This window comes from uncultured Roseibium sp., from assembly GCF_947499295.1.
Taxonomy (GTDB): domain Bacteria; phylum Pseudomonadota; class Alphaproteobacteria; order Rhizobiales; family Stappiaceae; genus Roseibium.
In genome coordinates this window covers 1-53,573 of sequence record NZ_CANMNP010000024.1, presented here as the reverse complement: position 1 = coordinate 53,573, position 53,573 = coordinate 1, and the positions used below count along the sequence as shown (strand labels likewise).

Sequence of the window (53,573 nt, the reverse complement as noted above, 5' to 3'; positions counted from 1 at the left end):
GCTCCCGCAACCAACAAAAAAAAGCCGCCCCTACAGGGCGGCTTTTTTGTTTTGGTGCAATGAGAACCAAAATCAAAACAAAAAAAACTCAACAGAGCGGGACAAAAACAATAGAGCAACCTGACCAGGTTCCCGGTACCTTGTTGGAAACCGAACGGCAATTTGTGAACGGAAAGACCCCCACGCAAAAAAGGATCCACCCAACGCAAAGGGGCAAAAACAGTCAAATCCAAAACCAGCCTGCATGCTCAAAGCCTGCGGGCTTTTGTCGTTCTGACCTAAAACACACCACGAACCATGACCTCCGTTTCCCTAAGAACAATGGCTGACCTCTTCACAGGCGGAGGATAAACCATCCCGCTAAGAGCTAATCCCTGCGCCAGCTTTGCTGCTAGCAATCCTGTGGCAGCACCCTTGTACCGAAAAGCAACAACGGGGGCTCTATGTGCAACGGATTGTATGTCCGCCTGGATGTCCCGATTGGCCCAGGTCGGTTTTGATGTGCGCTCTTCAGGATGAACGAGAGTGCGATCATCCACCGATTGGCTTTTCAGAGAAGGCCCAATCCGTCCGGTCCGACTGAGTTCAGACGACCTTGACGGTCAGTACGCCAACGGATTCTATGCTTGCTTCCATGGTATCGCCTGCCTCCACGGCATTTACTCCCGAAGGAGTACCGGCCATGATCACATCTCCCGCCGAGAGTTCGAAATATTCCGAGAGATAGGAGATCATTTCCGGTACCTTCCAGATCATCTGGTTCAGATCACCTTCTTGTCGCAAGTCGCCGTTGACTGTCAGTGCAATTCGACCCTGATCGGGGTGACCAACATCGGACACCGGAAGCAATGGCCCCACTGGTCCGGATCGCTCGAAGGCTTTGCCGATTTCCCACGGGCGTCCCATCTTCTTCATTTCGCCCTGCAAGTCTCTCCGTGTCATGTCCAGCGACACGCCGTAACCCCAGACGTGTTTAAGCGCATCTGAAAGGGCGATGTTGGTTCCGCCACTCTTTAGGCCAACCAGGAGTTCGACCTCGTGGTGTACATCTGATGTGTGAGGTGGATAGGGAAATTCTCCCGAAGCATCGAGATTATTTGGGTTTTTCTGAAAAAAGAAAGGCGGTTCGCGATCGGGATCGTGTCCCATTTCGACTGCATGTGCCGCAAAATTCCGGCCAATGCAGTAGACACGACGGACGGGAAAGGACCCTCCGTCGCTGGTGGGAATGACGTGTAACTTTGGTGTCTCGATTACGTGCTCAGACATCGCTTTCCTCGCTTGCGGTCGGTGGTGGTTAGGCCCGCAGACTCGCGATACCGATTTAGGACCGCTCGCTTTATGACTTGGACCGAATGCACGAAAAATAAACTCGTTGGCAATGAGTTTTGGTCAACCATTTCTATAATTGGTTGGACTTCAATCTTCGCCCAAAACCGCTTCTGGCATCATCCGCGAATAAACCGAGCGCAGATGTTGCTGCATCATTTGCATTGCCAGCTCGCCGTTTCCGGCCGTGATCGCGCGCACGATTGCATCGTGTTCTATGAAGCTTGTATAGCCTGGCACGGGCTTGCGGGTATCGCGCGGCTGGCCCCAGACAATTGAGCGGCGCACCGAGTTCAGCGTTTCAAAAAAGTACAGGTAGAGCTGATTGCGTGTGCTACGTGCGATGACGTGGTGCAACTTGTTGTCCCAAGCTTCGTAAGCGCGCCAATCTTTTGCTTCGCGACACTTCTCAGCGCAAATCTTCATTTGTTTACAATCAGATTTACTCGCATTCATTGCCGCGAGCCGCGCCAGTTCGGGCTCAATGTTGTAGCGGACCGTTACAACCTGTTCCGGCTTAATCTGGTCGCGAAGGTAGGTAACATCCTGAAGGTTCAGCACGGGCCTTGAACCGACAAATGTGCCGCGTCCGACGTGCCGCCAGATCAATCCTTGCGCCTCCAGATCGGCAAGGGCTTTGCGCAATTGGTTGCGTGTCGTGTCCAGACGTTTGCACAATTCGCGCTCGGGCAAGATGCGGTCATTCAACCGATATCCGGCACTATCGATCAAGTCACGCAGTCTTTGTGATAGTTCGGCTGTGTCATTTGTATCGCCACCCAATTTGCTGATTGGTTGATTGAATTAGAACGAGAGTCAATCAACTCTTGTCTGCAAGGTTAGCAAGAGATCGCAGAACTTTGCGACGCGCTGCTGCAAAAAAAAAGACAGTGTCGGGAGGAAAAATCGTGCGACTAGCCACAGTGTCAGCGAGTGGAGAGGAAATGTGTGCGGCCGTTCTGAGTGACGACCGCCTTTTGAGCCTGTCCAAAGCCGCGCACCATCTGACGGGTCCCGCCGCTGAGGCACTGAAGGCAAATTCAATGCTCCTTCTGATTGGCGGACCGCCAGAGACGCTTGATGTCGCACGCGGTCTTGTGGGAGACGCTGAAGCCGGCTCTCTTGGCACGGCAATTTTGGCCAAAGGGGCAAAATTGCTGGCGCCAATCCCCGCCATTCGCAAAAATGTTCTTTGTGTAGGACGCAACTACGCTGAACACATCGCCGAGGGAGATCGTGCGCAAAAGCAAAAGGTCGGCGTAACCGAATACCCGGTTTTCTTCACCAAGCCACCGACGTCCATCGTAGGCCCGGGTGGCGATGTACTGACTTTTCCGAGCATTTCAAAGCAAACTGATTACGAAGTCGAATTGGCTGTGATTATCGGCACGCCGGGTCGCAATATCGCCAGGGCGGACGCTATGAAACACGTCTTTGGCTATACCATATTGAATGACATCTCAGCCCGTGACGTCCAGCGCCGCCATGGTGGGCAGAATTTCAAGGGAAAGGCCTTTGATGGCTCTTGCCCCATGGGCCCTTGGATTGTGACCGCAGACGCCATTGATGATCCACATGCATTGCCGATCTCACTGACGGTGAATGGCGAGACCCGACAGGACGGTAATACCAGGGACATGATTTTCGATATCGAGACACTCATCGCCTCGTTATCGGAGGGCATGACGTTAGAGCCTGGTGACATCATCGCGACCGGCACGCCTTCGGGCGTGGGATACGCCATGGACCCACCGTGTTTCTTAAAAGATGGCGATTCCGTCGTTTGTAATATTTCAGGGATCGGGACGCTCACAAACTCAGTGCGTGCCGTTTAAGCAATCTTCCGAAGACGCCGATAGGACGAGGGGGATTGGGAAGAATGCGAAGGGAGGACTAAGCATATGATGAACCGCAGAACATTAACCTCGTTACTGACGGCAGCGCTAGCAGCCGGATTGTTTGGAAAAGTTGCGTTTGCGCAAGACTTGAAAGAGATTACTTTCGTGCAGCCGAGCCCGTCTGCCATCAACTCGTTTCCGGTCTTTGTCGCCATAGGCGAAGGGTTTTTCGAAGACGAGGGCTTGAACGTTACGGTCGAAGCCATCAACGGCTCGGGCGCGGTTTTGCAGGCGTTGTCTGCAGGTCAAGCGCAATTCGGCCGTCCTGGCCCCGGCCCGTTGATCGCAGCGCGTTCACGCGGTGTGGATGCCACACATATCTACAACGTGGCTGCGCGGAGCAATTTTGGAATCGCAGTTCAAGAAGGCTCCGAGTTTCAGAAGATCGAGGACCTGCGCGGCAAGGTAATCGGGACCGGTACAGCGGACGGTGCCGAGGTGGGCTTTGCCCGCAACGTGCTGACGGGTGCTGGAATGGTCGAAGGCACTGACTTTGAGTTCCTCACGGTCGGTGACGGTGGCCCCGCAACTGCGGCGTTCTTAAACGGTGAAATTGACGCCTATTCTGCGTCTACGGCAGATACAGCAGTTCTCAACCAGCGTGGCATGAAGGTGCGTGACATCACGCCCGCCGAGTTCGGTCGGTTCTTCGGCAACGGCATTGCCACCATGGCCGATACGATCGCCAACGACCGTGAGCTTGTTGAAGCATGGAGCCGTGCCTTTGCCAAAGGCCATGCCTTTGCGTTGGACGACGCCAATCGCGATGCAGTTCTTGCCCACCTTGCCGCAGGCAACCCGCAGGAAGGTGAAGACAAGGAGTTCCAGGCGGCACTTTTCGATGCGGTTCGTTCCAAGACAATTGCTGCTGGCGACAGCCCGCATCTTGGCTGGTATCCGGCGGCAGTCTGGGAAGAATGGCAGGAAGCTCTCGTCGCTGGCGGTGAAATCCCAGGACCTCTCGACGATCTGAGCGCGATCTGGACCAATGAGTTCGCTGAACTCGGAAGTGCAGGCGTCGGCAAATGAACGCCTCATTGGCAAATGACTACTCCGGCGCTTCATCTGAAGCGCCGGTTTATGAGTTGACCAACGTCAGCAAGACCTACGCGCGTAATGCGGTGATCGCGTTAGAGAACGTGAACCTCACCTTGCGCCACGGAAGCTTCACGTCGGTTATCGGATCAAGCGGCTGCGGGAAATCGACCCTGTTGAAGATCATGGCAGGGCTCATTCCCCCCACGAAAGGCCGTGTGATCCTTCAGGACAAGCCTGTCACCGGCCCGCGCCGCGACATCGGAATGATGTTCCAGCAAGCCACGCTCTTTCCTTGGAAAACCGCGGTTGAAAACATCGTGCTGCCGATCGAGATCCGGGACGGCAAAGGGGCCGCCAAGAAGGCCAAGGAAAAAGCACATGACCTTCTCGAGATAGTCGGGCTGAAGGGTTTCGAGAACGTTTATCCCAACGAATTGTCTGGAGGCATGGCACAGCGTGCGTCGATCTGCCGGATGCTGATTACCGAACCAGCGGTTCTGCTTTTGGATGAGCCGTTCAGCGCACTCGATGAGCTGTCTCGCGACATGATGAACATGGAATTACAGAGAATTTGCCGTGAGCAGGACGCGACGGCTTTTCTGGTCACCCATTCCATTCAGGAAGCGGTGATCCTCTCGGACGAGATTGTCGTAATGAAGCCCCGCCCAGGCCGGATTGCGGAGATCGTTCAGGTTGATCTGCCCCGGCCGCGTACGCTTGATATGATGACGACACCGAGATTTGGCGAAATCGTGGATCACATTCGCAGCATGTTGGACAAGGGAGAAGACATGTGACTGATGCGCCCACCAATCAGCGGCTAGAGACCGAGGCGGCGGACGATACCGTCTGGGTTCAGAAAGTTGCATTCATCGATTCCGTGCCCCGTTGGATCGCGATGACATTTGTGTTCGTGGTTTTCATCGGCACGTGGGATCTGGTAACACGTCTGGAACTTGTTTCGCCGATCATTTTGCCCACGCCGTGGGAAACCTTCGACGACATGATCTTTGTCGGAAACAATCTTCTTAGCGGCGACTATATGCTTGTTTCTCTTTGGATCACGATCAAAGAGGTGATCTACGGGTTCGCGCTTGCCATCGCCCTCGGCTTCTCGCTTGGCGTACTCGTCGGCGAAACGGCGTTCGGCGAAAAAGCTGTTATGCCATACTTGGTAGCCATAGACACCATGCCGAAGGTTGCCTTTGCACCACTTTTTGTGGCCTGGCTTGGTTTTGGCATCGAATCCAAGGTGGCTTTGGCAGCGTTTATCGCCACCTTCCCGATCGTGGTTGGAACGGCTGCGGGCCTACATTCTGCCGATGAGAATGCCCGCATGCTCTTTAAGACCATGGGCGCAAGCCGCATACAGACATTGATCAAGATGAAGCTTCCCACCGGACTGCCACAAATCTTTACTGGACTTAAGATTGGTGCCGTTGGCGTCATGGCAGGCGCGATCACGGGCGAATTCCTGGGCGGCGGCAAAGGCTTTGGCGAGCTGATCAGGGTCGCAGCATCCCAGCTTAACACGCCTCGGGTGTTCTCATTGATCTTGTATCTGAGCCTCGTCGGGTTGGTGCTGTACCTGATCGTGCAATGGACGCAGCGCAGGGTCGTCTTCTGGCAGAAGGAATCCGTAGGTGCACAAGATCACTGAGGCATCCACCATACCAGTGCATACCCTGCGCGAATTCGTTTCGGCGGCGCTGCAGTCGAAGGGCGTCCCCCATGATGATGCCGTCAAGGTCGCCACGCTCATGGTAGAAGCGGACATCTTCGGGTATGGCACACACGGTGTTTTTCGCCTGCGGCAGTACCTGGCGCGATTGGACGGCGGCGGCTGCAACCCGACCCCGTCAGTGACCGTGGCGCATGAAACAATCGCCACGGGCGTGATCGACGGGGACGACGGGCTCGGTCATCTTGCAATGTCCGCGGCGCGTGATCTTGCTATCGAAAAGGCACGCACCGCCGGTATTGGCTGGGTTGGCGTTCGCCGCGGTAATCATGCCGGGCCCTTGGCGCTCTATGTGAGGCCACAAGCCGAGGCGGGTCTGCTTGGCATGGCGGCGGCAGTCGGAAGCGCAAACCACGTTCCTCCATACGGAGGAACCGACCTTCTGCTTGGGACCAACCCGATTGCGTTTTCAGCGCCTGCCAACGGCGCCGACCCTTTCGTATTCGACATGGCCACCACCGTTGCTGCGATGGGAAAGATAAAAACGCTTCTGCAACAGGGCAAGGAGATGCCGGAAGGCTGGATGGTTGGGCGGGACGGTAAGCCGCTCACGGATCCAGCCCGGAAATCAGAGGGATTCCTCCTGCCCATCGGCGGCCCAAAGGGGTTCGGTTTGTCGGTTGCTATCGGGCTTATGGCAGGTGTCCTCAATGGGGCTGCCTTTGGATCAGACGTCGTCGACTTCACGAACGACACGACCTCTTCCACCAATACCGGGCTGTTTGTCATGGCACTTGACCCCGCTGCCTTCGGAATTGGGGACGACTTTGCGAGCACCGCCAGTCGGGTCTTTGACGAGATGCGTGCCTCGGAACCACTTCCCGGTCATGATCCTGTACGTTTGCCGGGTGAGGGAAAGACCGCGTCGGCTGATGCGCGTCGATCCAACGGCCTTGGCCTGAACCCCGCTCTGCGGCGCGACCTGAATGTGCTTGCTGCTGATTGCGGACTGCAAGCTCCGTTTCCGGATGAAAATGCAAAAGGCTGAGAATGCGTTTGCCCGGAGCCCTTGCGCGTGAGAAGCGATGTCGGCGATGTCATTTTGACAGCGCCAAGTCAAAGGCACACTGAGACCAGTGTGCCTTAATCAGCTTCATCGTCGGGCGCGTTCAGCAACCAGCGCGTCACCGAGTTTTGCTTGTTTTTCATGTGAACAATCAAGATTGACGCCAGCTTCTTACCATCGCGCGCTTCCAGCGCTCGAATAATTCCATCGTGTTCGTCTACCGCTTCGCCCCAGCGCTCGTCGGACATATTGGCCGCATATCGCGCGCGCAGCATACGAGCTGACAATGCCATACTTGAGTTTGCCAGGGTCTCGTTTCTTGCCGCGGAAAGTATGCCGAAATGGATGTCTTGGTTAAGCTTGAAATACGTGGCCAGGTCCCTGTCACGATAGCTTTGTATCATCGCGTCGTGAAGCGAGCGGATCTTGGCAATTTCCTCATCAGAGATCTTTTCGCAAGCCAGCTCCCCCGACAGGCCCTCAAGTACGGCGAGCACGGGAAAGACCTCGTCGACCTCTTCTAGCGTGATCGCGGTGACCCATGCGCCGCGATTTGGTTCCAATCGTACCAACCCCTCTGCGGCCAAAACCTTCAATGCTTCGCGCAATGGGGTCCTTGATACGCTGAATTGTTCGCAAAGTGCCTTTTCGGGAACTTTTTTGTTCGGGGCCATTTGGCCTTCAATGATCAAAGGACGCAGACGCTCCACCAATTCAAGGTGAAGCGACCTTCGTTCGATTATCATGTTTGCTGATACATCAGTCATTTTCCAGCGTTTACACTCGTTTCAGTGCCAAGTCGAGAAGTTGGGCTATGTGCATCGGATTGCGCTCGGTGTTATCTGCGATTTGGTGGCGGCAGGACGTGCCATCGGCCACGATAATGGCATCACCAGATGCGGCTCGCGCCGCGGGAAGGACGTCCAGTTCTGCCATCTTTATCGACGTGTCATAGGTGTCCACACCGTAGCCGAATGCGCCTGCCATGCCACAGCAGCTGCTGTCGATCCTGGTAACATTCGTGTCCGGCAGGAGTGCCAGCGTTCGTTCGATTGCCGGCATGACCCCCATTGCCTTTTGGTGGCAGTGCCCGTGCAATGTTACCTCGGGCGCCGGGGATTGAAGGTGCGAAGTGAACTGCGGATTGTCCTTCTGATCAGCAATGAACTCCTCGAACATCAGAGCCAGTTTGGCGATCTTTGCGCTATCTTCTCCGGGTAAAAGCACCGGGATCTCGTCGCGAAGGGTCAATAGGCAGCTTGGTTCCAAGCCGATGATAGGAACGCCACGTTCTACATAAGGCATAAGAGCATCGACAAGCCGTTTGGCTTCTTGCCGCGCCTGATCAACCAATCCGACCGACAGAAACGTACGGCCACAACACAATGGACGGCTATTGCCGGCAGCGGGTCTTACGACATCAACCGAACTGCCCGTAGCGTTCAGAACTCTGACTGCCGCGCGCAGGTTTTCAGGCTCGAAATAGCGGTTGAAACTGTCAACAAACAAAACGACGTCCGGTTTGGAGGTCACGCTGACCTCGGTGTCCTTGAACGGTTTGGCGACCCATTTGGGCAAGGGGCGTTTTGCCGTGAAACCTGTCAATCGTTCAGTTGCTTTGGCTAAACCGGGCACCTTGTCCCGCAGGTTCATAAGAAAAGGCAATTTTGCTGCCCAGGGAGCATAACGCGGCAAATAGCCAACAAGCCGATCATGAGTGCTCAGGCCATGCTTCTTGGCGCGCGCAGAAAGCACTTCAATTTTCATCCGCGCCATATCCACGCCTGTCGGGCACTCGCGCTTGCAGCCCTTGCAGGACACACACAGCTTCATCGCATCGGCCATCTCATCGGACACCAGTGCGTCGGGCCCAAGCTGTCCGGAAATCGCAAGACGGAGGGTATTGGCGCGGCCGCGGGTCAGGTCCTTTTCTTTGCGTGTCACCCGAAATGAGGGACACATGACGCCACCCTTCAGTTTGCGGCAGGCTCCATTGTTGTTGCACATTTCAACCGCCCCCTGAAATCCGCCATCTTTCCCTGACCACTCGGACCAATCCAGTTCGGTTTTCAGGTGTGAGGGTTGATATTCCGGTCCATAGCGAAAAAGGCTGCGGTCATCCATCTTTGGCGCATTGACGATTTTGCCAGGATTAAACACGCCGGTCGGATCGAAACGTTCTTTCACCTCCTCAAAGGTCGCGACCATCCGGGAGCCAAACATCTTTTCATGAAACTCCGACCGGACGATGCCGTCCCCATGCTCGCCTGAATGCGAACCCTTGTAGCGGGCAACAAGATCAAAACATTCCTCGGCAATCGCGCGCATTGTGGCAACGTCATTGTCCAGCTTCAAGTTCAATACCGGGCGCACGTGCAAACACCCGACCGACGCATGTGCGTACCATGTCCCTGTGGTGCCATGGCGCTCAAAAACCTCCGTGAGCCCAGCCGTATAGGCGGCAAGGTCGGGTAGTTCGACCGCACAATCCTCTACAAACGACACGGGCTTTCCGGCGGTCTTCATGGACATCATTATGTTGAGGCCTGATTTGCGCAGTTCAGCGATTTGTCCCTGCAGGCCTGTATCCATCACCGCTGTGACACCGCCCCAGGCCTTGCCGGTCCCGGTCCAGGAAAACCCGAGGTCACCCATCATCTGGTCGAGGTCTTTTAACTTTTGCTCCCCGTTGGCGCGCGTGAATTCCACCAGCAGCAAAGCCTCAGGCGCGCCGGTCACAAAACTTTCGATAGTCCTGGCAAAAAGCGGTATGTCCCGGGCAAGCGCGATCATCGTATGATCAACCAACTCAACGCCCTCAGGATCAAGCGTCACCAGATGTTGTGCGGCATCCATTGCCTGATGGAAGGTCGGGAAGTGACACACGCCCAAGGCTTTGCCGTCCTGAAGCGGGGAGAGTTTCAACTCGATCGCGGTGGTGTAGGCAAGTGTGCCTTCCGAGCCAACAAGAAGATGAGCGAGATTCTGGGCGTCCGGTCCAGAAGTCAGTGCGTCGATGTTGTAGCCGCCCACGCGGCGCATGACATTGGGGAACCTGGCAGCAATTTCAGCCGATTCCCGTTGGCCAATCGCCGCAAGATCACGGGAAAGCGCATTATAGACCCCATTCTGCCCGGCAAGACCTGCCCCAAACCTGTGTTTACTGCCATCAGCCAGGATCGCGTCGATTGACAGGACATTGTCCCGCATCATGCCGTATCGGATGGACTTTCCACCACAGGAGTTGTTGCCCGCCATCCCGCCAATGGTTGCGCGCGACGCGGTAGAGACATCCACCGGGAACCAAAGCCCATGCGGTTTGAGCACCCGGTTCAGTTCATCGAGCACGATGCCCGGGCGCACGAGACAGCGTTTGTTTGCGACGTCAAGTTCTAGAATTTCGTTGAAATACTGAGTGTTATCCAGAACCAGCGCTTCGTTTACGGTCTGGCCACACTGTGATGTACCGCCGCCACGGGCAAGGACCGGCACGCCTTGATGGCGCGCGCAGTCTATCGCCGCCAGAATGTCGTCTTCCGATTTGGGTGCCAGCACGCCCACCGGCATCATCTGATAAATCGAAGCGTCCGTCGCGTAGCGACCGCGCGAGAACAGATCGAACATCAGATCGCCCGACACCCTTTTTGAAAGTTCACGCGCAATGTCGTTCAACGGCGGGATCCTTGATCTGCGTAATCTAAAAATGAATTATGAATTAAAAATTGCAAATTCACAACTTCAATGTCATTCTGTGCCGCACGTTCAAACGCAGGTCCCACAAGGTTCGATTTATGAGACAAGCTGGTCGTCATTTTCTGCAAATTCCCGGCCCCAGTTCGGTTCCGGATCGCATATTGCGCGCGATATCCGGTCAGGTGATTGACCACCGAGGCCCAGCGTTCGGCAAAGTCGGTGCACAGGCTCTTGAAGGGATCAAAACCATCTTCAAGACCGAGCAGAACGTCGTGATCTATCCATCGTCAGGCACCGGCGGCTGGGAGGCAGCGCTGGTTAATGTGTTGTCGCTGGGCGACCGGGTGCTGATGTTTGAAACCGGGCATTTTGCGACGTTGTGGAAAAAGATTGCCGAGAAACTGGGCTTGAGGCCCGAGTTCATTGAAGGCGACTGGCGCGGCGGTGCCGATCCGGATCAGATCGAGGCATATCTGGCTGAAGACAGAAATCACGAGATCAAGGCCGTCTGCGTTGTTCACAACGAGACATCAACCGGGTCCGTCTCGCCGATTGCTGCGATCCGCAAGGCCATCGACAACACAGGACATCCGGCATTGTTCATGGTCGACACAATCTCGGGTCTCGCGTCGCTCGACTATCAGCACGACGAATGGGGCGTTGATGTCACCGTGTCCGGATCACAAAAGGGACTGATGTTGCCGCCGGGTCTTTCGTTCAACGCGATAAGTGCCAAGGCCATGGCTGCGAACGGTTCGGCCACCTTAATGCGATCATACTGGGACTGGGCGGATATGGTCGGTCCGAACAAAACTGGATACTTCCCGTATACGCCGGCCACGAACCTTCTTTACGGACTGAATGTCGCCATTGAAATGTTGCACGAAGAAGGGCTGGAAAATGTCTTTGCCCGACATGCGCGTCACGGGGCTGCTGCACGCGCTGCCGTCCGCACCTGGGGACTGGAAGTTCTTTGCAACAAGCAGGGGCAGGAAAGCGGTGTGCTGACGGCTGTCATGGTTCCGGAAGGCCACAGCGCAGATGGGTTCAGAGCAACGACTTTGGATCACTACGATATTTCTTTGGGCAACGGCCTGTCGAAGGTTGCCGACAAAGTGTTCCGCATTGGCCATCTTGGTGATTTCAACGATCTCATGCTGGTCGCAACACTGGCAGGCGTCGAAATGGGTCTGACAAAGGCCAGAATTCCCCACAACGCAGGGGGAGTCGGAGCTGCGATGGCGATGCTGGAGAACACGCAAATCGCGGCAGAGTGACGAAAACAGTCACATTTCCAAGGGAGGAATCACACATGACCATCAAGGCAATTCTGATTGCAACAGCCGCTGCGATTGGCGGAACAAGCGGAGCCTTTGCCGCTGACATCACGCTGAAGTTTGGCCATGTCGGCAATCCCGGTTCACTGTTTGAAGCAAGCGTTGACAATTTCGCGGAATGTGTGAATTCGTCGATGGGCGGCAAAGTCGAGGTGCAGACGTTCGGCTCTTCTCAGTTGGGCAAGGATAAGGAGCTTTTGCAAAAGCTGAAGCTGGGTCAGGTCGACTTCGCGCTTCCCTCATCTGTTATGTCTTCGGTCGATGATACGTTCGGCATTTTCGAGATGCCCTACATCATCCGTGACCGCGATCATATGCGTCGTGTCCAAGACGCGATGATGGACAAGTTTCAGGACGCTGCAAACGGTGGTGGATATCACATCGTTGGCCTGGCCGAAAATGGGTTCCGCCACATCACCAACAACACGCGGCCAATCAATGTGCCGAGTGACCTCGAAGGCATCAAACTTCGCACGCCCAACGGCGTATGGCGTGTCAAAATGTTCACGGAATACGGCGCAAACCCGACGCCAATGGCGTTCTCGGACGTGTTCACCGCGTTGCAGACCGGCGTGATGGACGGCCAGGAAAACCCCTATGCGCAGATTGCATCCGCAAAATTCCAGGAAGTCCAGAAGTACCTGTCAATTACCGGGCATGTCTACACACCTGCCTATATCCTCGCCTCGCAGAAGGGTTTTGCGAAACTGCCGGAGGACGTGCAGGCCGGTTTGACCGCCTGTGCGGCGTCCACGCAGGACTTCACCTACGAAAAGGCGGCGCAACTTGAAACCGAATTGCTGGACGTCATCAAGGCTGCCGGTGTTGAGGTGAATGAGGCGAACAAGGATGCATTCGTCGAGGCATCCGCGCCGATCTACAAGGCTTTCGCCGACGAGGTCGAAGGCGGGCAGGACATGATTGACCAGGTTCTGGGCATGGCGAACTCAAACTGACGCTTGTATCGGGCAGCGGGCAATCCGCTGCCCTTTCATTCTTGTGGCCAAACAGACCCGCGTGAGCCTCCCTTTGGCTCCTGCAAGAAGGCAAGGCGCGAAGTGAACCAGCTCTCAAACTCACTCCTACCTCGGATTGTCAAGATCCTCGGCAAAGTGCTTGAATGGATCACGATCTCGCTGATGGTGCTTCTGACCATCGTCGTAATTTCGGCGGTGATTGCACGTCTCTCGGGCCAGAGTTTTTCGTGGTATGACGAAGTCGCAGCGATCATGCTCGCCTGGATAACCTACTACGGCTCTGCGCTCGCTGCGCTTCACCGTCGTCACATCGGGTTTGATACGGTGCTTCTGGCGATGCCGATTAAGGCGCGTCTGGCGGCCCTGCTGGCGGGCGAGGCAATCGTGTTGATCTTCTTTGTGCTGATGGCGCGAGCCGGGCTTCAAGTTCTAGAAGTTCTCGAAGGCGACACGCTGATCTCACTGACCTGGGTTCCGGTTCAATTCACCCAGTCGATTATTCCGATTGGCGCGATCCTGTTCATCCTGTGCCAGCTTCTTAGCCTGCCGAACTACTGGAAAGTCACCGCCGACGGCATTTCGCTGGAACACGCGGAGATCGAGGAAGAGGTCGAGTCCGAGATGATCAAGAACAAGGATCGTACCTGATGTTGATGGCTGCGATCTTCTGCGCACTGCTGGCGATGATCTGCATCAATGTGCCAATTGCAGTAGCGCTGGCCATGTGTGGCGTGATCGGCCTCCTGGCGGTCGAGGGCACAGGCAGTTTGGTCACGATTGCCCTGGACATGTATGACGGATCGACGAAGTTTTCGTTGATCGCGATTCCGATGTTTGTGTTGGCAGGTGCCATCATGAACGCGGGCGGGATCACGGATCGGCTGATCAACTTTGTGTCCGCCATCATCGGTTTCATCCGCGGTGGTCTGGCTATGGTCAACATTGGCGTTTCGCTGTTCTTCGCGGAGATTTCGGGATCGGCTGTAGCGGATGTCGCTGCAATGGGCTCGATTCTGATCCCGCAAATGAAAAAGCGCGGCTACTCGAAGGAGTTTTCCGCCGCAGTCACGTCGTCCTCTGCCTCTCTGGCGATTATCATCCCGCCATCGATCCCCATGATCCTTTATGCAGCCTCAGCCAACACCTCGGTCGAGCAATTGTTTGTGGCCGGCGTTGTGCCGGGGCTTCTGGGTGCTGCCGGGTTGATGGGCGTGGCCTATGCTTTCGCGAAACGCTATGACTATCCGGTGGAAGAGGCATTCAATCTGCCGCGCGTACGCGAGACGTTCAAGGACGCACTGCCCGCTTTTGCGTTGCCGGTAATCATCCTGGGCGGGATATTCGGCGGGTTTGTCACCGCAACCGAAGCCGCAGGGTTGGCCGTGCTTGCCGCACTTGTTGTCTCTGCCTGGTATCGCAACCTGAACCTGGCACATTTGCGCCGAGCAATGCTCGATGGCGGCATACAAACCGCCGTGGTCATGCTTTTGGTTGCCGCATCGGTTCTGATGGGCGGTTTCTTGACCCGTGCGCAGATCCCTCAGCAACTGGCGGAAGCGATCTTGTCCGTGACGGCTCAGCAATGGGCAATCTTACTGATCCTGAACTTCTTTTTTCTGATCATCGGGTTCTTTCTGCATTCCGCGGCCGCGATCATATTGGTTGTCCCGATTGTGATCCCGCTGATCTCCGCCGCGGGCATCGATCCCGTGCATTTTGGTCTTGTCGTTACACTGAACCTGGCGATTGGCCAACAGACACCCCCGGTCGCCTCCGTTCTGATCACGTCCTGCTCTGTGGCGCGGGCGAATATCTGGGCCGTGTCGAAAGTGAATATCTGGTTTGTCGCGGTCCTGCTGGCGGTGCTGATGCTCTGTACTTACGTACCAACGGTGCCGATGTTCCTCGTTGAGTACTTCTACCGATGACCGAAGAGCTTACACAAGATCTGGAAGACGGTGTCTTGTGGGTGGCATTCAACCGCCCGCAGTCGCGCAACGCGCTGACATTTGCGATGTACGACGCGCTCGCAAATCTCTGCAAGTCGCTGCCAACCGACGGATCGGTCCGGGCCATCGTTCTTTCCGGTAACGGCGGAAAGGCGTTCGCGGCCGGTACCGATATGAGCCAGTTCCGCGACTTCAAGACTGCGCAGGACGCACTGGACTACGAAGCCCGCATCGCGCAAGCGCTGGACGACCTGGAGCGTTGTCCGGTGCCGACGATCGCAGCGATCAATGGGGCGTGCACAGGTGGCGGGGCCGCGATTGCTGCGGCATGTGATCTGCGTATTACCTCTGCCAGCCTCAAGTTCGGGTTTCCCATCGCACGCACCTTGGGAAACTGCCTTGCCAGTGACAACCTTGCCCGCCTGTCGGATCTGATGGGAGCAGGCCGCGTCCGCGAGATCATCTTCACTGCGCGGCTGATCCTGGCGGAAGAAGCCCAGGCGATTGGCCTGGTGAGTGAGGTGCTGCCGGACGAGGAGTCCCTGATGGCGCGAGCCAAGGAACTGGCACAGTTGGTCGGCACCATGGCACCCCTGACCTTGCGTTCCACAAAAGAGGCCATGCGTCGCCGGCGCGCCGCGATTGCGGTGGGAGACGATGACCTGATCGCGATGTGTTACACCAGCGACGATTTCCACATCGGTATCGATGCATTCCTGAGCAAATCCAGACCAAAGTGGACCGGGAAATGACGACCGCCACCGGCCCATTGACCGGTATGAAGGTCATCGAGCTTGCGCACATCATGGCGGGTCCGGTGTGTGGCCTGATGCTGGCGGACATGGGCGCGGATGTCATTAAGGTGGAAAAGCCGCAAGGCGATGATTCTCGCCGATTTGTCCCCCCGCAGATTGAAGGCGAATCCGCAGCCTACATAATGATGAACCGCAACAAGCGGGGAATAGCGCTGAACCTCAAGGACCCGTCGGCACGAGGCGTATTGCACAAGCTCCTGTCAGATGCGGATGTCGTGATAGAAAATTATCGCTTGGGCACAATGGAACGGCTGGGTCTTGGCTACGACGATCTGGCCGCAATCAACCCGCGTCTGATCTATTGCGAAATCTCCGGTTTTGGGCGTACCGGCCCGTACGCGGAGCGCGGCGGTTTTGACTTGATTGCCCAGGGCATGGCCGGTCTGATGTCGATCACCGGCGAGGGACCGGGGCGTCCGCCGGTCAAAGTGGCAGCACCGATTTCAGACATCAATGCCGGTATTCTGGCGGCCATGGGTGTGAGCGCGGCTTACGCAAATGCGTTGAAGACCGGCCGGGGTCAAAAAGTTGACACGTCGCTGTTTGAGGCTGCGATTGTGCAAACATACTGGCAATCGGCGATTGCCTTTTCCACTGGTGAAAATCCACAGCCGCTTGGCTCCGCGCATCCACTCAATGCGCCTTACCAGGCGTTCGCGACCAGCGACGGCTGGATCAACGTTGGTGCCGCGAACCAGAGCAACTGGCTCCGGCTTCTGGATGTCATTGAGACGCCAGAGCTTGATGCCGACCCGAGGTTTGTGTCGAACCAGGCGCGGATGCAAAACCTGCCTGCGCTCGTCGAAATCCTGAATCAAAAACTGCAGCGGGACACAACCGCCAACTGGTTGGCCAAGATGGAAGCGGCAGCGCTTCCTGCTGGTCCGGTCCTGGGCATTCTGGAAATGCACGAGGACCCTCAGGCGGTTGCGCGTGATATGATCGTGGAGACAAAGCACGCTATTGCGGGCGATGTCAAAACCATTGGACACCCGGTCAAGTTCAGCAAAACACCTGCCAAAGTTGCCAAAGCCGCGCCGGTGTTGGGACAACATAGCCGAGAGGTGTTGGAACAGGTTGGGTATGATCAGGAAACGGTCGCCAGCCTGATAGATAGTGGGGCGGTCATAGCGGCGTAGTCCGCCTATAGGCCAAGGTGAACATGTAGATCGGGGGTCGTAGTGAAACTTGCTTTAGATACAGCGCAGAAAATTGTCTCGGCGGCTCTGGGATGGCGGCGCGCCAATGGGATGAAGCCCATAACAATCGCGGTTCTTGATAGCGGAGGTTTTTTGATTGCACTGGCCCGCGAAGATGACACTAGCAATCTGCGTCCGGACATTGCGCAGGGCAAGGCGCGTGGCGCAATCGGTATGGGGCTCGGCTCGCGTGCCCTGTTTGAGCGGGCAAAGTCACAGCCCTATTTTATCCAAGCAATGAACAGCATTGCCGAAGGATCGCTGGTGCCGGTTCCCGGTGGCGTTTTAATCAAAGAGGACGGTCAAATCCTCGGGGCAGTCGGAATAACTGGTGACTCGTCCGACAATGACGAGACCTGCGCAATCGCAGCAATTGAGGCCACGGGATTTACGGCAGACGGAGGCTAATCGACACCCAAGCCGACAGGAACAGTGAGGCCGCCCCAACGTTCGGTCTTCCAGTCGGGATCGCCCTGAAGGCACAAGTCCCGGTGTGATCAGGCTCCCGCAACCAACCGAATTCAAGGGATGCGATGGCGCTTTGCGTCGGCGAGCCAGTTTCGTGGTATCGTCCTTCAAGGATTTTTCAATCTCAAAGACGGACGCGAAAGCCTGATGATTGCCCCATGGGAGGGCGAAGCTCGACGCAGGCCCGACGGAATAGCCACGACTGACAACGAGAGGCCTTGTTGGAGTTCTTTGACCAAAGCCTCAACAGCTTCCAACGACTTGCGACCCGATTGGTGCAAACACGCAATGGTTGCATGAGGCGCTAAAGACTGCCTGAATGATTAATCTCAAAGCGTGCGGTCCAACAACTGTCCTATCGTAGTCGAAACGGTTTAGAGGCAGGACCCTTGGGATCGATTCATGCATGAAATGTCGTTGTGCGAGAATATCCTTGAGATCATAACCTATCAGGCGGATCAGCAGGCTTTTTCGAAGGTGGATCTTGTGCGCCTGGAAGTTGGCCCACTGTCGGGCGTCGAGGTTGAGGCCCTGCGTTTCGGTTTCGACGTCGTTATGCGCGGCAGTGTAGCGGAAGATGCCAGACTGGACATTCTATGCCCGGAAGCAACGGCCTGGTGTCAGGCCTGCGAGACAAATGTTCCCATTCTCGAACGCTACGATCCCTGCCCAAATTGCGGTGCTGTCAGTTTGCAAATCACCAGCGGTGGCGAACTGCGGATCAAGGAAATGGAGGTGTCCTGATGTGTACAGTATGCGGGTGCGGCTCCGGTAATGTTAGGGTAGAGGGCCCTGAGAAGGCGAAGCCTAAATATGGTGGTGAGCTTCATCATCATGCGCACGATCACTCTCAGGAACATGGCAGTGCTCATCTCCACCATTATGGAACCGGCAGAGCCAGCGCGTCCGCACCTGGCATAAGCCAGTCCCGGATGATCCAGATTGAACAGGACATTCTGTCAAAGAACAATTCCTATGCCAACACAAACCGGCGGTACTTCGCCGAGCGGGCGATTTTTGCGCTCAATCTTGTTTCCAGCCCAGGTTCCGGCAAGACAACTTTGCTGGTGGAAACACTTAAAAGACTGAGTGAAACGCGGCACTGCTATGTCATTGAGGGAGACCAGCAGACCAGCAAGGATGCTGACCGCATCCGGGCGACGGGCGTCGCGGCAATTCAAATCAACACTGGCAAGGGCTGCCATCTCGATGGTCACATGGTCGGCCACGCGGTGGAGCATTTGGCCCCTTGTGATGGCGGTTTGATCTTCATTGAAAATGTCGGCAATCTCGTTTGTCCGGCTGCCTTTGACTTGGGCGAAGCCCACAAGGTCGTGATCCTGTCGGTCACTGAGGGTGAGGACAAGTCGATCAAATACCCGGACATGTTCGCCGCTGCCGACCTGATGCTCTTGAATAAATCCGACTTGCTGCCGCATCTCGATTTTGACGTCGAGGCAGCCAAGGAAAATGCCCTCAGGGTCAATCCGGACATCACCATCCTGACGGTCTCGGCGTGCACTGGCGAGGGATTCGACCATTGGCTTACCTGGATCGAGGCGGCCCGCACAATGAAGCTGGCCGGGCATCCGGTTCTCAGCACAGCGCAATAGGAGCAGATCATGTGTCTGGCTATCCCGGCGAAGGTCACCCAACTGCTGGACGATGCCATGGCAATCGTCGCTCTGGAGGGGATCAGGAAAAAGATATCTATTGCCTTGGTCGAGGACTTGTCGGTCGGCGACTACGTGCTGGTTCATGTGGGATACGCGCTCCATAAGGTCAGCCCGGAGGAAGCTAACCGGACGCTCGCTCTCATGGCGGAGGTCGGTGTGCTCCAGGAAGAGCTTGATGACATCGAGGAGGCATCCCGATGAAATATGTCGATGAGTTTCGCGATCGGGATCTTGCAAAATCCATAGCCCTGGGCATTCGTCAGGAAGCTGACCCGGGCCGGACCTACAACCTTATGGAATTCTGCGGTGGGCACACACACGCAATCTTCCGATACGGTGTCAAGGACTTGATGCCGGAGAATGTTCGTTTTGTTCATGGGCCCGGTTGCCCGGTCTGTGTTCTATCGGTTCGGCGCTTGGATGACGCCGTGGAAATTGCCGAGCGTCATAACGTTATTCTGTGCACCTATGGCGACATGATGCGTGTTCCCGGAACGAAGCAACGCAGCCTTATCAAGGCTAAAGCGGCTGGCGCAGATATTCGCATGGTCTATTCGACAATGGATGCGCTCAAGATTGCCCGCGACAATACCGGTCGGCAAGTTGTCTTCTTCGCAATCGGTTTTGAAACCACGACGCCTCCGACAGCAGTCGCCATTATTCAGGCGCAGAAAGAGGGATTGTCCAATTTTTCAGTTTTTTGCAATCACGTTCTGACGCCGTCTGCGATTGGGCACATTCTGGCATCGCCAGAAGTGCGGGACCTTGGAACCGTCCGGATCGACGGTTTTTTGGGGCCCTCCCACGTCAGCTCGGTAATCGGTTCTGAGCCTTATGAGTTTTTCGCCGAGGAATTCGGTAAGCCTGTGGTGATTGCAGGGTTCGAACCTTTGGACGTGATGCAGTCCACTTTGATGCTCATGCGGCAGATCAACGAAGGTCGTCATGAGGTTGAGAATGAATATACGCGTGTCGTTTCCCGCGAAGGAAACCTGAAAGCGCAAAATCTTGTTTCACAGGTATTCGAGTTGCGTCAGAGTTTCGAGTGGCGCGGCCTCGGCAAAGTGCCCTATAGCGCATTGAAAATAAGAAAAGACTTTGCGGAGTTCGATGCAGAAAAGCGTTTCGAGGTTACGGAAAAAGTCTCGCGTGAAGTAAAATCCTGCGAATGCCCGGCCATCCTGCGCGGCGTCAAAAAACCAACGGATTGTAAGCTTTTCGGAACCGTTTGCACGCCCGACAATCCGATGGGATCCTGCATGGTCTCCTCTGAAGGGGCTTGCGCCGCTTACTGGACATACGGCCGGTATCGCGACAAGGCGCGTTCGTCCCGGCAGGAGGCCGCGGCATGACTGTCGCACCGTCGGATCCCGGGCGACGGAATGGTACGGTAGACATGGTGCATGGTGGCGGTGGCCGGGCCATGGCAGAGCTCATCAAGGATCTGTTTCAAAGGCACCTTAGCAATCCGATCCTGGATCAGGGCCATGATGCGGCCTTGTTGGAAGCTGAGCCGGGAAAGCTGGTGGTTTCAACGGATGGGCATGTTATCTCGCCGCTCTTCTTTCCAGGTGGAGATATCGGGTCCCTATCTGTCCACGGAACATTGAATGATGTGGCGATGGCAGGCGCAAGGCCTCTTTGTCTTACAGCGGGATTCATCCTTGAAGAAGGGTTTCCCCTTGCCGACCTGGAGCGGATTGTCATGTCCATGGCTTCGGCAGCCAGCCAGACCGGTGTCCCGGTTGTGACAGGCGACACCAAAGTCGTTGAAAAAGGCAAGGGCGACGGTGTTTTCATAACGACAACCGGATTGGGTGTTGTGCCGCACGGGGTCGAGATATCGGTGGCGCGCGCGAAACCCGGTCAGGCGATTCTTCTGTCAGGCTCGATTGGAGACCACGGCGTTGCCATCCTGTCGAAGCGGGAGAACCTGGAATTTGAAACCGAAATTCTGTCCGACTGTGCCGCGCTGCATACGCTTGTTGCCGATATGGTTGCTGCGGCCCCGGATATTGCGGTGTTGCGGGACCCGACCCGTGGGGGCCTCGCGGCCACTTTGAACGAACTGGCCCGGGCGGCGGGCGTTGGCATGCATCTCGACGAAACCGCAATACCGGTAAAAGATGACGTCTCGGCAGCGTGTGAGCTCCTGGGTCTGGATCCGCTTCACGTGGCAAACGAAGGCAAACTTGTCTGCTTATGTGAGCAAGCTGATGCCGGCAAATTATTGTCCGTCATGCAGGCACATCCGCTTGGGCGCGACGCCGCAATCATCGGCAGGGTCACGGAAGATGAAGCACGACTTGTCGAAATGGAGACGGAAATCGGGGGTTTGCGGGTCGTGGACTGGCTTTCGGGTGAACAGCTTCCAAGGATCTGCTGATTATGCGGATCCTTCTTCTCTGCCACGGCTTCAATTCGCTGACCCAGAAACTCTTTTGCGATCTCAATTCGACTGGGCATGACGTCTCGGTCGAATTCGATATCAACGATGCGGTGACAGAAGAAGCGGTGGCCATGTTCAAGCCGGATGTCCTGATTGCTCCGTTTTTGAAACGGGCAATACCTGCATCGGTCCATGAAAACCTGAAGTGTTTCGTCGTTCATCCGGGACCACCGGGAGACCGCGGACCGAATGCGCTTGACTGGGCAATCCTTGACGATGCCGAAACCTGGGGTGTGACGGTTCTTCAGGCCGTGGCCGAACTGGATGCTGGTCCTGTCTGGGCCAGCCGCTCTTTCGCACTGAGGCCCGCCTCAAAATCTAGTCTCTACCGCAATGAGGTCTCGGAGGCGGCGGTGGCGGCGGTTATTGAAGCTCTTGAAAAGCTCGAACGTGGTCAGTCTCCTGAACAAATCACGGAAAAACTCTCCGGCTGGCGGCCTTCTGTGAGTCAGGTGGACAGGCAGGTCGATTGGCAGAACGATGAAACTGAAACAGTCCTGCGGAAGATCCGCTCGGCTGATGGCATGCCCGGGGTGCTGGACGAAGTCTTAGGTAAAAAAGTCTATTTTTATGATGCCAGACCCTGCCATGAGGCCCTGGACGATGCGATTGAACCGGGAACTGTGCTGATGCGCTCCGGTCCGGCGATTGCGATCAAAACTGTCGACGGAGCCGTCTGGATAGGCCATGTCCGCAAAGCTTCAAAAGATGGGGTCAAACTTCCGGCAACCAGGGCCTTTGCAACGCAATCGGCTGCATTGACCGAAGTGTCTGGCGGCTATCGCGACATCTCTTTGAAGATCATACGAGATGTCGCATACCTTCACTTCGATTTCTATAATGGTGCCATGGGAACAGATGACTGCCGGCGGCTTCTGAGTGTGTTTCGGACAGCCGTTGCCAGCGACGCAAATATACTGGTTCTGATGGGTGGAAGGGATCACTGGTCAAACGGTCTCAATCTCAATCTGATCGAAGCTGCTGAAAGCCCGGCAGAGGAAAGCTGGGACAACATCCGGGCGATGGACGATCTTTCCGAAGCAATCATCAGGACAACAGACAAGTGGATCATTTCGGCGGTCGGCGGCAATGCGGGGGCGGGAGGTGTGTTTCTGGCCCGGGCGGCAGATGAGGTCTGGATAAGGTCAGGTGTGGTGCTCAACCCGCACTACAAGGATATGGGCAACCTCTATGGTTCGGAATACTGGACCTATCTGCTCCCGAAATTTACCAGTGCGGAGAACGCCAGGCAGATAACGCAGGCGCGCCTGCCAATGGGGGCACACGAAGCACTCTCCCTGGGTCTTGCTGACAGACTATTTGAAGAGGATCACAGTGCCTTCCCGGGCGCGGTAGCTGCTGCTGCAGATAGGCTGGCCAGCGAGAACCTGACTGATCGTTTGTGCACAAAACGAAAGGTGCGCGCGCGCGATGAACTGTCGAAACCGCTTGCATCCTATCGCGCTCGCGAACTTGAGCAGATGCACAAGAACTTTTTCGGGTTCGATCCCAGCTATCATGTCGCCAGATACAATTTCGTCCGGAAAGTACCGAAATCGCGGACCCCGCTAACCCTCGCTGTTCATCGCGCCGGCAAGAACAAGCGTCGATCGCAACCGTCGATTTTCAGAACGACATCCGAATTGTAGGCCCGAAAGTGAGATCAAATCGTTGGCAGGACAGATGCCAGATCGGAGCAAACAGAAAACGAAGGCAGTTTGCACATGTCTCCAACGGTGTTCTGCCAATGAATAGTCACGCGTCAAATCCAGGAATACGAGCGACACGAGTTCGCGTTACTGGACTTGTCCAGGGTGTCGGTTTCCGTCCGTTCGTTTGGCGTCTGGCTGAAGAAGAAGGTCTCAGCGGAAAGGTCTGGAATGATGCGGCGGGCGTCTTGGCAACCGTCATTGGGCCAGAAGACGCTGTTCTTAGATTTCTCTCCAGGTTGCGCGCGGAAGCTCCACCGTTAGCCCGGATTGACGATATCAGATCTGAACCCGACACGGCCCCGCTCGACAAAGCTCTTGCCGGATTTCAGATCACCACAAGCATGGCAGGAGAGGTGGCGACCGGCATCGTACCGGATGCAGCCACCTGCCCGGCCTGTCTGCGCGAAACGCTCGATCCTGCGGGCCGACGTTTTCGGTATCCGTTCACGAATTGCACCCATTGTGGCCCGCGGTTATCCATTGTCACCGCGATTCCCTATGACCGTGCCAGCACGTCGATGGCACCTTTTGTCATGTGCGCCCATTGTCAGGCTGAATATGAGGCACCTGCCGACCGGAGGTTTCATGCTCAGCCCATTGCGTGTCCGCAGTGTGGTCCCAGGGTATGGGTTGAACAGGCAGGCAACGAAGTTGGCGCGACTGAGCCGATAAAGTTGATCGCGCAGCGCATTGCAAAAGGTGAGATTGTTGCCGTGAAAGGCATTGGTGGATTTCACCTGGCCGTCGACGCGAGCAACGACAAGGCTGTTGATACGCTGCGCGCAAGAAAGAAAAGACCCCGAAAGCCGTTGGCCATCATGGCAAGGGACCTTGATCAGGTTCGGGCCTATTGTGATGTCAGTAAAGAAGAGGCGGACCTGCTAACCTCAGCTGCCGCTCCTATCGTCCTCCTTGAACCCAAGCAAGAAACCGGCCTTGCTTCAGGACTTGCGCCGGGAACAGATCGCCTCGGTGTGATGCTGCCTTATACGCCTTTGCATCATCTCATGATGTCGGAACTCAGCAGGCCGATTGTGCTGACCTCAGGCAATTTGTCTGAAGAGCCTCAGGCAATCGAAAACACACAAGCGCGTAAGTCTCTCAATCAGATTGCCGACGCGTATCTGATGCATGACCGGGCGATCATGAACCGGCTTGATGACAGTGTCGTACGGATGTCCCGGTCCGGAAATGCTGTCTTGCGCCGCGCCAGGGGGCTCGCACCCACGCCAATCCGTCTGGCAGAAGTGCTCAGGCAATCATCGGTACCTGTTCTGGCAATGGGTGGAGAGCTGAAGTCGACATTCTGTTTTCTCCAGAATGGGCAGGCAATTGTCTCCCAGCACATGGGCGACCTGGAAAACCGCCGGACGCTCGAAGACTTTCAGAAGACGCTGACACTTTTTCGTCGAATGTACGATTTTGACCCTCAATTGATCGCGATTGACAGTCATAGCGACTATTTGTCCACCCAGCTCGGCCGCAGGATAGCGGCAGAGGCGGGTGCTGAGCTGACTGAGGTTCAACATCATCATGCACATTTTGCCGCTTGCCTGGCTGAAGCCGGTGTTTCTCCCAACGATGACGCGTCACTTGCCATCGTTCTGGACGGGTCTGGCCTGGGCACTGACAAGACAATTTGGGGAGGAGAGCTGTTGGTCGGAGGCTACAGGCACTTTGAACGCGTTGGCCACTTCCAGCCGGTCTCTTTGCCCGGAGCATCCGCGGCCATACGTGAACCCTGGCGTAATCTGTATGCACATTTGCAAGTCGCATTCGGTTCGGAAGAGGCTCTCAAAGTCTGTGACGGCATCTTAAACGACCGGTTCACGGACACGAACCTTTCCATATTGGACCGGATGATCAACAAGGGCTTGAACGCCCCACTGTCGTCTTCTGCGGGCCGGATGTTCGATGCAGTCGCTGCTGCATTGGGTGTTTGCGTGGAGAGGCAAAGCTTTGAGGGCGAAACAGGTCTCGCGTTGGAAGCGATGGCCCGGCCATTCGCCTCCAACGAGGAGGGTTACCCAATCGATATCAACGGCGCTGAAACGAAGGTATTCACCTGGAAGTCTCTTTGGGCGGCTCTTCTTGAGGATCTGCAAGCAGGTGTCGACAGGGGCAGGATATCGGCAAGATTTCACATTGCCCTGATCGATGCTCTCGCCAGGTGCAGCATACAAATAGCCCAAGAGCGGGGTATAAAACGCATCGTCCTTTCCGGAGGTGTCATGCAGAACGAGTTGTTGCTGGATGGACTGGAAGAAAGACTGCGGAGCAAAGGCATGGAGGTGATCTTACCGAGGGAACTCCCGGCCAATGATGGTGGCATCTGTCTGGGGCAGGCTGTCATTGCAGCGATCAAAGCTGAGGTGTGAAAAGACGTTAGCGATCTTGGAGCGCCTTCACTGAAAAGTGCTTCCTCCGACTTAGTCCGCAGAACGGTGTTGTCGGCGTGAAAAAATCTGATTTGCCATTTCTTGTGTGGGCCGGATTGCAGAGGAGGGGTCCAGTATTTCAGACCAGTTGATTTCAACCGGGCTGCGACTGGACAAGGCCTCATTAAAAGGGAGCGTGTCGGTGCTTGCCGCAGCAACAATCTCCTTGGCTGCAACGCGTGACACACCTGCTTTGGCCAACGCGAAACTGGCAGCTTCCGCCATGATGGCCGGATTGGCGTCGATTGTTCCAGAAAGCCCGTCGGGCCGGGGCGTCAGACTCTCGGCGAGAGCTTGTGCATGCTGAAGTGACCTGCCGGTGCACAGGAACAGCTGTGGAAGACAATGCCATTCCAGGGGCCATTTGGCACCGTCGCGTTCCTCGGCTGGATTGGCCGCAATGAGAAGGCCGTGTTCTGCTGTGATGCTCATCTGATGGATCACTTGAATGGTTTCGGCCTGCACGGGGTTGGATTTTTGCGGCATGGTCGAAGATCCGCCTCCTGCACCGCTCGTGACTTCTCCAATGTCGCTGCGTCCAAGAAGCGTCAGGTCCTGGGCCATTTTTGACAGGGCGGCCGTCAGTTGCACGAGCCAGCTGGAAATCTTGAGCAATGGCGTCCGGTTGACATGCCAGGAGGGAGAGTCCGCAAGCCCAAGTTCCTGCGATAGAGCTTTTGAAACCGCTGGTCCTTCAGGATAAATGGCGTTGTTGGTGCCCGACGCGCCGCCGAATTGAACCTTCAGCGCATTATGTCGAAGCTCCGGCAATGCGGCTTCAGCGTCAATCAGCGGATGAGCCCACTGCGCGATCCGGTAACCGAGCGTGATCGGCGTTGAAACCTGGCTTCGGGTTCTGCCCGCCATTAGAACATCGGCATATCTCGTGCTTTGCCTTTGAAGCGTATCAATCAGTTTCGTCAGCCGGGCCGAAAGAATGCCGAAGACGACTTTGGCCTGCAGCATCATGGCAGTGTCCATGACGTCCTGGCTGGTGGCACCCCAATGGAGCCAGTCGCCTGCATCTTTGCCGACCAACTCGCGTAGCTCCGTCAAAAGGGCGGGTACGGGAATACCAGCAGCTTGCGTCCCTGCCGCGAGCCGGGCTGGATCGACTTGTGCGTGCGCGAGTTTCTCCTCGATTTCACCGGCTGCAATAGCAGGAATGACCCCAAGTCTTCCCTGAACAATTGCCAGGGTCCGCTCAAACACGATCATATGGGCGACGTCGCTGTCGTCACACAAGAGCCGACAGAGTTCCTCGTCGGCAAACAGATCAGCGTAAACAGGGCTTGAAAACAGGGAAACAGGCATGGCTCTCAAGTTCTTAGGTCGTGCCCTGCATAGAGAGCCAAGAGACGTGGGTGGTCAAGCGGCACGTTGCGGGAGGTCCAGCATTGTGCGTGCTTGTTGCCAACTCGCGACGGGCCGCTCATACTTTTCGCAAAGATCGACCACCCGCTTCACAAGAGCTGCGTTCGATGGCGCAAGGGAATCCTTGTCCAGCCGGACATTGTCTTCAAGTCCTGTGCGTGTATGGCCGCCCGCGGCCACGCACCATTCGTTGACGTCCAACTGAAACCGGCCAATTCCGGCCGCGCACCAATCGGCATCGGGCACAAGCCTCTCGACCGTTTTGATGTAATAGTCGAAGACATCCCGGTCTACGGGCATGGCGTTTTTCACACCCATGACGAATTGGACATAGAGCCTGCCGGGAATTCGGCCGTCTCTGTTCATGGCTGCTGCCTGATGGATGTGACTGAGGTCGAATGCCTCGATCTCCGGTTTGACGCGATGGGTCCTCATTTCACTGGACAGCCAGTCGACGAGGTAGGGCGGGTTTTCGTAGACGCGCGTCGGAAAATTGTTGGAGCCGACGGAAAGCGAGGCCATGTCAGGCTGAAGCGGCAACATCCCGCCGCGCTCGTGTCCGGCCCCGGACCTCCCTCCAGTCGAAAACTGGATAATCATGCCGGGGCAATACTTCTCCAGACCTTCTTTGAGGCGGGCGAATTTTTCTGGATCCGACGATGGTGTCTGGTCCTCATTGCGAACATGAGCATGAACAATAGCAGCACCTGCTTCGAAGGCCTCGTGAGTGCTTTCCACCTGTTCTTCAACCGATATGGGGACGGCGGGATTGTTCTTCTTGCTTGGCACCGACCCGGTGATGGCGACACAGATGATGCAGGGTTTGCTCATGATTGTTCTCTTAACTCATGTGTGCGCTGGACACCGGTGCTGTCAGGCTTCCGCTCGCGAGCAGCATGTTGGCCCACGAAGGGGCCGGTTGTTGGATCCGGTCGCTAGACGTCGAAAAAGACGGTTTCGTCTTCACCTTGAAGCTTAATGTCAAAACGGTAGACTGTCTTGCCATCGCGTTCGCTCTTCTTGGCCAGCAACGTCGCGCGCCGCCGTTCCCACTCGATCAGGTTCAACACTGGGTCCTTGGCATTTGCCTCGGGTTCGTCTTCGAAATAAAGCCTGGTGTTGAGACCGATATTGATGCCACGGGCGACAATCCAGAAATTGAGATGCGGTGCCTGTCGTGTTGAATCCCGGCCGGTGGTTGGCCCCGGTTTGACGGTGTCAAAACCCCATTCGCCAGTTTCGAAATCCGTGATGACGCGGCCCCATCCGCTAAATCCGTCTTCCACATCTCCACCACCCTCCGGATGAGCATAGAAACCGTCGGCATTCGCCTGCCAGACTTCCAGCATGACATCCTTCACCGGACTGCCTGTGCCATCCATGACAATGCCTTCGACGCGTATTCGTTCGCCTTTCGCATCTGGGCCGGCAATGTCCCATCCAAGTTCCTGGCGATAGATATCAAAGCCGGCCGCGCCCGGTGCCAGCCCGATATGCACGTAAGGACCGGCGGTCTGCGAAGGCGTTTCTGCCAGATAATGCAATTTCTGTGGCATCGGTCAGTTCCCTTCCAGACGGTTCTCAAAAAGGGTCGAGCGACGCCCGCGCAAAACGACGTCGAACTTGTAGGCAATGGTGTCCAGCGGGATCGTCGCGTTCATGTCCAGCTTCGCTATCAGCTGCTCAATCGCTTCAGGATCCGGTATTGTTTTGACTATCGGGCATTCGGGTATCAAAGGGTCACCTTCAAAGTAACACTGCGTAATCAGACGCTGACAGAATGCAGTCCCGAAGATCGACATGTGAACATGGGCCGGCCGCCAGTTGTTGACCCAGTTGCGCCAGGGGTAAGCGCCCGGCTTGACGGTTCGGAAATAGTAGTAGCCATTCTCGTCGGTCAACGTCCGGCCGCATCCGCCAAAATTCGGATCGATCGGGGCTAGATATGTGTCCTTCTTGTGGCGGTATCGGCCGCCCGCATTTGCCTGCCAGATTTCAACCAGGGTGTTGGGTATCGGTCGGGCGTTCTCGTCCAGGATCCGGCCATGAAGGATGATCCTTTCACCGATCGCGCTTTCGCCCGATTGCGCATAGTTGTAGATCAGGTCCCGGTCCATCGGGTCGATGTCGTTGTGACCAAACACGGGTCCGGTCGTCTCCGAAACCGAATTCTGAAGACTTATCAGGGAGTATTGCGGAGACCGAGAGACAGAGGTCTTGTAGTCCCGCGTGAGAGCTGGCGGATGACGTTCGCGATTGCGTTGATAGAATTCGCCCGGCTTGAGCATATTTTCTCCCTTTCTGGAGTCGAACGGGCTACCCCTCTTCGGCTTCCATCTCCGCGTAAGTTTGTTTGGCCAGTTTCAGCGCCTGGTTGGCGCGGGGAACCCCGGCGTAAATGGCAACATGCTGAAAAGCTTCCAGGACGTCCTCTTTACTGGCGCCGGTATTTGCCGTTGCACGAATATGCATCGGAATTTCCTCAAAGTTGCCGAGTGCGGCCAGCAACGCCAGAGTGAGCATGGATCTTTCGCGTGCATTGATCCGCCCGGAGCCCCATACATTACCCCAGGCGGCCTCCGTTATAAGTCGCTGGAACGGCTCATCGAACTCTGTCTTGTTGTCTTCGGCACGGTCGACATGATCGTCGCCCAGAACTGCCCGCCGAACCCTCATGCCACTTTCATATCGATCTGACATGGAGGTCCTCCTTCAGGAAAGTCATCAGATGGCCTGCAAAGACGTCGGGCTGTTCCACGCACGGTAAATGCCCTGCATCGGAAATCTCCACATAACGGCTACCCGGTATCAGAGCTGTCGTCGTGCGAACCACCTCGGGAGGGCTGGCAAGATCGTCTGATCCGCCAATACCAAGCGTGGGCAGCCGCAGCTCGGACGTTGAACCAGTCAGGTCGGCATCGGCGATTGCGTTGCAGCAACCAACATAGCCGTCTGCAGGCGTTCGCGTCAGCATGTTACGCCAGCCTCTGCATTCGGTTGTTTCGCGAAATGGTTTGCAAAACCAGCGATCCATGACAGCGTCGGCGATGCTTTCAAGGCCTCCTGTGAGGATCCGCGAGATTCGGTCTTGCCACATTGCCGCGTCACCCATTTTCGCACCGGTATTTGACAGTACCAGTCCCCGGATCAGGCCCGGTTGGCGGTGGGCAAGCAACTGCCCGATCATCCCGCCAATGGAGAGGCCGACAAATGCACATTTGTCGATGCCGATCAGACGCAACAACTGTTCTGTGTCATTTGCCAGGGTTTCCATGGAGTAGGGACCTGGTGGGCAGGAAGACAAACCATGTCCTCGTTTGTCGAACCTCACCAGGCGAAGCCCGGTATGCGGCAGTCGGTCGATAATCTTGTCCCAGAGCCGCAGATCGGTACCCAGGGAGTTGGCGAAAACGACGGCAAAACCGTTGGGGTCACCATCTTCTTGCCAATGAATATCGACCTCCGAAAGGCGTTCTATCTTCATCAGTAGGGCAGTCCTACATAGTTTTGCGCGAACCACCTCTGAGCCGTCTCGTTGTAATGAAGCGATTCAATCTCCGCTCTTTGCATCTTGAGATCGAATTCGGACTGATCCGGAAACCGGTGCAGCATGTTGGTGGTGGCCCAACTGAACCTTTCTGCCTTCCAGATCCGGGCGAGTGCCTTTTCCGAAAATGTGTCGATGCCGTGCGTATCGCCATCCTGATAGTATTGGACTAGGCCCTCATTCAGGTAGTGGACGTCAGAGGCGGCGGTGTTGAGGCCCTTGGCACCTGTTGGCGGCACGATATGGGCGGCATCCCCGCACAGGAACAGACGACCCCAGCGCATGGGTTCGCAGACAAATGAGCGCAGCGGCGCAATTGATTTTTCGATGGAGGGCCCGGTTACCAGACTGTCGGCGATCTTTTCTGGAACGCGCCGCTTGAGTTCATCCCAAAACCTGTCATCGCTCCATTCCTGAAGATCATCATCGAGACCGCACTGAACATAGTAACGCGACAGGCTTTCGTTGCGCATCGAACAGAGCGCAAATCCACGTTCTGAATTGGCGTAGATAAGTTCCTCATGGACAGGTGGTGTCTGGGAAAGGACACCGAGCCAGCCAAAGGGATAGACCTTCTCGTACTCCTTGAGCACCGCATCGGGAATGGTCTTGCGACTGACCCCGTGAAACCCGTCGCAACCTGCGATGAAGTCACAATCGATCCGGCGCGCACTGCCGTCCACATTGAAAGTGACAAAGGGATTGTCCGTATCGGCGTCACGGATCTCGACATCTTCGACTTCAAAAATCGTCCGGCAACCGGCGGTGTCCCGGGCATCATAAAGATCCCGTGTGACCTCTGTCTGCCCATAAACGATGACGTTTTCGCCAATCAGTTTCTGGAAATTGATGTCGAACATCTCGCCGTCATAGGAAATGCAGGTGCCGTGATGGATGAAACACTCCTCGTCCATGCGCTTGCCGACACCTGCTTCACGCATCATGTCGACCAGGCCAGTCTCCAGGATACCTGCACGGATGCGGCCCAGAACGTAGTCACGTGTCTTGCGTTCAAGGATCACTGTCTCGATCCCCTTCAAATGAAGAAGCTGACCGAGCAGAAGACCGGAAGGGCCTCCACCGACAATGACAACTTGTGTTCGCATGTATTTAACCTCACCTGAATTCATATTGAATGAACGAATTTGAGAAGTAAAATGAGATATAAAGCCTCTTACTTTCCAAAATAGATAACTAAATGATAGATCGCCGCATCAAATTCCGTCACATCCAGTGCCTCGTTGAAATCGCCCAGGAGCGGAGCTTGAAGCTGGCTGCGGACAAGTTGGGTCTTACGCAACCAGCTGTGTCCAAGACACTGAAAGAGCTTGAGGAGATCGTCGGCGCGACACTGATGACCCGCAATCGGGCGGGAATAGCACTGACCAAACAGGGGGAAGTCTTTCTGCACTTCGCGCAAATTTCCCTGGCCAGTCTGCAACAGGGCCTGGACGGCGTGGAAAAGGAAGGTGATCAGGCGCGTGCGACATTGAATGTCGGCGTCCTGCCGAGCGTGGCCGCCAGCCTAATGCCGCCGGTTATCCGCGAATTTTCCGAGATGGCACCACATGTGATGATCCGGATCATGGATGGCCCGCATTCTCACCTGATCGAACATCTGAAGCTTGGCAAGCTTGACCTTGTCATTGGCCGTCTCGGCCGGCCGGCTTCAATGGAAGCTGTGTCCTTTACCCAGCTCTATTCAGAGCGTGTCGATCTTGTGGTGCGCGCAGGCCATCCCCTTCTGCAAAACCCGGACATCAAGCGTATCACCGATTGGCCGGTTATCTACCCGCCGGAAGGCGCGGCGATCAGGCCCCTGGTTGAACGTTTCATGATTGCGAACGGCGTCGGCGACCTTCCCAACAAGGTTGAAACGGTCTCGGGTGCATTCGGCAGAATCTATACACGCAAAACCGATGCCGTCTGGATCATCTCATCTGGTGTCGTCCAAAACGAAACCGCTGACGGTCATCTTGTTCGCCTGCCATTCGATACGGACATTACCAAGGGCCCGGTCGGCTTGATGACGCGGCCCGAGGCACCTCAGCGACCGGAAGAGCAGGTGTTCCGTCTCGCGGTGCAACGCGTGATCGAGGATCTTATGTTGAGCTCCTGACCCTGACGTGACATCAAACGAGATGCGGGGATCGAAATGTCATTGGTGCGTCGCTGGATTTACGGCCCGGTTGCGCTCCGGTGGGTTCTGGGTGGTGCCCCGAATTCCAACCTGTAGGCGCGGGTCAGTGCGCTGGCATTTCGATATCCGCACCGCGTCGCGATCTCCGCAACACTCAAACGTGTCAGCTCGACAAGACGGCGCGCTTCCCGCAAACGTATCGCCTTATAGACAGCGAGCGGTGACATCGTCATTTCCTTTTGAAAATGGCGCTCAAGATCGCGCTGATCGGTTTTGAGACGGCCTGCCAATTCAGGTATCGTCAAAGGGGTCTCGATGGTCCGTCGCATCAGCGCTGTCGCGCTTCCAACCAGTTTGTGCGAACTCATCCTTTGATAAGGGTCGTGCAGGTCAAGCTTGTCGCCATGCATGAAAAGAGCGCCGACTTCGAGCGAGAACATCGCGCTGTGCTGCTGCTTGATCATTTCAAGCATCAGTTCGATCGCCGTTGAAGCGCCTCCGCATGTCGCCAGATCCGAATTCAATACAAACCGGTCTTCCAGCACATCGATGTCGGGGAAGGTCTCAGCGAAAAGCGTAAACTCATCCCAGTGGATCGTTGCCTGCCGTCCGTCGAGCAATCCGGCGCACGCCATCAGCCAGGCGCCCGTATCCAATCCCACAATCAGCTGAAAGCGCTCCCTTGCGGCGCGAAGGGTGTGGCTCAGTCGCGGTGTTGCCAGGTCCCGAAAGCCGTAGCTCGGCATGAGAAACAGAATGTCGCCCTGGGGCCGGGCATGCGGCCAGGAAGCGGTCTCAACCGGGAGCCCGCTCGAGGAGGTAACTGTGCCTCCATCCATGCTGAAATACTGCCAAATGTATAGCGGTTCCCGGGCAATCGTGTTGGCCGCTCGGAACGGCTCAATGGTGTTTGCAAGGCAATGATTTGAAAATGCCTCGAACAGGAGCACGGAAATTTTTCGGTAGTCGGGGAGTTTTTCCGAAAATGGCATGAAATTAATCCAAAACAGCACGATTATTGAGGGCGCGTTGTCTCATGCTGCCTGTCTTGGCGCAACAGGAGCAGCCGCATGCAGTTTGGTTTGAGCGAAGAACAGGACATGATCGTCTCTACGGTCAGATCATTCGTCGAGAACGAAATCTATCCGCACGAGCAACTGGTGGAGCAGACCGGTGACGTGCCGCTGGAATTGGGTGAAGAGATCAAGCGCAAATGTCTGAACCTCGGATTTTACGCCTGCAATTTCCCGGAAGAAGTTGGGGGCGCCGGACTGAGTCATTTGGATTTCACGCTTGTGGAGCGTGAACTAGGTCGTGGATCAATGGCGCTGACGCACTTCTTCGGCCGCCCGCAAAACATTTTGATGGCCTGCGAAGGTGATCAGCGGGAGCGCTACCTGTTGCCCGCTGTGCGGGGTGAGAAAATGGACGCCCTCGCCATGACTGAGCCGGACGCCGGATCAGATGTCCGCGGCATGAAATGTCAGGCAGTGCGCGAGGGCGGTGACTGGGTCGTGACCGGTTCCAAACACTTCATCTCCGGCGCTGAACATGCCGATTTCTTTATCGTGTTCGTTGCAACGGGTGTCGATGACACCGACAAGGGTCCGAAAAAGAGGATCACATGCTTTCTGGTCGACAGGGACACGCCGGGTTTTGAAGTCCGGGACGGCTACAAATCCGTCAGCCATCGCGGTTACAAGAATTACATCCTCTATTTTGATGGATGCCGGCTGCCGGATGCCCAGGTGCTCGGCAAGGTCGATGGTGGTTTTGAGGTCATGAACGAATGGCTCTATGCCACGCGGCTGACGGTTGCGGCAATGAGCGTCGGCAGGGCACGCCGCTGTTTCGACCACGCTGTATCCTACGCTGTCGAACGAAGGCAATTCGGTCAGCAGATCGCAAAATTTCAAGGGGTCAGCTTCCAAATTGCCGACATGATCACGGAGATCGACGCAGCCGACTGGCTGACATTGGCGGGCGCCTGGCGGCTGGACGAAGGTCTTCCGGCAAACAGGGAGATCGCAAGCGCGAAGCTCTACGCAACCGAAATGCTGGCAAGGGTTACGGACGCAACGCTTCAGATCCACGGTGGAATGGGTCTCATGGACGACTTTCCAATCGAACGTTTCTGGCGGGATGCGCGCGTCGAACGAATTTGGGATGGCACCAGCGAAATCCAGCGCCACATCATCAGCCGCGATCTCTTCCGCCCGCTTGGAGCCTGAGGATGCAGGCACTTGACCGTCTGTTGCGCCCAAAATCCATTGCCGTGATCGGCGGAGGCCGCTGGTGCGAAAATGTGGTTCGTGAATGCCGGAAGTTCGGCTTCGATGGTGAGCTCTGGGCGGTTCATCCAACGCGCGCGGAGATCGCCGGCTGTGCCACATTGCCTTCGCTGGACAGATTGCCGATCGTTCCGGACGCTGCCTACATAGGCGTCAATCGGATCGCGACGGTTGACATCGTCAGAGAGCTTGCGGCTATGAATGCCGGCGGAGCGGTTTGTTTTGCGTCCGGCTTTCAGGAAGCTGCAGCCGAGTTGTCCGACGGCGCCGGTCTTCAGGGTGCGCTTGTCGAGGCGGCAGGTGACATGCCGGTACTGGGCCCAAACTGCTATGGCTTCATCAACGCGCTTGACGGTGCCGCGCTCTGGCCGGACCAACATGGCCTTGAGGCAGTGGGCCGAGGTGTCGCGATTGTCTCTCAGTCTTCCAATATTGCCCTGAACCTGACGATGCAGGCCAGGGGGTTGCCGGTTTCCTACCTGGTCACGGTAGGCAATCAGGCACAAACGGGCATGTCACAGATCTGCGAAGCACTGCTGGACGATGACCGGGTGACTGCGCTTGGCCTGCACATTGAGGGAATTGGCGATCTTGGCCAATTCGAGCGATTGGCGCGCAGGGCCAATTCAATGGGGAAGCCCATAATTGCCCTCAAAGTTGGAAAGTCGGAACAGGCTCGTCGCGCCGCAATTTCTCATACGGCCGCGATAGCCGGCAGTTCAGCCGGCTCATCGGCTCTTTTCAGGCGGCTTGGCATTGCTGAAGTCAGCAGCTTGCCGGTGCTGCTTGAAGCATTGAAACTGGTGCATGTGACCGGAGCTCTTCCCAATGCGGAATTGGCGTCAATGTCCTGTTCCGGTGGCGAAGCCAGCTTGATGGCAGATATAGCCAAAAGTTGCTCGACCCGGTTTCCGGACCTGACTGAAACCCAAAAAGATCTGCTTCGCGAAGTGCTCGGTCCCAAGGTTGCCCTCGCAAATCCTCTCGACTACCACACTTATATCTGGGGCGATGTTGATGCCATGAGCCGCGCTTTTGGCGCCATGATGTCCGGCCCGGCGTCTTTGGGCATCGTCGTTCTTGATTTCCCGCGCCAGGACCGGTGTTCGGCCGGAGAGTGGCTCAAGGTGATCGACGCGATCGAAGCCGCCACCAAACAAAGCGGCAAACCAATAGCTGTCTTGAGCTCACTTTCAGAAACTTTGCCTGAAACAATTGCACGCGATCTTATCAATCGAAACATTGTGCCCTTGTGCGGCATGGCGGAAGCGCTCGAAGCGATTGGCGCGGTTGCGTCCTGCAATCGGACGCTGACACGAAAAGACATTCTGGCACCGGAATCCATCGGTGAAACAATCACATTGACGGAGAATAGCGCAAAAGACGTACTTTCCGCGTATGGCCTTCAGGCACCGAAGAGACGCCTCGCACATTCGTGCCAGCAGGCTGTCGAAGCAGCACAATCAATCGGTTTGCCCGTTGTTTTGAAGGCCACAGGATTCGCTCACAAAACCGAAGCAGGGGCCGTTGCTCTCAACCTTGGTTCGTTGGATGACGTGAAAGAGGCTGCCATCGGAATGCCGGTATCATCTCTGCTGGTTGAGGAAATGGTCACGGACGCATTTGCCGAACTGCTGGTCGGCGTCGTTCTGGACCCGGCCCACGGATACGTTTTGACGCTCGGTGCCGGTGGCATCCTGACTGAACTTCTTGATGACAGTGTTTCCCTGATATTGCCGACCTGCCCCGCGGAGATTGAGGCGGCGCTCAACTCCTTGAGAATCGGCAAAGTTCTGAAGGGGTATCGGGGCAGGCAAGCTTGCGATTTACCTGCGATCATTTCTGCCGTCATGGCAGTGCAGGAATTTGTGTCATCGGTGCCGAGCGAGGAAGTGGAAATCAATCCGTTGTTGTGCGGAAAGGATTTTGCCATCGCGGCGGACGCGTTGATCAAGTGTGGAGCGGAATATGAACGATGAACCGATCAAGGTCCGCAGGGACGGACATGTTCTTGAAGTGACACTCGACCGGCCCAAGGCAAATGCCATCGACCTGGCCACCAGCCGGATCATGGGCGAGGTCTTCACGGAGTTTCGTGATGATCCGCAGCTAAGGGTCGCCATTGTCACCGGCGCCGGCGAAAAGTTCTTCTGTCCGGGATGGGATCTCAAGGCAGCGGCGGATGGCGATGCTGTTGACGGCGACTACGGCAAGGGCGGGTTCGGCGGCCTTCAGGAATTGCGCGGCTTGAACAAGCCCGTGATTGCTGCAGTGAACGGTATCTGCTGTGGCGGCGGTCTGGAACTGGCTCTCTCCGCCGACATGATCCTTGCTGCCGGTCATGCAACCTTTGCCTTGCCGGAAATCCGCTCCGGTACGGTCGCAGATGCGGCCAGCATCAAATTACCGAAACGTATCCCCTACCACATTGCGATGGAAATGCTGTTCACCGGTCGATGGTTGGATGCGGAGGAGGCGGCGCGCTGGGGCTTGATCAATCACATCTACCCCGCCGAAAACCTGATGAACGAGGCACGGAAGCTGGCTGAACTGCTGGCCTCCGGTCCCCCCCTTGTCTACGCCGCAATCAAGGAAGTTGTGCGCGAGGCGGAAGACATGAAATTTCAGGACGCGCTGAACCGCATCACCGCAAGCCAGTTTGAAACGGTCGAGACACTTTACCGGTCGGAAGACCAGAAGGAAGGCGCGCGTGCCTTTGCCGAGAAACGAGATCCGGTCTGGAAGGGCCGATAGGAGATCAAGATGCCATTGCAAATGAATCGCGAGGTTTTCATCACCTGCGCGGTAACCGGGTCCGGCGGCACGCAAGACAAATCACCTCATGTCCCGCGCAGCCCTGCCCAGATTGCTGAAAGCGCGATCGACGCCGCCAAGGCGGGGGCCGCAATCGTGCATTGTCACGTCCGCGACCCGGAAACCGGAGCACCTTCCCGCCGGCTGGATCTTTACCGGGAAGTGACGGACCGCATTCGCTCAGCTGAGGTGGATGTCGTGCTCAACCTGACCGCAGGCATGGGCGGCGATATTGTATTCGGTTCAACCGAAGCACCTTTTCCGGTCAATGAGAAAGCATCCGACATGATCGGGGCCACGGAACGGATGGCTCATATCAGGGAGTGCTTGCCGGAGATCTGCACGCTTGATTGTGGCACGATGAACTTTGCCGAAGCCGACTATGTCATGACAAACACGCCCGGCATGCTGCGCGTCATGGGTTCCATGATGACGGAATTGGGTGTGAAGCCCGAAATCGAAGCTTTTGACACGGGCCATTTGTGGTTTGCCAGGCAACTTGTTGAAGAAGGAACACTGGCGTCACCGGCTCTGGTCCAGCTTTGCATGGGTGTGCCCTGGGGAGCGCCCAATGACCTGAACACATTCATGGCCATGGTCAACGCGATCCCAAATGACTGGTCCTGGTCTGCATTCAGCCTCGGCCGTGACCAAATGCCTTTTGTTGCGGCGTCCGTGCTCGCAGGCGGCAATGTGCGTGTTGGACTGGAAGATAATCTCTTTCTGGAAAAGGGAGTTCTGGCAACCAACGCTCAACTGGTTGAAAAGGCTGCAGGCGTTATTGAAGGCATGGGTGCCAGATTGATCGGGCCTTCTGAGGTGCGCGGCAGATTGGACCTGACACTGAGGGCTCCCGCATGAAGGCCGCAATCGTCGGAGGTGGGGTCATCGGTGGCGGTTGGGCGGCGCGTTTTCTGCTCAACGGCTGGGACGTTGCCGTGTTTGACCCGGATCCGGAAGCTCAACGCAAAATCGGCGAAGTGATCGAAAATGCCCGCCGCAGTCTTCCGGCACTTTATGACAGATCTCTGCCTGAAGAGGGGCAACTGACATTTCACGCAGATCTCGTCGACGCTGTTCAAGGTGCCGTATGGATACAGGAAAGTGTCCCGGAGCGACTAGAGCTGAAACACAAGGTCCTTGGAAATCTGACTGACCTTGCGCAAGGAGATGCGGTCATCGGGTCTTCCACATCAGGCTTCAAACCGTCAGAGCTGAATCACGATGGCGGCCGGGCAATTGTCGCTCATCCGTTCAATCCGGTTTACCTATTGCCGCTGGTGGAACTCGTTGGCGAGAAGTCGGAAACAGAACGGGCGGCAAACATCCTGCGCGACATCGGCATGTTCCCGCTGATCGTTCGCAAGGAAATTGAAGCCCATATTGCCGACCGTCTCCTGGAGGCGGTCTGGCGGGAAAGTCTTTGGCTCGTCAAAGACGGCGTTGCGACAACTGCGGAAATCGACGAAGCCATCCGCATGGGTTTTGGCTTGCGCTGGGCACAGATGGGGCTCTTTGAAACCTATCGGGTTGCGGGGGGAGAAGCCGGCATGAAGCATTTCATGGCTCAGTTCGGACCCGCGCTGGAGTGGCCCTGGACAAAATTGATGGATGTTCCGGAATTCACGGAGGATCTTGTCGATCTGATTGCGGGCCAATCCGACACTCAGTCCGGGCATATGTCGATCCGCGAGCTGGAGCGGCTGCGGGACGACAATCTCGTTGGTTTGCTGCGGAGCTTGAAGAAAGGCGGAAGCGGTGCGGGAGGGGTCATTTCTTCTCACGAAAGCTCATTGCCGCAATCAGTATCCGCAACGCTTCCGATCACGGGTGACCGGCAAATCCCGCAGAGCTGGACCGACTACAATGGTCACATGAACGAGGCGTGCTATCTGGAAGCGGGCGCGGCAGCCACGGACCGTTTTATGGAGTTGATTGGAGCAGACGCCGACTACGTCGCCGCCGGGCAGAGCTACTTTACCGTTGAGAATCACCTTCGCTATCTGGACGAGCTGAAAGAGGGTGAGCGCCTCATCATCACGACACAGGTTCTTGAGGGCGAAGGCAAGAAAATGAAATTGTTTCATTTTCTGAAAAACGCGGACGGCAAGCTCGCGGCGACCATGGAAACGTTGCTGCTTCACGTTGATCTGAATTCACGGTCGAGTTGCCCTCCTGAAGCGGTTGTCGCCTCCAGGCTCGGCAATTTTGCGGGAAATCACGAGAAGCTGCCATTGCCGGAAGGCGCGGGCCGATACGTGGGCCAAAAAAGTCAGGTGGGATAGCGTCGTTCATTGGCATTGAATGAATAATCCTTGCAATCCGATGCATCTGCTGTCCGACTGAGCGGCGCGCAACAGTCAGGACCATCAGATGACATCCGAGTTTGCTGGAAAGAGCGTACTCATCACCGGCGCAGCTAGCGGATTTGGCAAGCTGCTTGCTGAAAAACTATCTGCACAGGGTGCTGACTTGATCCTTGGAGACATTGCGGACGCGCGTCTTCGTACTGTTGCGACAAGTCTTTCCGGGGCCGTTCGGTTCGCACGCTGTGATGTCTCGCGGGAAGCGGATGTCGAGGCACTCTGTGCCAAGGCGCGTGACGCATTCGGCAGTCTGGATCTTGCGGTGAACAACGCCGGATTTGCTCCACCCATGAAAGGTCTCCTGGAAACGAGCGAAGACGATCTTGACCAGTGTTATTCCGTCAATGCCAAGGGCGTGTTCTTTGGAATGAAGCACCAGATACCCTTGATGCTTGATCAGGGGGGAGCGATCTTGAACGTGGCCTCGGTCGCAGGCTTGAACGCAGCTCCAAAACTTTCGGCCTATGCGGCGTCCAAACATGCGGTCGTCGGACTGACGCGAACCGCCGCGGTTGAGTTCGCGCGTCACAACGTCCGCGTCAACGCTGTTTGTCCGTTTTTCAGCCCGACACCGCTCATGACCGAAAGCGGCTTTGCAGATCGCGAAGAATTTCTGGCGGCAGGCGTGCCAATGAAGCGGCTTGGCGAGCCGGCAGAAATCGTGGAAACGATGCTGTCGCTATTGCGGCCTGCCAATTCGTATCTGACCGGTCAGGCGATTGCTGTCGATGGCGGTGTGCTCGCACTTTGACGCAGTTTCAGGCTGCGGCTTGTCTCAGATTTTGCCGCAGCTTGACGGTGTTTTTGAAAGCGGAGTTTCCTCCGTTGTTTCTTAACCGACGATAAGTTGTTTCAGTTGAAGTGCCTCGTATTCGAGCTCGTTCAGCCGGTAGTTGACGACGTCACCGATGGTAACAATACCGACGAGGTTACCTTCATCGACAACCGGCATATGCCTGAAGCGTCCTTCCGTCATTTTACGCAGCACGGTTATCAGGGCATCGTCAGGGTGGCAGACCTCCACATTGGTGGTCATGACATCTTCAACTTTCTGGGCGAGGGTTTGCCCCGGCGTTTCGGCCAGCTTTCGAACGATGTCTCGTTCGGACAAAATACCTTGAAGACCGCCTTCGGAATTCTTTACCACCAGCGCACCGATTCGCTTGTCGCGCAACATCTCGACCGCTTCATGCAGTGTGTTTTGCGGACGAAGCGCATGGAGGTCGTTGCCTTTTGACGCAAGAATTTTGCCGACGGTCGCTGTTTCCTTGGTCGTGTTCGTACTGGAAGACTGGCTATGTGTCGTAGCCTGCTGCTTGTCTTTTCGGCTCGGGGCCTGATAAGAGCTTGGCATGAGAGTGGCTCCTTCCTGTGGGTCCAGCAATAACGCATGACACAGCCTAACCGAAACAAATCGGCCTAAGGAACTCTTCAATTGCAAGAATTGTTTCTAACACCCATGACCGCGACGATTTTTTTCGTGGCGGCTTGCCTCGCGGGATACCAGTACCGCCGTGTTTGGGTGAAAGAGGGACCGCGATGGAAACTGTGGTTGTTCGGATTAATTGCAGCCACTTGTCTGGCGGTCGTGGCGTTCATACCGGTAACAGCCTGACACTCATGGAATCGCGTCAGGCTTCCTTGTTCGCCAACATCTTGCGAGCTCTCGGGCAAGCCAGACGGTCTCTGAGCGGACTGTTCGGATCGATTTCCTTGTTGCAAACCATGCAGTGATCCGCATCGGCAATTGCATTCAGCCCACCACAGCTGCCTTTGATGGTTTTGCCTGAGAAAATCACGCCGATCGCCATGCCGACCATGACCGTAATCAACAACACAAACGCTAAAACAAAGGTCAACAAGGTCTTGGCCCGATCAGATGCTATGCCTGCAATGCTGTGAAGCGCTTGCTGTTGGTGGCGATGAAGTTTTTCTCATCGGCTACGCCGCCGCGATCAATGAACATGACGGCGAGGTCACGCTGATTTGCAAGTTCAAGACCGCGCTCGGTCCCTAGTGCCAACATAGCGGTGGACCAGGCATCGGCAAGCATGGTGTTTTCCGCAAGAACCGTGACCGAGGCTGTCCTGTGCGTAATCGGACGACCGCTGTGCGCATCCAGAATGTGAGAATAGCGCACGCCATCCTGTTCGAAGTAATTTCTGTAATCGCCAGACGTCGCCATACCAAGATTGGAAACACTGGCGATCCTGTAGGCTTGGCGATTGTGCGCATCAGGTGATTCGATACCGATTTGCCAATCCAGGCCGTCCGCATTCAGACCGGAGACATAAAGGTCGCCACCGATTTCAACCATGAAGTCGGTTAGACCAAAGCCCCTGACAACCTTCGCCATCTGGTCGACACCATAGCCTTTGCCAATGGAAGGCAGGTAGATACGGGCGGCAGGATCGCTTTTACTGAGTTTGTTTCCGTCAATATGCAACGCTTGGCTTTTGCCTGCAGCTTCAACCGCTTTGGCAAGTTTGACCGGGTCAGGTTGTGCGTTCTTGTGACCGCCCTCAGCGCCAAAACCCCAAGCCTCGATGACGGGCCCCAGCGTTACGTCAAATTGACCGCCACTCGCCTGATTGACGTCCTTGGCCGCCTGAACGACCATTGCCAGATCCTTCGACACCGTCAAAGGCTGCGTTGAAGTCAGGGAATTGAAACGGGAAACCTCGGATTTGGGATCCCAGTTCGACATTTGTGCGTTCACGTTCAACAGGCTGTTTTCGACTGCGCGTTGCAAGTCGTCCTTGTCGACAGCGCGATCATGGTCTAGAGCCGTCACCGAGTAGTTCGTACCCATTGTCGATCCCGTCAGCTCAATGACATCCGCACCGCCCTTACAGGCGGCCAGAGTAGTGAGCGACATCAGGATGAAACCCCGTCGGGAGAATTTGATGTGAGTTGGCACGATAACAGCCTCCGATCGGTCACTTGCGGCGTTTGCCGACGTTCTATGGGCGCTTTTCATCGGTTCTGGAGTACGATTCAACAAAAAAATGTAGCTAGTTGGCAAATTAGTCCTTTTTACGGGCGCAAAAACGTAGGATACCGCGTTTTGTCGAATTCTGGAGGCCAGATGCGTGCAAAGCTATAAGCTCAAGAAAGGTCTGGATCTACCTGTGCTGGGGGCACCGGATCAACAGATCAGCGAAACTCGCGAAACAAGCACGGTCGCGGTCATTGCTGCGGACTATATTGGTCTGAAGCCGAGACTGCTTGTTAAGGAAGGGGATGTGGTCGCATTGGGCGCACCGCTGCTCTTCCACAAGGACACACCGGACGTGATGGTCGCTTCGCCCGCATCGGGTCGGGTAAAGGCTGTCAATCGCGGCGCTCGCCGTATCCTTGTCAGTGTCGAAATCGAAGTCGACAGCGAAGCGGCCGAACCCGTTGATTTTTCCGATATCGGCGACGCCACGACACGTGAAGGTCTCATCGAGCGTCTGTGCGCCTCAGGACTTTGGACATCCTTCCGCACGCGACCATACTCAAAAATTCCGGCACCGGAAGCACGCCCGGCGGCAATATTTGTCAACGCAATGGATACTGAACCGCTCTCGCCGGATCCAGCAGTGGTGCTTTCTGAGCATGCCGCTGCCTTTGCAAAAGGCCTCGAGGCGGTTGCTTCACTGAGCGATGGTCGCACATATCTGTGCTGCGAAACCGGGGCCGCTGTTCCTGGAACCGATGTGGCAGGGGTCGAAACCGTCGGATTCTCCGGCCCTCACCCGGCTGGACTGGCAGGAACGCACATCCACTTCCTGGAAGTGCCGTCATCGGAAAAAACAGTCTGGACGATCGGCTATCAGGACGTGATTTCCATAGGGCGTCTCCTTGAAACGGGGCAATACGATCCGCAAAGGATCATTGCCCTATCCGGTCCGTGTTGCAGCAATCCCCGTTTGATTCGCACTGTCACCGGCGCTTCGATGCTTGAGCTGTCGGAAAATGAACTCACGGGAGACGATCCGGTCCGGCTCATATCGGGTTCCATTCTCAGCGGTCGCCTTGGCGAAGGACCGAGCGCGTATCTGGGACGTTACGCGCGGCAGATCACACTGATTGAAGAAGACCACAAACAGATCCCGATGGGCTGGATCCGTCCAATGCCCTCGAAATACGCTCTACAGCCGGTTCTGGGGTCTGCCTTTTCCAAGAAACTTTATGCGTTGACTTCAAACTTGAACGGCGGGCGCAGGGCCATGGTGCCCCTGGGCACGTTCGAAGAGCTGATGCCGCAAGATTTCCTGCCGACACAGTTGCTGCGCGCGCTGCTTGTGATGGACACTGATCAGGCCCAGGCGCTTGGCGCACTGGAGCTGGATGAGGAAGACCTGGGACTTGTGGGATTTGCCTGTCCAGCGAAATATGAATATGGCATTGCCTTGCGCGACTGCCTCACGAAAATTGAGAAGGAGGGCTAGAGTTGGGCCTTCGCAACTTCTTCGACCGCATCGAGCCCTATTTCGTTAAGGGCGGTAAATATGAAAAACTTTTCCCCGTCTACGAGATGGTGGAAAGCTTCATCTATACGCCGAAGACGGTCACCACCGCCGCACCGCATGCCCGCTCCTATGTCGACATGAAGCGGATCATGACCTACGTGGTCATTGCGACAATCCCGTGCATATTGATTGGCCTCTATAACGTTGGCTTTCAGGTCAATTCGGCCATTGCCACTTACGGTGCGTCGGGATGGAGGGCCTGGATCATCGAGGCTCTCGGGATCGGCTTTAATCCGGCCAACCCATTTGCCAATTTCATGCACGGATTGCTTTATTTTCTGCCGATTTACATCACGACGCTCGTGGTTGGCGGAATTTGGGAAGTGCTCTTTGCAACAGTGCGCGGCCATGAAGTCAACGAGGGTTTCCTCGTAACGTCCATGCTCTTCGCGCTGATCCTTCCGCCGTCCGCACCGCTCTGGCAGGTCGCTCTGGGGATCTCTTTCGGCGTGGTCATTGGCAAGGAAGTCTTTGGCGGAACCGGCAAGAACTTCCTTAATCCGGCCCTAACCGGCCGTGCCTTCCTCTATTTTGCCTATCCGGCGCAGATGTCCGGAGACACGATCTGGACACCGGTCGACGGTTTTTCAGGAGCAACGGCTTTGTCCGTGGGCTCTTCGGACGGTTACCTGCAGCTCGCGGCACATGGCATGACCTGGTTCGATTCCTTCATCGGCATCATTCAAGGCAGCATCGGCGAAACCTCCACGCTTGCCTGCATGATCGGCCTTGCCTTTTTGCTGATCACCAAGATTGCGAATTGGCATCTCGTTGTCGGCTGTCTCGGCGGGATGATAGCCTTTTCGACGCTGCTCAACCTGATCGGCTCGGACACCAATCCGATGTTCGCAATGCCTTGGTATTGGCATCTTGTCGTCGGTGGATATGCGTTCGGCCTGGTCTTCATGGTCACAGAGCCGGTGTCCGCGTCTCACACCAATCTTGGCCGTTATATTTACGGGGCCTTGATCGGGTTTATGGTTGTGATGATCAGGGTCATCAATCCGGCCTTTCCGGAAGGGATGATGCTGGCCATCTTGTTCGGTAATGTTTTTGCGCCGCTTATTGATTATTTTGTGGTGCAGGCGAACATCAAACGCAGGGCGAAACGAAATGCCTGACGACAACGGACATCAGGGCGACCGTCCAAACAAAGGGTTCGTCCGGCGTTTTCTGGACTTGCCGGCGGATTCGGTTCCCAAGACCGTTTTTGTTGCCGTTACGCTGTGTCTGGTCGCGTCGATGGTCGTCTCCGCGACGGCCGTCTCGTTGCGTCCGATTCAGGACGTCAACAAGCTCAGGGACAAGCAGATCAATATCCTGCAGGTTGCCGGCGTCTATACGCCCGGTGAGAACATACCGGAAGCATTCAATGCCTTCGAACCGCATGTACTTGACCTGGCAACGGGCGAATTCACGACGGAGTTCGATCCCGCGACATTCGACGACTTGGCTGCTGCCGATGATCCCGAACTCAGCCGTGCGCTGACTGACGACCCAGCCGGCATTGGCCGCCAATCGAACTTCCGGACCATATATCTGCTGCGCAAGGAAGATAAGTCGATCGACAAGATCATCCTGCCGGTACACGGATACGGGCTCTGGTCGACGCTTTACGGCTTCGTGGCGCTGGAAGCCAACGGCAACGATATATTTGGACTTCAGTTCTATCAGCACGCAGAGACACCCGGGCTCGGTGCCGAAGTGGACAATCCTCGCTGGAAAGCCTTGTGGAGCGGTAAAAAACTGACGGATGACAATGGCGATCTTCTGATCACGGTGGCTAAGACGGCACCGCCTGCGGGGAAAGAGTATCATGTCGACGCGCTTGCCGGCGCGACGCTGACTTCGGTCGGCGTGGACAATCTTGTGCGGTTCTGGATGGGTGAAAGCGGCTACGGCCCCTTCCTTGCCAACGTAAAAGCAGGAGCGATCTGATGGCGCAGACCAAGAGAAGCATGCTGATCGATCCGTTGGTCGACAACAATCCGATCACTTTGCAGGTTCTGGGCATCTGCTCGGCTCTTGCGGTGACCTCGTCGCTTCAGGTGGCCCTTGTCATGTCCATTGCGGTGACCTTGGTGACAGGGTTCTCTTCAATGTTCATCTCGATGCTGCGGAACCATATTCCGGGCGCAATCCGGATCATCGTCCAGATGGTGATCATTGCGTCGCTGGTGATCGTCGTGGATCAGGTTCTCAAGGCTTATGCCTATGAAATCTCGAAGACGCTGTCCGTCTTTGTTGGTCTGATCATCACAAACTGCATTGTCATGGGCCGTGCAGAAGCATTTGCCATGAAGAACCCGCCGGTTGCATCTTTCATCGATGGTGTTGGAAACGGATTGGGCTATGGGCTGATCCTGATGTTGGTCGGTTTCATTCGCGAACTGTTCGGTGCCGGCAGCCTGTTCGGTATCACGGTGCTTCCGACCGTTAACAATGACGGCTGGTACGTTCCCAATGGCATGCTGCTCTTGCCGCCGTCCGCGTTTTTCATCATCGGCCTGCTCATCTGGGCATTCCGAACATGGAAACCCGAACAGGTCGAAGAGCGTGAATACAAGATCCAGGTGGTGGACGCACACTGATGGAACAGCTGGTCTCCCTTGCCGTAAAGGCGATCTTTGTCGAAAACCTTGCCTTGTCGTTCTTTCTCGGCATGTGCACGTTCATCGCCGTTTCCAAGAAAATTTCCACGGCTATTGGCCTTGGAATTTCGGTCATGATCGTTCAGGCGATCACGGTTCCGGCGAACAATCTGATCCTGACCTATCTGCTTGCCCCCGGAGCACTCTCCTGGGCCGGTTTCAGCGATGTCGACCTCACCTTTCTCGGTCTGATATCCTATATCGGTGTGATCGCCGCCCTGGTTCAGATCCTGGAAATGGTGCTCGATAAGTACTTTCCGCCGCTCTACAACGCTCTAGGTGTCTTCCTGCCGCTCATCACGGTGAACTGTGCCATTCTTGGCGGCTCGCTCTTTATGGTTGAGCGAGACTACGATTTTACCGAATCGGTTACCTACGGGCTCTCCTCCGGGTTTGGTTGGGCACTGGCGATCACCGCGATGGCCGGCGTTCGGGAAAAACTGAAATATGCCGATATCCCAGACGGCCTGCAGGGCCTGGGCATCACCTTCATCACTGCCGGACTGATGGCACTTGCCTTCATGTCTTTCAGCGGCGTCAAACTGTAACGGGAGCGCCTTGTGGCAACATTCGGATTAGGCATCCTGCTCTTCACGCTGATCGTTCTTGCGCTTGTCACGATCATTCTGGCCGCCCGCTCGAAGCTTGTCTCCGTGGGCAATGTCAACATCAGCATCAACGGCGAGAAGACCATTTCGGTTCCGGCGGGTGGCAAATTGCTGCAAACGCTGGCTGAGCAAAAACTCTTCGTGCCGTCTGCTTGCGGCGGCGGTGGCACATGCGCCCAGTGCCGGGTGAAGATCTTCTCTGGAGGTGGCTCGATTCTGCCAACGGAAGAAAGCCATATCACCAAGCGCGAAGCGGCGTGCGGCGACCGCCTGTCATGCCAGGTTGCGGTGAAGCAGGACATGGTGATCGAAGTTCCTGAAGAGGTCTTCGGGGTCAAGAAATGGGAATGTACCGTTCGCTCGAACGAGAATGTTGCCACCTTCATCAAGGCGCTGGTGCTGGAGCTTCCCGAAGGCGAGGACGTCAATTTCCGTGCCGGTGGATATATTCAGATCGAAGCGCCCTCGCACCATCTCAAATACACGGATTTTGACGTTGAAGAGGAATACCGGGAGGACTGGGACCGCTTCAATCTCTGGCAATACGAATCGGTTGTTGCCGAGCCGCTCGAGCGCGCCTATTCCATGGCAAACTACCCGGAAGAAAAGGGCATGATCATGCTCAACGTCCGCGTAGCTTCGCCGCCCCCCGGATCGGAGGGTATCCCTCCCGGAAAGATGTCGAGTTACATCTTCAACCTGAAACCGGGCGACAAGGTCACGATTTCCGGTCCTTTCGGCGAGTTCTTCGCGCGCGAAACCGAGAGGGAAATGGTCTTTGTGGGTGGCGGTGCCGGCATGGCGCCGATGCGCAGCCATATTTTCGATCAGCTCAAGCGGCTGAAGTCAAAGCGCAAGATCAGCTTCTGGTACGGCGCCCGTTCAAAGCGCGAGATGTTCTTTGTTGAGGACTTTGACACGCTTGCTGCCGAAAATTCGAATTTCGAATGGCATGTGGCCCTGTCAGATGCGCTGCCGGAAGACGACTGGAAGGGATATACCGGTTTCATCCACAACGTCCTCTTCGACGAGTACCTCAAAAATCATCCGGCACCGGAAGACTGTGAATTCTACATGTGCGGACCACCGATCATGAACCAGTCCGTCATCAATATGCTGCTGGATCTGGGCGTGGATCGGGAAGACATCATGCTCGACGACTTCGGTGGTTGATCCAAGGTGGATCCGAACTGCCTTTGACAAAACAATGAGCCGGCCAATTGGATTTTGGCCGGCTCAATGCGTTCAGGTGCGCGAAAAATCACGGTGTCAGGAAGTCAATCCAAGCATCCTGCGGATCTGCTCTTGATCCGTTCCTGCGCCTGCAAAATCGTCGAAGGCTTTGTCCGTCACCTCGATGATGTGGCTTTCAATGAACGGTGCGCCTTCTGCCGCGCCTTGTTCGGGTGACTTCAGGCAGCACTCCCATTCCAGCACCGCCCAGCTGTCATAGCCATGTTGTGCAAGCTTGGAAAAGATACCGGAGAAATCAACCTGACCGTCACCCAGTGAACGGAACCGGCCCGCCCGATTCACCCAGCCCTGATAGCCTGAATAGACGCCCTGCCGGCCATCCGGATTAAACTCCGCATCCTTCACATGATAGGCACAGATGCGCTCATGGTAGATGTCGATAAACGCCAGATAGTCCATTTGCTGAAGCAGAAAATGCGACGGATCGTAGTTGATCTGGCAGCGCTTGTGACCTCCCAGTGCGTCGAGGAACATCTCGAACGTCGCCCCGTCAAAGACGTCTTCTCCAGGGTGGATCTCGTAACCGACATCGACACCGTTGTCTTCATAGACATCAAGTATCGGTTTCCAGCGGTTGGCGAGTTCCCTGAAAGCCTCTTCGATCAGACCGGCGGGACGCTGCGGCCAGGGATATAGATATGGGAATGCCAGCGAACCGGTGAAGCTGACCGAAGCATCAAGGCCAAAGCGACGACTGGCGACAGCCGCCTTTTTCATCTGGTCGACCGCCCATTCCTGCCTCGCCTTGGGGTTGCCATGCACGTTTGCGGGCGCAAATCCGTCAAAGGCAAGATCGTAGGCTGGATGTACCGCCACGAGTTGCCCCTGAAGGTGAGTGGAAAGTTCGGTGATCTCGACACCGGCATCCGCGCAGATGCCTTTCACGTCGTCGCAATAGGTCTGACTTTCGGCCGCCTTGTCGAGGTCGAACAGGCGTCCGTCAAATGTTGGAATCTGAACGCCCTTGTAACCAAGGTCTGCAGCCCATTTGGTGATGGCGGGAAGTGAATTGAAAGGTGCTTCGTCGCCTGCAAATTGTGCCAGGAAAATCGCTGGTCCCTTGATCAGTCCGGCCATGGCTGCCTCCCTTAGTTATTGACCTGTCGTGGTGACGTCCGTTTAGCGTGACGGTCCTTTCCGTTCCGCTGATGCGGCCCAGAGATTGATGTCAGCTTCGCGTGTCGTGGCTGCTATTTCCTCAAGCTCAGCATCTGTGAAATCGAGATTTTCCACCGTGCGTACACAGTCTCTGACCTGTTCAGCGCGGCTGGCACCGATAAGAGCCGTTGTGACTTTTCCGTTCCGCAGAACCCAGGCAATTGCCATCTGGGCAAGGGTCTGGCCCCTTCGCTCGGCAATTGCGTTGAGCGCTCTGATGGTCTCGATATTGTCGTCGCTCAAGAACTGGCTTTTGAGAGATTTTCCCTGTGTCGCCCGGCTGTCTTCAGGGATCCCGTTGAGATACTTGTTGGTCAGCATGCCCTGGGCAAGCGGAGAAAAGGCAATGGATCCGACACCGAGTTCCTCGAGCGTGTCCAGCAAGCCGTCCTCTTCCACCCAGCGATTGATCATGGAATAGCTCGGCTGGTGGATCAGGCAGGGGGTGCCCAGCTCTTTCAGGATCGCGGTTGCCTCTCGCGTGCGTTTGGAATTGTAGGACGAAATGCCGACATAGAGTGCCCGTCCGGACCGCACGATGTGATCGAGTGCCATCATCGTCTCTTCCAACGGCGTGTCCGGATCGAAACGGTGGGAATAGAAGATGTCGACATAATCCAGCCCCATCCGCTTCAGGGACTGGTCGCAGGAGGCAATCATGTATTTGCGGCTGCCCCATTCCCCGTAAGGGCCGGGCCACATTCCATAGCCGGCCTTGGACGAGATGATCATTTCATCTCGGTAGGGCGCAAAGTCGGTTCGCAGCAATTCTCCGAAAGCGCTTTCGGCAGAACCGGGCCTCGGCCCGTAATTGTTGGCAAGATCGAAATGCGTAATGCCAAGGTCAAAGGCCGTGCAGGCGATTTCCCGCTTGAGCGCGTGCGGTGTGTCTTCACCGAAATTATGCCAGAGCCCGAGCGAGATCGCCGGCAGCTTCAGGCCCGATTGGCCGCATCGGCGATACACCATATTGTCATAGCGCGTTGGCGCCGCAGTCCAGGTCATTTGATTTCCTATCAGGTGAGAAGGTCCTGTGCTGCTTGTGGATCGAGCGCAGCAGGACGGTCGCAGGTGGTTGCGACATCAATAAACTGCCCACTCTCGCCCGATGCAAGGATTGACGTCATCACATCCACGGCATGCAGGGAAAACTCCAGCGAGCAACGGTGTGGCCGGTCGGCCAGGATCGCCTGAGCCATGTCCGCAAGTCCTGCGGTTCGATAGTTTGCATTGCTGCCGTCATTGGCTTTCGAGAACGGATGGTTCCAGGCATCCGACATGTTGACGTAAGCACCCTTCTCAGTCATCCGCACTTCACCGCCGAAGAAGTTCGGATCGGGTACATGCAATGTCCCGCCCAGGCCGTAAAGTTCCATATTGGAGTGACCATGTTGCCAGACGTCCCAGCTGGCGCAATACGTTATCTGGGCGCCCGAATGAAATTGCATCACCGCGTGGATCGTGGTGGGCGTTTCCACCTTGATCTTGTCACCAAAACGGGGTTGGGAGGTGATTGTCCGATATTCGGACCCGGACGAGCTCATGGCACAGACCCTTTTTACCGGGCCGAGCAACTGAACAAGGTTGGAGACATAGTAGGGCCCGAGATCGAGGATGGGTCCGCCGCCAGGCTGAAAGAAGAAATCCGGGTTCGGATGCCACATTTCCATGCCAGGGCTCTGAACGAAACAGGTGCCCGAAGTAATCTTGCCGACAGCGTCGCTGTCGACCAGGTGTCTGGCCAGCTGGTGCGCGCCGCCCAGGAACGTGTCAGGTGCAGAGCCGACGCGCAAACCTTTCTCCTTGGCGATTGCCGCGAGGTCCTGTCCTTCCGCGACATTCAGTACGAAGGGCTTTTCGGAATAAACGTGTTTGCCGGCGTCCAGGATCTTCTTTGAAACCTCAAAGTGTGCGGCAGGTACCGTCAGGTTGACGATGATATCGATGTCACTGGCTGCAAACAGCCCGTCGACCGTTTCCGCGCGCAGATTGAATTCCTCTGCACGCGCTTTTGCGGCCGACGCTTTGATGTCGGCGCAGGCACGCATTTCGATGCCCCTGAAAAGCGGGGCAAGACGCATATAGGCAGCCGAAATGTTTCCGCATCCCAGTACGCCGATGCCGAGTGTCTTACTCATGATGGTTCCTTAATATGTGCGGAAGGCTTCGATAGAGCGGGCGGCAAACCGGTCGACGTCCGAAGGTTTGTCGTGTTCCATGATGAACAGATTGACACCGGCACTGCGCAACGCGGCCATGATGGTTTTCCAGTCCATGGTTCCCTGCCCGACATCCGCCCAACCGTCTTCGTCGGCGCACTCGCCTTGGGGGGCGATGTCCTTGACATGGGCAGTGGTGATGCGGTCGGCGTATTTCGAAATCCAGGCCAGAGGGTCCTGACCGCCTCGGACGATCCAGGCAATGTCTGCTTCCCATTCAATGGAAGGCGCAGTTTCAAGCAGTATGTCCATCGGCAATCGGCCGTCGCCACAGGTGACAAACTCAAAATCATGGTTGTGCCAGCCGAAGCGCAGACCTGCGTCCCGGATTTTCGCGCCAATGGCTTCCAGCCGCTCACCGACGGATTGCCAGTGAGCTGCATCGGCAGACCGCTGATCGGGCGGCAGGGCCGGACAGAACAGACGCTCCATGCCCAATGTCTTGGCGGTCGCGATGACCTTGTTGATGTCGTCTTCGAACTGTTCCATTGGAAAGAAATGTCCGGACGGCATGCTCAAGCCTGTCTGGTCAAGCAGGTCCCGGCAGGCCGCCGGATCCTCGTAAACACCTCCGAAACCCTCGACCTGTGTATAGCCTAGCTTGGCAAGACGTTTGAAAACGTCGTCCCAAGGGGTGAATTCGCGTGCAGAATAGAGCTGGAATGAAACATCCATGAGTGTTTTCCCGATGTTGGATTAGAATCTGGCTCAGATTCTGATTTCGTTATTTTTGCTGAATATGTTTGCGCGCATTGGCTCGAAGCCGATGTCGATTCTGTCGCCTGTTTTGATGTTTGCCTGTCCGTCGAGTCTGACCCAAAGGGTATGGTTCTGTGCATTGACGCGTGCGAGGGTGTCGGATCCGAGGGGTTCGACGAGTTCGACGGATGCTGTCATGCGGACTGTGGC

53 protein-coding genes are annotated in these 53,573 nt (G+C 56.1%); 33 read left to right on the top strand and 20 right to left on the bottom strand.

What is annotated here, in order from left to right:
- The coding region (locus Q0835_RS26735) for a hypothetical protein (RefSeq protein WP_298966024.1) at positions 1–329 on the top strand (329 nt) is incomplete at its 5' end.
- 256 nt (positions 330–585) lie between these two features.
- Here the strand turns inward: Q0835_RS26735 and Q0835_RS26730 are convergent.
- Together Q0835_RS26730 and Q0835_RS26725 are read right to left on the bottom strand one after the other, a co-directional pair.
- Positions 586–1,269 (bottom strand): fumarylacetoacetate hydrolase family protein, encoded by a 684-nt coding sequence (locus tag Q0835_RS26730; protein WP_298966022.1) that lies wholly within the window; start codon positions 1,267–1,269, stop codon positions 586–588.
- A gap of 150 nt (positions 1,270–1,419) precedes the next feature.
- Positions 1,420–2,112, bottom strand: a complete 693-nt coding sequence (locus Q0835_RS26725; RefSeq protein ID WP_298966020.1) for an FCD domain-containing protein — start codon at positions 2,110–2,112, stop codon at positions 1,420–1,422.
- Between the two features lie 125 nt (positions 2,113–2,237).
- Here Q0835_RS26725 and Q0835_RS26720 point away from each other — a divergent pair, with 125 nt between their 5' ends.
- The 5 genes from Q0835_RS26720 to Q0835_RS26700 all read left to right on the top strand — a co-directional run bounded on the left by Q0835_RS26720 (position 2,238) and on the right by Q0835_RS26700 (position 6,994).
- On the top strand, positions 2,238–3,164 hold the full coding sequence (locus Q0835_RS26720) for a fumarylacetoacetate hydrolase family protein (RefSeq protein ID WP_298966019.1): 927 nt from the start codon (positions 2,238–2,240) through the stop codon (positions 3,162–3,164).
- Positions 3,165–3,230: 66 nt separating this feature from the next.
- Complete coding sequence (locus tag Q0835_RS26715) at positions 3,231–4,256, top strand: ABC transporter substrate-binding protein (protein WP_298966017.1); 1,026 nt, start codon at positions 3,231–3,233, stop codon at positions 4,254–4,256.
- A complete protein-coding gene (locus tag Q0835_RS26710) occupies positions 4,253–5,062 on the top strand; it encodes an ABC transporter ATP-binding protein (RefSeq protein WP_298819538.1) in 810 nt (269 codons plus the stop codon). Before Q0835_RS26715 ends, Q0835_RS26710 begins: the two co-directional genes overlap by 4 nt.
- On the top strand, positions 5,059–5,925 hold the full coding sequence (locus Q0835_RS26705) for an ABC transporter permease (RefSeq protein WP_298819540.1): 867 nt from the start codon (positions 5,059–5,061) through the stop codon (positions 5,923–5,925). The genes Q0835_RS26710 and Q0835_RS26705 overlap by 4 nt, the downstream gene beginning before the upstream one ends.
- The gene (locus Q0835_RS26700; protein WP_298966015.1) at positions 5,909–6,994 is read left to right on the top strand and encodes an Ldh family oxidoreductase; all 1,086 of its coding nucleotides are present in this window, start codon (positions 5,909–5,911) and stop codon (positions 6,992–6,994) included. The genes Q0835_RS26705 and Q0835_RS26700 overlap by 17 nt, the downstream gene beginning before the upstream one ends.
- A gap of 95 nt (positions 6,995–7,089) precedes the next feature.
- On the opposite strand, the gene Q0835_RS26695 is transcribed toward Q0835_RS26700, so the two are convergent.
- Both Q0835_RS26695 and Q0835_RS26690 read right to left on the bottom strand, forming a co-directional pair.
- Positions 7,090–7,758: a GntR family transcriptional regulator gene (locus Q0835_RS26695; protein ID WP_298966030.1), complete on the bottom strand. Its 669-nt coding sequence runs from the start codon at positions 7,756–7,758 to the stop codon at positions 7,090–7,092.
- 31 nt (positions 7,759–7,789) lie between these two features.
- Positions 7,790–10,636 carry an FAD-binding and (Fe-S)-binding domain-containing protein gene (locus Q0835_RS26690; RefSeq protein ID WP_298966028.1) on the bottom strand — a complete coding sequence of 949 codons (2,847 nt, stop codon included), beginning with the start codon at positions 10,634–10,636 and terminating at the stop codon, positions 7,790–7,792.
- A 167-nt stretch (positions 10,637–10,803) separates the two neighbouring features.
- On the opposite strand from Q0835_RS26690, the gene Q0835_RS26685 reads away from it, so the two are divergent.
- The 14 genes from Q0835_RS26685 to hypF all read left to right on the top strand — a co-directional run bounded on the left by Q0835_RS26685 (position 10,804) and on the right by hypF (position 25,665).
- Entirely contained in the window at positions 10,804–11,982 is a 1,179-nt protein-coding gene (locus tag Q0835_RS26685) for an aminotransferase class V-fold PLP-dependent enzyme (RefSeq protein ID WP_298966013.1), read from the top strand.
- Between the two features lie 35 nt (positions 11,983–12,017).
- A complete protein-coding gene (locus tag Q0835_RS26680; RefSeq protein ID WP_298966011.1) occupies positions 12,018–12,998 on the top strand; it encodes a TRAP transporter substrate-binding protein in 981 nt (326 codons plus the stop codon).
- Positions 12,999–13,100: 102 nt separating this feature from the next.
- Positions 13,101–13,667, top strand: a complete 567-nt coding sequence (locus Q0835_RS26675) for a TRAP transporter small permease subunit (protein WP_298966009.1) — start codon at positions 13,101–13,103, stop codon at positions 13,665–13,667.
- The gene (locus Q0835_RS26670) at positions 13,667–14,947 is read left to right on the top strand and encodes a TRAP transporter large permease (protein WP_104704745.1); all 1,281 of its coding nucleotides are present in this window, start codon (positions 13,667–13,669) and stop codon (positions 14,945–14,947) included. Before Q0835_RS26675 ends, Q0835_RS26670 begins: the two co-directional genes overlap by 1 nt.
- Positions 14,944–15,720: an enoyl-CoA hydratase gene (locus Q0835_RS26665; RefSeq protein WP_298966006.1), complete on the top strand. Its 777-nt coding sequence runs from the start codon at positions 14,944–14,946 to the stop codon at positions 15,718–15,720. Before Q0835_RS26670 ends, Q0835_RS26665 begins: the two co-directional genes overlap by 4 nt.
- Complete coding sequence (locus Q0835_RS26660) at positions 15,717–16,922, top strand: CaiB/BaiF CoA-transferase family protein (protein ID WP_298966005.1); 1,206 nt, start codon at positions 15,717–15,719, stop codon at positions 16,920–16,922. The genes Q0835_RS26665 and Q0835_RS26660 overlap by 4 nt, the downstream gene beginning before the upstream one ends.
- A 42-nt stretch (positions 16,923–16,964) precedes the next feature.
- Positions 16,965–17,390 (top strand): heme-binding protein, encoded by a 426-nt coding sequence (locus Q0835_RS26655; RefSeq protein WP_298966004.1) that lies wholly within the window; start codon positions 16,965–16,967, stop codon positions 17,388–17,390.
- 462 nt (positions 17,391–17,852) lie between these two features.
- On the top strand, positions 17,853–18,194 hold the full coding sequence (gene hypA, locus Q0835_RS26650) for a hydrogenase maturation nickel metallochaperone HypA (protein WP_298966002.1): 342 nt from the start codon (positions 17,853–17,855) through the stop codon (positions 18,192–18,194).
- Positions 18,194–19,063 carry a hydrogenase nickel incorporation protein HypB gene (hypB, locus tag Q0835_RS26645; RefSeq protein WP_298966001.1) on the top strand — a complete coding sequence of 290 codons (870 nt, stop codon included), beginning with the start codon at positions 18,194–18,196 and terminating at the stop codon, positions 19,061–19,063. Before hypA ends, hypB begins: the two co-directional genes overlap by 1 nt.
- A gap of 9 nt (positions 19,064–19,072) precedes the next feature.
- Positions 19,073–19,327 carry a HypC/HybG/HupF family hydrogenase formation chaperone gene (locus Q0835_RS26640; protein WP_298822662.1) on the top strand — a complete coding sequence of 85 codons (255 nt, stop codon included), beginning with the start codon at positions 19,073–19,075 and terminating at the stop codon, positions 19,325–19,327.
- On the top strand, positions 19,324–20,478 hold the full coding sequence (gene hypD, locus Q0835_RS26635) for a hydrogenase formation protein HypD (RefSeq protein WP_298965999.1): 1,155 nt from the start codon (positions 19,324–19,326) through the stop codon (positions 20,476–20,478). The genes Q0835_RS26640 and hypD overlap by 4 nt, the downstream gene beginning before the upstream one ends.
- A complete protein-coding gene (gene hypE, locus Q0835_RS26630) occupies positions 20,475–21,512 on the top strand; it encodes a hydrogenase expression/formation protein HypE (protein ID WP_298965997.1) in 1,038 nt (345 codons plus the stop codon). The genes hypD and hypE overlap by 4 nt, the downstream gene beginning before the upstream one ends.
- Before the next feature lie 2 nt (positions 21,513–21,514).
- Positions 21,515–23,224: an enoyl-CoA hydratase-related protein gene (locus Q0835_RS26625; protein ID WP_298965996.1), complete on the top strand. Its 1,710-nt coding sequence runs from the start codon at positions 21,515–21,517 to the stop codon at positions 23,222–23,224.
- 98 nt (positions 23,225–23,322) lie between these two features.
- Positions 23,323–25,665 (top strand): carbamoyltransferase HypF, encoded by a 2,343-nt coding sequence (gene hypF, locus Q0835_RS26620; protein WP_298965995.1) that lies wholly within the window; start codon positions 23,323–23,325, stop codon positions 25,663–25,665.
- Between the two features lie 51 nt (positions 25,666–25,716).
- Here the strand turns inward: hypF and Q0835_RS26615 are convergent, their stop codons facing one another.
- The 7 genes from Q0835_RS26615 to pobA all read right to left on the bottom strand — a co-directional run bounded on the left by Q0835_RS26615 (position 25,717) and on the right by pobA (position 31,752).
- Positions 25,717–27,039 (bottom strand): lyase family protein, encoded by a 1,323-nt coding sequence (locus tag Q0835_RS26615; RefSeq protein WP_298965994.1) that lies wholly within the window; start codon positions 27,037–27,039, stop codon positions 25,717–25,719.
- Between the two features lie 54 nt (positions 27,040–27,093).
- Positions 27,094–27,930: a 3-keto-5-aminohexanoate cleavage protein gene (locus Q0835_RS26610; RefSeq protein ID WP_298965993.1), complete on the bottom strand. Its 837-nt coding sequence runs from the start codon at positions 27,928–27,930 to the stop codon at positions 27,094–27,096.
- Positions 27,931–28,034: 104 nt separating this feature from the next.
- Positions 28,035–28,655, bottom strand: a complete 621-nt coding sequence (gene pcaG, locus Q0835_RS26605; RefSeq protein WP_298965989.1) for a protocatechuate 3,4-dioxygenase subunit alpha — start codon at positions 28,653–28,655, stop codon at positions 28,035–28,037.
- Positions 28,656–28,658: 3 nt separating this feature from the next.
- Positions 28,659–29,387 (bottom strand): protocatechuate 3,4-dioxygenase subunit beta, encoded by a 729-nt coding sequence (gene pcaH / locus Q0835_RS26600; RefSeq protein ID WP_298965986.1) that lies wholly within the window; start codon positions 29,385–29,387, stop codon positions 28,659–28,661.
- Positions 29,388–29,415: 28 nt separating this feature from the next.
- Complete coding sequence (gene pcaC, locus Q0835_RS26595) at positions 29,416–29,799, bottom strand: 4-carboxymuconolactone decarboxylase (RefSeq protein WP_298965983.1); 384 nt, start codon at positions 29,797–29,799, stop codon at positions 29,416–29,418.
- A complete protein-coding gene (gene pcaD, locus Q0835_RS26590; protein ID WP_298822673.1) occupies positions 29,783–30,583 on the bottom strand; it encodes a 3-oxoadipate enol-lactonase in 801 nt (266 codons plus the stop codon). The genes pcaC and pcaD overlap by 17 nt, the downstream gene beginning before the upstream one ends.
- Positions 30,583–31,752: a 4-hydroxybenzoate 3-monooxygenase gene (gene pobA, locus Q0835_RS26585; RefSeq protein ID WP_298965980.1), complete on the bottom strand. Its 1,170-nt coding sequence runs from the start codon at positions 31,750–31,752 to the stop codon at positions 30,583–30,585. Before pobA ends, pcaD begins: the two co-directional genes overlap by 1 nt.
- Positions 31,753–31,844: 92 nt before the next feature.
- Between pobA and pcaQ the strand changes: the two genes are divergently transcribed.
- Complete coding sequence (gene pcaQ / locus Q0835_RS26580; protein ID WP_298965979.1) at positions 31,845–32,765, top strand: pca operon transcription factor PcaQ; 921 nt, start codon at positions 31,845–31,847, stop codon at positions 32,763–32,765.
- Between the two features lie 59 nt (positions 32,766–32,824).
- On the opposite strand, the gene Q0835_RS26575 is transcribed toward pcaQ, so the two are convergent.
- A complete protein-coding gene (locus Q0835_RS26575) occupies positions 32,825–33,778 on the bottom strand; it encodes a helix-turn-helix domain-containing protein (protein ID WP_298965976.1) in 954 nt (317 codons plus the stop codon).
- A gap of 78 nt (positions 33,779–33,856) precedes the next feature.
- Between Q0835_RS26575 and Q0835_RS26570 the strand changes: the two genes are divergently transcribed.
- From Q0835_RS26570 to Q0835_RS26545, 6 genes are all read left to right on the top strand, one after another.
- Entirely contained in the window at positions 33,857–35,017 is a 1,161-nt protein-coding gene (locus Q0835_RS26570) for an acyl-CoA dehydrogenase family protein (RefSeq protein WP_298965973.1), read from the top strand.
- A complete protein-coding gene (locus tag Q0835_RS26565) occupies positions 35,014–37,056 on the top strand; it encodes an acetate--CoA ligase family protein (RefSeq protein WP_298966026.1) in 2,043 nt (680 codons plus the stop codon). Before Q0835_RS26570 ends, Q0835_RS26565 begins: the two co-directional genes overlap by 4 nt.
- The gene (locus Q0835_RS26560) at positions 37,046–37,831 is read left to right on the top strand and encodes a carnitinyl-CoA dehydratase (protein ID WP_298965969.1); all 786 of its coding nucleotides are present in this window, start codon (positions 37,046–37,048) and stop codon (positions 37,829–37,831) included. The genes Q0835_RS26565 and Q0835_RS26560 overlap by 11 nt, the downstream gene beginning before the upstream one ends.
- 9 nt (positions 37,832–37,840) lie before the next feature.
- The gene (locus Q0835_RS26555; protein WP_298965967.1) at positions 37,841–38,752 is read left to right on the top strand and encodes a 3-keto-5-aminohexanoate cleavage protein; all 912 of its coding nucleotides are present in this window, start codon (positions 37,841–37,843) and stop codon (positions 38,750–38,752) included.
- A complete protein-coding gene (locus Q0835_RS26550) occupies positions 38,749–40,176 on the top strand; it encodes a carnitine 3-dehydrogenase (protein ID WP_298965965.1) in 1,428 nt (475 codons plus the stop codon). The genes Q0835_RS26555 and Q0835_RS26550 overlap by 4 nt, the downstream gene beginning before the upstream one ends.
- Positions 40,177–40,264: 88 nt before the next feature.
- Entirely contained in the window at positions 40,265–41,008 is a 744-nt protein-coding gene (locus tag Q0835_RS26545) for an SDR family oxidoreductase (protein WP_298965962.1), read from the top strand.
- 81 nt (positions 41,009–41,089) lie between these two features.
- On the opposite strand, the gene Q0835_RS26540 is transcribed toward Q0835_RS26545, so the two are convergent.
- The 3 genes from Q0835_RS26540 to Q0835_RS26530 form a co-directional block, all read right to left on the bottom strand.
- The gene (locus Q0835_RS26540; RefSeq protein ID WP_298965959.1) at positions 41,090–41,611 is read right to left on the bottom strand and encodes a CBS domain-containing protein; all 522 of its coding nucleotides are present in this window, start codon (positions 41,609–41,611) and stop codon (positions 41,090–41,092) included.
- A 277-nt stretch (positions 41,612–41,888) separates the two neighbouring features.
- Entirely contained in the window at positions 41,889–42,116 is a 228-nt protein-coding gene (gene nqrM, locus Q0835_RS26535) for a (Na+)-NQR maturation NqrM (protein ID WP_298965958.1), read from the bottom strand.
- 23 nt (positions 42,117–42,139) lie between these two features.
- Positions 42,140–43,177, bottom strand: a complete 1,038-nt coding sequence (locus Q0835_RS26530; protein ID WP_298965956.1) for an FAD:protein FMN transferase — start codon at positions 43,175–43,177, stop codon at positions 42,140–42,142.
- A 172-nt stretch (positions 43,178–43,349) separates the two neighbouring features.
- Here Q0835_RS26530 and Q0835_RS26525 point away from each other — a divergent pair, with 172 nt between their 5' ends.
- From Q0835_RS26525 to nqrF, 6 genes are read left to right on the top strand one after another with little or no spacing between them, the layout of a single operon-like run.
- Entirely contained in the window at positions 43,350–44,693 is a 1,344-nt protein-coding gene (locus Q0835_RS26525) for a Na(+)-translocating NADH-quinone reductase subunit A (protein WP_298965955.1), read from the top strand.
- A gap of 2 nt (positions 44,694–44,695) precedes the next feature.
- The gene (locus Q0835_RS26520; protein WP_298965952.1) at positions 44,696–45,895 is read left to right on the top strand and encodes an NADH:ubiquinone reductase (Na(+)-transporting) subunit B; all 1,200 of its coding nucleotides are present in this window, start codon (positions 44,696–44,698) and stop codon (positions 45,893–45,895) included.
- Positions 45,888–46,712, top strand: a complete 825-nt coding sequence (locus tag Q0835_RS26515) for a Na(+)-translocating NADH-quinone reductase subunit C (RefSeq protein WP_298965949.1) — start codon at positions 45,888–45,890, stop codon at positions 46,710–46,712. Before Q0835_RS26520 ends, Q0835_RS26515 begins: the two co-directional genes overlap by 8 nt.
- A complete protein-coding gene (locus tag Q0835_RS26510; RefSeq protein ID WP_152499009.1) occupies positions 46,712–47,365 on the top strand; it encodes an NADH:ubiquinone reductase (Na(+)-transporting) subunit D in 654 nt (217 codons plus the stop codon). The genes Q0835_RS26515 and Q0835_RS26510 overlap by 1 nt, the downstream gene beginning before the upstream one ends.
- Positions 47,365–47,973: an NADH:ubiquinone reductase (Na(+)-transporting) subunit E gene (gene nqrE, locus Q0835_RS26505; protein ID WP_152499008.1), complete on the top strand. Its 609-nt coding sequence runs from the start codon at positions 47,365–47,367 to the stop codon at positions 47,971–47,973. Before Q0835_RS26510 ends, nqrE begins: the two co-directional genes overlap by 1 nt.
- A gap of 12 nt (positions 47,974–47,985) precedes the next feature.
- Positions 47,986–49,206 carry an NADH:ubiquinone reductase (Na(+)-transporting) subunit F gene (gene nqrF / locus Q0835_RS26500; RefSeq protein ID WP_298822689.1) on the top strand — a complete coding sequence of 407 codons (1,221 nt, stop codon included), beginning with the start codon at positions 47,986–47,988 and terminating at the stop codon, positions 49,204–49,206.
- A 96-nt stretch (positions 49,207–49,302) separates the two neighbouring features.
- Here the strand turns inward: nqrF and Q0835_RS26495 are convergent, their stop codons facing one another.
- The 5 genes from Q0835_RS26495 to Q0835_RS26475 all read right to left on the bottom strand — a co-directional run.
- Complete coding sequence (locus tag Q0835_RS26495) at positions 49,303–50,364, bottom strand: sugar phosphate isomerase/epimerase (RefSeq protein ID WP_298965946.1); 1,062 nt, start codon at positions 50,362–50,364, stop codon at positions 49,303–49,305.
- A gap of 42 nt (positions 50,365–50,406) precedes the next feature.
- Positions 50,407–51,450 (bottom strand): L-glyceraldehyde 3-phosphate reductase, encoded by a 1,044-nt coding sequence (mgrA, locus tag Q0835_RS26490; protein ID WP_298822691.1) that lies wholly within the window; start codon positions 51,448–51,450, stop codon positions 50,407–50,409.
- 11 nt (positions 51,451–51,461) lie between these two features.
- Positions 51,462–52,583, bottom strand: a complete 1,122-nt coding sequence (locus tag Q0835_RS26485) for a Gfo/Idh/MocA family oxidoreductase (RefSeq protein WP_298965944.1) — start codon at positions 52,581–52,583, stop codon at positions 51,462–51,464.
- A gap of 9 nt (positions 52,584–52,592) precedes the next feature.
- Positions 52,593–53,339: a sugar phosphate isomerase/epimerase gene (locus tag Q0835_RS26480; protein ID WP_298965941.1), complete on the bottom strand. Its 747-nt coding sequence runs from the start codon at positions 53,337–53,339 to the stop codon at positions 52,593–52,595.
- A gap of 33 nt (positions 53,340–53,372) precedes the next feature.
- Positions 53,373–53,573 (bottom strand): TOBE domain-containing protein (locus tag Q0835_RS26475; protein ID WP_366142411.1); only part of this gene is annotated, 201 nt, incomplete at its 5' end.

Bases quoted from the DNA above. Each gene is read 5' to 3' on its own strand.
- Q0835_RS26730 (WP_298966022.1), bottom strand. From the start codon at position 1,269: ATGTCTGAGCACGTAATCGAGACACCAAAGTTACACGTCATTCCCACC.
- Q0835_RS26715 (WP_298966017.1), top strand. From the start codon at position 3,231: ATGATGAACCGCAGAACATTAACCTCGTTACTGACGGCAGCGCTAGCA.
- Q0835_RS26710 (WP_298819538.1), top strand. From the start codon at position 4,253: ATGAACGCCTCATTGGCAAATGACTACTCCGGCGCTTCATCTGAAGCG.
- Q0835_RS26695 (WP_298966030.1), bottom strand. From the start codon at position 7,758: ATGATAATCGAACGAAGGTCGCTTCACCTTGAATTGGTGGAGCGTCTG.
- Q0835_RS26690 (WP_298966028.1), bottom strand. From the start codon at position 10,636: ATGTTCGATCTGTTCTCGCGCGGTCGCTACGCGACGGACGCTTCGATT.
- Q0835_RS26685 (WP_298966013.1), top strand. From the start codon at position 10,804: ATGAGACAAGCTGGTCGTCATTTTCTGCAAATTCCCGGCCCCAGTTCG.
- Q0835_RS26680 (WP_298966011.1), top strand. From the start codon at position 12,018: ATGACCATCAAGGCAATTCTGATTGCAACAGCCGCTGCGATTGGCGGA.
- Q0835_RS26670 (WP_104704745.1), top strand. From the start codon at position 13,667: ATGTTGATGGCTGCGATCTTCTGCGCACTGCTGGCGATGATCTGCATC.
- Q0835_RS26665 (WP_298966006.1), top strand. From the start codon at position 14,944: ATGACCGAAGAGCTTACACAAGATCTGGAAGACGGTGTCTTGTGGGTG.
- Q0835_RS26660 (WP_298966005.1), top strand. From the start codon at position 15,717: ATGACGACCGCCACCGGCCCATTGACCGGTATGAAGGTCATCGAGCTT.
- hypA (WP_298966002.1), top strand. From the start codon at position 17,853: ATGCATGAAATGTCGTTGTGCGAGAATATCCTTGAGATCATAACCTAT.
- hypB (WP_298966001.1), top strand. From the start codon at position 18,194: ATGTGTACAGTATGCGGGTGCGGCTCCGGTAATGTTAGGGTAGAGGGC.
- Q0835_RS26640 (WP_298822662.1), top strand. From the start codon at position 19,073: ATGTGTCTGGCTATCCCGGCGAAGGTCACCCAACTGCTGGACGATGCC.
- hypD (WP_298965999.1), top strand. From the start codon at position 19,324: ATGAAATATGTCGATGAGTTTCGCGATCGGGATCTTGCAAAATCCATA.
- hypE (WP_298965997.1), top strand. From the start codon at position 20,475: ATGACTGTCGCACCGTCGGATCCCGGGCGACGGAATGGTACGGTAGAC.
- Q0835_RS26625 (WP_298965996.1), top strand. From the start codon at position 21,515: ATGCGGATCCTTCTTCTCTGCCACGGCTTCAATTCGCTGACCCAGAAA.
- hypF (WP_298965995.1), top strand. From the start codon at position 23,323: ATGAATAGTCACGCGTCAAATCCAGGAATACGAGCGACACGAGTTCGC.
- Q0835_RS26615 (WP_298965994.1), bottom strand. From the start codon at position 27,039: ATGCCTGTTTCCCTGTTTTCAAGCCCTGTTTACGCTGATCTGTTTGCC.
- Q0835_RS26610 (WP_298965993.1), bottom strand. From the start codon at position 27,930: ATGAGCAAACCCTGCATCATCTGTGTCGCCATCACCGGGTCGGTGCCA.
- pcaG (WP_298965989.1), bottom strand. From the start codon at position 28,655: ATGCCACAGAAATTGCATTATCTGGCAGAAACGCCTTCGCAGACCGCC.
- pcaH (WP_298965986.1), bottom strand. From the start codon at position 29,387: ATGCTCAAGCCGGGCGAATTCTATCAACGCAATCGCGAACGTCATCCG.
- pcaC (WP_298965983.1), bottom strand. From the start codon at position 29,799: ATGTCAGATCGATATGAAAGTGGCATGAGGGTTCGGCGGGCAGTTCTG.
- pcaD (WP_298822673.1), bottom strand. From the start codon at position 30,583: ATGAAGATAGAACGCCTTTCGGAGGTCGATATTCATTGGCAAGAAGAT.
- pobA (WP_298965980.1), bottom strand. From the start codon at position 31,752: ATGCGAACACAAGTTGTCATTGTCGGTGGAGGCCCTTCCGGTCTTCTG.
- pcaQ (WP_298965979.1), top strand. From the start codon at position 31,845: ATGATAGATCGCCGCATCAAATTCCGTCACATCCAGTGCCTCGTTGAA.
- Q0835_RS26575 (WP_298965976.1), bottom strand. From the start codon at position 33,778: ATGCCATTTTCGGAAAAACTCCCCGACTACCGAAAAATTTCCGTGCTC.
- Q0835_RS26570 (WP_298965973.1), top strand. From the start codon at position 33,857: ATGCAGTTTGGTTTGAGCGAAGAACAGGACATGATCGTCTCTACGGTC.
- Q0835_RS26560 (WP_298965969.1), top strand. From the start codon at position 37,046: ATGAACGATGAACCGATCAAGGTCCGCAGGGACGGACATGTTCTTGAA.
- Q0835_RS26555 (WP_298965967.1), top strand. From the start codon at position 37,841: ATGCCATTGCAAATGAATCGCGAGGTTTTCATCACCTGCGCGGTAACC.
- Q0835_RS26550 (WP_298965965.1), top strand. From the start codon at position 38,749: ATGAAGGCCGCAATCGTCGGAGGTGGGGTCATCGGTGGCGGTTGGGCG.
- Q0835_RS26545 (WP_298965962.1), top strand. From the start codon at position 40,265: ATGACATCCGAGTTTGCTGGAAAGAGCGTACTCATCACCGGCGCAGCT.
- Q0835_RS26540 (WP_298965959.1), bottom strand. From the start codon at position 41,611: ATGCCAAGCTCTTATCAGGCCCCGAGCCGAAAAGACAAGCAGCAGGCT.
- Q0835_RS26515 (WP_298965949.1), top strand. From the start codon at position 45,888: ATGCCTGACGACAACGGACATCAGGGCGACCGTCCAAACAAAGGGTTC.
- Q0835_RS26510 (WP_152499009.1), top strand. From the start codon at position 46,712: ATGGCGCAGACCAAGAGAAGCATGCTGATCGATCCGTTGGTCGACAAC.
- nqrE (WP_152499008.1), top strand. From the start codon at position 47,365: ATGGAACAGCTGGTCTCCCTTGCCGTAAAGGCGATCTTTGTCGAAAAC.
- Q0835_RS26495 (WP_298965946.1), bottom strand. From the start codon at position 50,364: ATGGCCGGACTGATCAAGGGACCAGCGATTTTCCTGGCACAATTTGCA.
- mgrA (WP_298822691.1), bottom strand. From the start codon at position 51,450: ATGACCTGGACTGCGGCGCCAACGCGCTATGACAATATGGTGTATCGC.
- Q0835_RS26485 (WP_298965944.1), bottom strand. From the start codon at position 52,583: ATGAGTAAGACACTCGGCATCGGCGTACTGGGATGCGGAAACATTTCG.
- Q0835_RS26480 (WP_298965941.1), bottom strand. From the start codon at position 53,339: ATGGATGTTTCATTCCAGCTCTATTCTGCACGCGAATTCACCCCTTGG.